The organism is Corallococcus exercitus, assembly GCF_003611585.1.
GTDB classification, from domain to species: Bacteria; Myxococcota; Myxococcia; order Myxococcales; family Myxococcaceae; genus Corallococcus; species Corallococcus exercitus.
Window position 1 is genome coordinate 1 of sequence record NZ_RAVW01000015.1, and the last position, 49,619, is coordinate 49,619.

The following is a 49,619-nucleotide window of genomic DNA, read 5'->3' on the forward strand; positions in this document are numbered from 1 at the left end:
CGCCACCCCCGCGGCCTCGCCCCCGGTGACGCCGGACGTGACGCCGCCCGTGTCCGCCACGCAGGAGCCCGGCTCCGCAGGCTCCACGGGGTCCACGGACTCCACGGCCACCCAGGGCTCCACGTCGGAGCCCAGCCTGGACTTCGACCTGCTCACGCCGGAGGCGGAGGCCTCCAAGGGCCTGCTGGATCCGAACCTGCAGAAGGACCTGGAGACGCGCCGCACCATGCTCAAGCTGCACCAGGGCCTGGGCCTGGCCATGGCGGGCGGCCTCACCGCGGCCACGGTGCTGGGGCAGCTCCAGTTCAACGAGTCCTTCCGGGGCGGCGGGGATAACCGGTCGCTGCTGGCCTGGCACCGGGGCGTCGTCATCGGCACGTCGGTGCTGTTCGCCACCGTGGGCACGCTGGGGCTGCTGGCGCCGGATCCGGTGGAGCGCCCGTTCCAGTGGGACACGGTGACGTTCCATAAAATCTTCATGAGCCTGGCCACCGCCGGGATGATCACCCAGGCCGTGCTGGGCATCCTGGCCACCCACAGCTACGGCGAAATCACGGAGCCGAAGTACGCTACCGCGCACCAGGTGGTGGGCTATGCCACGTTGGGCTGCGTCGCCGCGGGCATCGTCACGCTCACCTTCTGACCCTCATCCCCCTGTCGTGAATGTCTCCGCGCGCCGGCCGTTGTGCGGAGGCAAGCCGTATCCCCTCTGGAGGCCGCCGTGATTGCTCGACGACTCGTTCTGTCCGCTGCCCTGCTGCTCGCGCTGCCCGCCGCCGCGCAGAACGCGAAGATGTACTCGGTGAAGAAGGACGCCAGCTCCCTCACCTACAAGCTCATCCACAAGATGCACACCGTGTCCGGCAAGGCGCCCCCCAGCGAGGGCAAGGCCGTGCTGAAGCCGGACGGCACCCTCCAGGTGGCCGTGCGCGCGCAGGTGAAGGACTTCGACTCGCAGAACTCCAACCGCGACACGCACATGCTGGAGGTGACGGAGGCCTCCAAGTTCCCGCTGGTGGAGGTCAAGGCCGTGGGCACCGGCGTGAAGACGCCCGCCACCTTCCCGGCCTCCGTGCCGGTGACCCTCAAGGGCAAGCTCACCTTCCACGGCGTGACGAAGGACGTGGAGATCCCCATGACGGTGAAGTTCGACTCCGCCACCCAGGTGACGGCGGACGGGTCCTTCAAGATCAGCCTGGAGGGCTTCAACATCGAACGGCCCACGCTGCTGCTCGTGAAGGTGGAAGACGAGCTGGTGCTGGAGCCGCACCTCGTCTTCGCGGAGGGCACGTGAGCTCGTCGCGCCGCGACTTCTTCAAAAAGGTCCTGGGAACGGGCGCCGTGGTGGCGGGGCTGCCGGCGTGCGCGCCGGACATCGACCCCGCGCCGGTGCTGGACGTGCAGATGCCGGGGGCCGACGGCATCGTGTCGCTGGTGGTGCAGCGCTACCCGGACCTGTCCCGCACGGGCGGCGCGGTGACGCTGCGCTTTCCGGGCGGCTCCGGGCAGGAGAACCTGCTGGTGGTGCACCCGTCCGCGGACATCTACTCGGTGCTGTCCGCCACGTGCACCCACGTGGGCTGCCCCATGGGCTTCGACGGCACGGATGCCGTGTGCCCCTGCCACCTGTCGAAGTTCAACGCCACCACGGGCGAGGTGAAGCAGGAGCCCGCCACGGTGGCGCTCAAGACGTACGTGTGCACGTACAACGCGGGCACGCAGGTGCTGAGCATCAACATCTTGGCCGGTGATCCCAACTTCCCCGCAGTGGTGGGCGGCAAGTTGGCGCTGACCTTCGAGGAGTTCCCGGACCTCCAGAACACAGGGGGCATGGTGAGCGGCCGGCCCAGGGGCTATGGCAAGCGCATCTTCGTCTTCAAACTGGAGGACGGGACCTATTCGGCGGTGGACTCCATCTGCCCGCATGCGCAATGCGAGGTGGGTTTCGAGTCCAGCATTGAAGGACTCCTCTGCCCCTGCCACGCGTCCACGTTCACCAAGACGGGCACCGTCACGCAGGGCCCCGCCACCAGCAACCTGAAGAAGTTCACCGCGACGGCGGACGCGTCCGGCGTGGTCGTCACCATCGCCTGAGCTGGGACGACGGGAGGCCCTGCGCGCCTCCCGTCCCCACTGCCTCTTTCAGCGCAGCCGGCTCCAGAACGACCGCCGCGAGGAGATGCGCTCCAGCGCCTCCTGCAGCTCCTCGTCCTGATCCGCGCGGCTGGCGACGTCCCCCAGCGCGATGATGCCCACCAGCCGGTCGTCCGGCTCCACCACGGGGACGCGACGCACCTGCTTGCGGCCCATCAGCTCGATGACGCCGTGCAGGTCCTCCTCCGGCAGCACCGCCTCCACCTCCTCCGTCATCACGTCCGCCGCGCGCAGGCCGTCCACGGCGCGCTGTCCGGAGAAGGCGCGCAGCGCGAGGTCGCGGTCCGTGACCAGGCCCAGCAGCCGCCCTTCCGCGTCCACGATGGGCACCACGCCGCAGTCCTCGTCGCGCATCAACTGCGCCACCTCGCGCAACGTGCTGTCGCGGCGGGCGGTGCGCACCTGGCGGGTCATGATGTCGCGCGCGGTGAGCGGCTCGCGGCGCCAGCGGCCTCGGGAGGAACCGGACGCGGTGGACGCGTCGCGGGACTCCCGCAGGCGCGGATCCAACGGGAAGGACTCCTCGCGCCGGGGGGCCAGCCGGTCGCGCAGGCGCAGGTCCTCACGCGATGCCGATGAGCCGCGGCCCTGCCGGTCGCGCAGCAGGGGCTCCGGGCCGCCGTAGCCGGTGCGGTCCCACTCGCGGTAGCTGGCGCGCTCCGGGGGCATCTCCTGGACGGTGCCCTCGCCCTGGGTGCGCACGGGGCCGGCGCCGTTGGCGTAGCGCGGGTCCCGGTCATCGCGGCCGTAGGGCCCGGAGGTGCCACCGTCGCGCTCGCCTTCACGGTCCGCGCGCCACGTGCCGGTGTCGTCCATGTCGGTGCGCACCCGGGCCAGGCGCCACGCGGCGGCGCGGTGGAAGCGTCCCTGGCGGTCGGAGGGTGGCTCGTCGCGCCCGGGACTCCAGCCGCTCACGTCCGACTCCGAGCGCTCGCGTGAGCCCGGCGGTGCCACGTCCGGTGAGCGGTGCGTGGCCATCGCGTCGGTGGGAGGCGTGGAGATGTCCGCGCGCCCCAGGTCATGCCTGCCGTTTCCGTTGCTGTAGTCCTTGGTGCCCATGTGCGTCGCAAGCCTCCTCGACTTGCGAACATGGGAAGCGGGCCCGAACGCGCAAAGCTCCAGCCGTGCAGGTGCGGCGCCGCTCGCCCGTCCGCTCTAGCCCCCCAAGGCCTCCGAAACCTCCGAGCCCCCCGGGCGTCAGGCGACGGTGAGCGCGTCGCCCAGGTGCACCAGTCCCCGGAAGTCCTCCAGGTCCGCGCCCGCGTCCGGCGCGGCGATGGCCAGCGCGCCCCGGGGCAGCCCTTCGGCCAGCCGGGCCAGCAGCGAGCGGTGGGCCTTCGCGCGTGCGTCCTCCAGGCCCGCCAGGTGCTCCAGCCCGATGACGGCGTCCGTGTCCGCGGCATTGCTGGCGTGCGGCTTCAGGTTGGCGGCGGGGGCCAGGCTGTCCTCGCGCGCCCAGCTGCGGTTGAGCACGTAGCCCGCGAAGGGCAGCCCCTTCGCCTGGAGCGTCTCCTGGAAGAAGGTGGCCTCGCGCAGCGCGGCGGCCTCCGGAGACGTGACGAGCAGGAACGCCGCGTCCTTCGACGACAGGTGCTCCCGCAGCCGGTCCGAGTGCAGGCGGATGCCCGCGAACAGCCCTCCGAAGGCGGCGACGAAGGAGCGCATCTCCTGCGCGAAGCCGCCGCCGAAGATGCCGTCCAGCACGCGGCCCACCAGCGCCTGCGCGCCCTGCCACAGCCTGCCGGTGCGGCCCGAGTCGGGGCCGAAGAGGGAGATGACCCGGTCGTCCAGGAAGCGCGACAGCCGGCCCGGGGCCTCCAGGAAGTCCAGCGCGTGGCGGCTGGGCGGGGTGTCCAGGAGGATGAGGTCGTAGTGGCCCTCCGCGAGGAAGCCGTCCAGCGCCTCCGCGGCGGCGTACTCCTGCACGCCCGCGACCAGCTCCGACAGGAAGCGGTACAGCCGGTGCTCCAGGACGGCGCGCGCGGCGCTCTCCGTGGCGGACAGCCGGCGCACCATGCGCTCGAAGACGATGCGCGGCTCCAGCATCCACACGTCCAGCCGGCCCGTGCCGCGCGGGCCGTCCGCGTATAGGCGCTCCGGGGGCACGGAGGTGGGCTCCGCGCCGTTCTCCTTCAGCCCCATGGCCTCCGCCAGCCGCCGCGCCGGGTCGATGGTGAGCACCAGCACGTGGCGCCCCGCGCGGGCCGCGGCCACGCCCAGCGCCGCCGCCGTCGTCGTCTTGCCCACGCCGCCCGCGCCGCACAACACGATGATCCGCTTGTCGCGCAGCAGTCCGTCCAGGTTCATGGCGTGGCCTCCTGGCCGCCGTGAGACGCGGCCCCTTCGAGTGTGGACCCCAGCAGCTCCGCCAGCCGCTCCACCAGCGCCATGCCCGTCAGCGCCAGCTCCGGCATGCCCCAGTGGGGCACGCTCAGGCCTTCCGCCAGCCGCTGCCGTGCCTCCCGCGCGCGCTCCAGTCGCTCCAGCGCGCGCTGCCCCCGGTGCGGCCCGTGCGTCTCCAGCAGCCGCTCCAGCGCCGCGCGCGACTCCGGCGTGAAGGGGTCCTCCGGCATGCGGTTGAGCACCGCCGCGGACAGGGGCAGGCCCACGTCCTTCAGCTCTCCCACCAGCGCCAGCGTCTCGCTCACCGGCAGGGGCTCCGGCAGCGTGGTGACCACCACGCCCGTGCGCGCGGGGTCCTGGAGCAGGTCCAGCCCCTCGCGCACCGCCCTGCCCACGGGCCCGCCCGGCATCAGCGACAGGATGCTCCGGGGCAGCGTGGCCAGCGCCAGCGCGTGGCCGGTGGCGGGCAGGTCCACCACCGTGAGCGGGTGCACCATGCGGCCGTCGGGGTGCGTGCGGCGCAAGAGCGACAGCAGCTGGAACATCAGCCCCATCTCCTTGAGCGCGGGCCCCGCCTCCAGGAAGCGCCGCAGGGCCCGCGAGCGCAGCGCGGCCTCCGCCAGCCACTTCACGGGCAGGGTCTCCTCCAGGAACAGCCGGTGCCCCTCCGGGGCCGACAGGCGCACGAAGGACAGGTTCGCCCCCGCCGTCACCACGCGGGGCCCGGCCTCCTTCACGCCCAGGAGCCCCGCGAGCGTGGACGGGCCGCCCTCGTCCGGGGACAGCTCCGCCAGGAGCACCGGTCGGCCCGCGCGTGCCGCCGCCACCGCCAGCGCCGCGGAGAGCGTCGTCTTGCCCACGCCGCCCTTGCCCGACACGAGCACGGCGCGTCTGCTCCACAAGGACTCCAGCACCACGCTCCCATCCTCCGCGCCAGCGGCGCGACCCTTCACAGTGAGCAAGGAAGCGCGTCCCGACAACCGGCCGGAGATGCGCCCAGGAGCGGCCGTCCGCCTGGCCGCCCGCTGGCGAGCATAGCGGCTTTCCGTTCACTCCCCGGCGGCCCCCCGCGCCGCGCTGACCCGGGCGTGACAGAAGGCCGCGCCCCCGGGGGCCGCACCGCCCGCGCCGGCCGTCATGACGCGACGTGCGAGGAATGACCCGGCCCGGGAGGACACGTGGGTCGCTCCCGAGCGGGGAACCCGGAGGGTTGTACGGGGGGATACCCTCTGGAAAGAGGGGTCACGGACTGGTGACGCCCCCCGGGTTTTGGGTACCCTCTGGCCCTCTGCGTGGGAGAGGGCATGGCGGTGCTGCGGGAGTGGGTCTTCGGGACACAGCGTGTCTCGCTGGAGTCCTCCGACATCCTCTGGACGAAGGTCCGAGGCTCGTTTTCCGAAACGGACGTGCGAGAGCTCGTGGAGGTGTTCCACGAGCTGGGGGCGGGCCCGGACAAGCCCCTGTACCTCGTCGTGGACCTGAGCAGCTCCGAGGGGCTGTCGGTCGCGCCGCGCAAGTACCTGGCGGAACACGTGCGCCCCACGTGGTTCCGCGGCGTCGTCTTCTTCGGCGCCAAGCGCACGCACCGCGAGGTGCTGCGCGCGCTCGTGGTGGCGCTCAACTTCACCGGCGACGCGAAGCTGGAGGCGGAGTTCGTGGACTCGGAGGCCCAGGCCCGCGCGTGGCTGGAGGCCCACCGGCGCCGTCAGGACGGGGCCCCGCCGGGCTGACGCTTCAGTGGACGGCCCAGCGCTCGGCGATCTCCTCGCACGCGAGCACCACGTCCCCCAGCCGGCGGATGTGCGCGCGCGGCGCGACGAACAGCGAGCCCGCGAACACGTCCACCACGGTCATCAGCCGGTGGTCCGCCGGGCCCAGCCGGCACAGGTGCTGCTCCGCGAAGCGCTGGAGCAGCGTGCCGATGTACTGGCCGCTCCGCTCGTCCAAGGGGTGCGTCTTGGAGAAGTAGAGCTTCATCAGCCCCACGCGCGGGTTGCCCTGCTTGTCCAGCCGCTGCACCACCACCTCCGGGCGCACGCTGATGGTGACACCGGCCATCTCCAGCACCGGCGGCTCCGCGCCCACCGCGCTGATGATGGCGTCGTCCAAATCCAGCCAGGGCACCAGGTCCGCGAAGCGCTCCAGCGCCTCGGAGCACAGCTGCATGCGCTGCGCCTCGAACTCCGTCTGCGGCACCGCGCAGGCGAACCGGCGCTGGGCCTCCCGCAGCACGTTCAAATCCAGACCCCGGCAGAGGAAGTCCGTGATGGCCTGGGACGCCTCCGGATAGCGCAGGTACTGGGGCTCCGGCGGGTGCTTCTGGTCGTGGATGATGCGCTTGCGGCGGGCGGGCGTGGCGACCAGGTACTCGCCCAGCTTGTTCACCGAAACACGAGGCAGTTCACGGGTTTCCGTCATGAGTTCCCCCTCTGGAAGGCTTGTCGGAATGGGTACACAGTACAGAGGGGGTCTGACATCCAATGGACAGCCGGAACTGGCCCCAAAGGGCAGGTTCTCGCCGGGTCACTTCCCTGGGGTGGCGGGGTCCGGCGTAGGGTTCGTCCCAGCAGCCGGGGGGAGGACCGCATGGAGCATCAGATACGCGAGTGGACGTGTGGCGCGCACCGGATCCGGATGACGGCGCCGGACGTGTTGCACACGAAGTACACGGGCGTCGTGGGGTTGCAGGACGCGAAGTGGGCGCTGCGGGTCTACGAGGAGATGGCGGCGAACGGGCCGTTCTACCTGGTGGCCGAGGTGCCGGGGTCGGAGCTGCCCGCCGAGTCGCGCAAGTACCTGGCCAACAACGTGCGCGCGGAGTGGATGCGCTCGGTGGTGTACGTGGGCTCGGACCTGTCGCAGCGGGTGGTGGGCAAGGCCATGTCCGTGGCCATGCTGCTCACCGGCCACGCGGCCAGCTTCGACACGGTGTTCGTGGACACGATGGCGCAGGCCGACGCGTGGGTGGACGCGCACCGCGCGGATCACGCCCCGCGCCGCGTGGGCTGAACGCCTCCGGAGTCCGGACGTGACGAAGGGCCAGGATGGGGCGGCAAGCCCGGGTCCTGGCCCTCGGTGTTTTCAGGTGCAACCGGTGCGCGGCGGGGACGTTCAGCGCTCGAGGTCCGGCAGGACGCGGTCCGGGTGGCCGTAGCGGTAGACGTCGGACACCGGGTTGGTGCCCGCGTCGCTGCGGGGGCCGTCGCCGTCCGGCATGTCGTCGAGCGACGACCCCGGCGCGCGCTCGCGCGGGTCATACGGGTGCAGGCCGCTGGCGTCGTGGAGGCTGAGGTCGCGGTCGTCGACGTCGTCCTCGTCCTCCTCGGTGCGCAGGTGCACGCCCTTCTCATCGGCCTCGGTCCTCTCGCGGCGGCGCTTGCGCTCGTCTTCCTCTTCGGCGGAGCCGGAGCGCTCGGGCTGCTCGTGGAGGGTTTCGCCGCCTTGCCGCGGATGGATGGGACGCCCGTAGAAGTCCTCGGCGGGCTGGGGGGCTGCGGGACGCTTGTCGTTGTCGGCCATGAAGAGTTCCCTCCGTCGGAGGAGGTTCTTCATCCACCCCCGCGTCCGGCAACCTGCTCCCGGAGCACCCGCACGGGCCTGGAGGGCAGGCTGCCAGGCATCAAGGCCCTCCCGTGCGCGGTGTCAGGGCGACACGAGGAGGATGCCCCCGGCGAGCGCGGGTGCCTCGTCATCGCCAAGGGTGCGCACGTGGCCTTGGCCAAGCTGCCCGGAGGTGTTGAAGCCCCAGCACAGCGCGCGGCCAGAGGAGAGCACGGCGCACGTGTGCTGGCCGCCCGCGGTGATGGACGTGGCGGGGGCGCCGCCCACGTCGATGAAGGCGGTGCTGGGCGCGGACAGGGAGCGCGTGTTGGCGTAGCCCAGCCGTCCCCGGGCGCCGTTGCCCCAGCACTGGAGCTGGCCGGATTCGAGCAGGGCGCAGGTGTGCTGGGCCCCGGCGGCGACCTGGACGGCGCGAAGGCCTGAGCCGAGCACCACGGCGGTGAGGGGCGTGGCGTAGTCCGGGTTGCCGTTGCCCACTTGGCCGTAGGCATTGGCGCCCCAGCAGCGCAGGGCGCCGGTGTCCAGCAGGGCGCAGGTGTGCTGCGCGCCCAGGGCGAGCTGCACGGCGGTGCCGCCCACGTCCACGTCCCCCGCGGACGACGGCAACTCGGTGTCACCGACATCGTCGCCACGGTTGTAACCCAGTTGTCCGTAGGTGTTGTCGCCCCAGCAGCGCGGGCGGCCGGAGAAGAGGAGGGCGCAGGTGTGGTCGCCGCCCGCGACCAGGTCCTGCACGGGGGCGCCGACGGGGACGTCGGTGGAGGGCGGTGGTTCGTCGTCGCCCAGCGTGTCGGTGTGGCCCAGGCCGAGCTGGCCGTGGGCGTTGTCGCCCCAGCAGCGCACGTGGCCGGAGGTGAGCAGGGCGCAGGTGTGGCGGTCGCCCGCGGTGATGCGAAGGGCGCGGGCGCCGCCCAGGTCGACGGTGCCCACGCTGGCGATGGGCTCGTCGTCGCCGATGGCGCGCGTGTGGCCCAGGCCGAGCTGACCGGAGGCATTGGCGCCCCAGCAGCGCACGCGGCCAGTGGAGAGCAGGGCGCAGGTATGGCCCAGGCCGGTGGCGAGCTGCACGGCCTTCTCGCCCGGAGCGAGGGGCACGGGGCCTTTGGACGCGGGGGTCTCGTCATCGCCGACGTTGGCGGTGCCGGTGTAGCCGAGCCGGCCCTGGGCTCCGCTGCCGAAGCAGCGCACGGAGCCGTCGTTGAGCAGGGCGCAGGTGTGACTGTCTCCGGCGCGGAGCTGGGCGACGTCGGTGGGGCCACCGGTCTGGACGGGTGCGTCGGGGAACTGCTGCGCGCCCAGGCGGTAGGTGGCGGTGGTGCGGGCTCCGGCTGCGTCAGTGACCTGGAGGGAGAGCCGGCCCTGGAGCGAGGGGGCGTAGTGCTGGAGGACGGTGGGGTTGGTCTGCGTGGTGAAGTCCGGAGCCGGCGTCACGGGCGCGTCCGGGCTGAAGCTCCATGCGTAGTCGAGCGTGCGTGCGGGCTGATCATCCGACACGGTGGCGGACCACGCGACGTCGGAGGTGCCCGCGAGGCGGGACGCGGACAGCCCCTGGATGACGGGCGCGAAGAGGATGCGCACGGTGGTGCCCAGCGAGTCCGTGGACCGGTCCGCCGGAAGGACGCGCGTTACGAACGTGGTGCTGACCGAGTGCCCCGCCGGGTTCGTGACGGTGAGCGAGTGCGTGTAGTCGGTGGGGCTGGGGATGCCGAAGGGCGGCAGGTAGCGGGCGACGAAGGCGCCGGAGGTGCCGGTGAGCGTGAACGTGCCGCTGGAGGGGACGAAGGAGCCGCCGTTGTTCGCGGCGGTGAGCGTGAACGTGAGGGCCTCGCCGGAGGAGGCCTCGACGAAGAAGGTGACGGTGGCGGGCTGGCCGAAGACGAGCTCTCCGGGAAGCTGGATGCGGGGGATGCGCGGCAGCGTGATGGGCGCGCCCTCGTTGGAGGGAGCGAGCGTGATGGCTACGGCCTCCCGGTCCGCGATGAGTGTCTGCGTGGTGCTGCCCTGGAAGAGGAGGACGTCGCCGCCGCTGTAGGCCCGCGCGATGAACGTGAGTGAACGGTGGCGCGGCAGGGACGGCATCGTGCCGGACCATCCGGAGGGGGAGGGCACGAGGTCGAAGTTCGTGAACATCGCGCTGTGGCTGACCGCGTCCTCCACGTCGACACGGATCCGCGCTACGTCCGCGAAGGAGGAGCCCGCCAGCGCGCGCCGTGCCTGGGATTCAGCGCCGGCGGTGTCCGCGGACACCGTGAACGAAACGGAGGACGTGGGCTCCGGGGCCGGTGTGCTCCCGCTGTCACCTGGCGCGGTGCACGCGGATAGGAGGCATAGGAGCAGGGCGAAGCAAGACACCGCCACGCGACGACGTTCGTGGTGTGCCGGCAGGGACGAGCGGGTGTCTGGCTGGATCATGGACACGTCAGAGCGCGTGATGAAGCCTGGCGGTGATTCGGCGGCGCTAGCGGGACGTCGGTGGGGGGTGTCGTCACGCTGCGGGTGTCGTCATGGCCAGGCTGGCCAGTGCGAAGAAGGAGCGGGCGCCCCGGTGGAGCGGGCGCCCGCGGAGGTCCAGCGATTACGGCGTCGGGGGCAGGAGCTGGATGTCCGCCGTGGGCGTCACGATGTTGCTCGTGTTGCCGTAGCCCAGCTGGCCGCGCGAGTTGTTGCCCCAGCAGCGCGCCTTGCCCGTGGAGAGCAGCGCGCAGGTGTGCGAGCCGACCGAGGCGTTGACCTGGTAGGCCGTCGAACCGTCCAGGTCCACCACGGGGCCGGGGGTGGCGCGCGGCGCGGTCCCCGTGGCGCCGAGCTGGCCCACGTTGCTGGCGCCCCAGCAGCGGATGCTGCCCGTGGAGAGCAGCGCGCAGGCGTGCTCACTGCCCACGGACACCTGGATCGCGGTGACGCCGTCCAGGTTGACCGACGACGCGCTGGCGAGGCGCTTGTAGTAGCAGTACGTGGCGCCGCCGTACTCGTTGCAGAAGTTGATGGCCTCCCCCCCCGTGCCAGAGCCGAGCTGCCCGTTGAAGTTACTGCCCCAGCAGACAACGGAGCCGGTCTTCAGCAGCGCGCAGGTGGAGTACCGGCCGGCGCTGACCTGTGCCACGGGGCCGGTGGGCTCGAACGCGGTCTGGCTGCTCGGGGAGTTGGTCGTGCCCACGTCGTTGGTGTGCGCGTAGCCAAGCTGACCGAACTGGTTGCGGCCCCAGCACAGCAGCTTCCCGGTGGTGAGCAGCGCGCAGGTGTGCGCGGAGCCCGCGGCGATGTCCGTGGCCTTGGCGCCGCCCATGTCCACCTCACCCGCCTGCCAGGGCTGCTCGTTGTCACCGACGTTGTCCGGGCGCTTGAGGCCCAGCTGGCCGTACTGGTTGAGGCCCCAGCAGCGCACGCCGCCCGTGTCCATCACCGCGCAGGTGTGGTTGTCGCCCGCGGCGATGCGGATGGCGGGACCGCCCAGGTTCACGTAGCCGTAGCTGGCCACGGGCTCGCCGTCGCCCACCGGGTTGGTGCTGTTGTAGCCCAGCTGGCCGTAGTTGTTCTGACCCCAGCAGCGCACCAGGCCCGAGTCCAGCAGGGCGCAGGAGTGGTTGGCGCCCGTGGCCAGCTTGGTGGCCTTGCCCAGCAGCTTCACCGCGCCCGCCGTGTACGGCAGCCGGGTCGGGGCGTCGCCCACCGGGTTGGTGCTCTCGTAGCCCAGCTGTCCGAACTGGCCATAACCCCAGCAGCGCACGGTGCCGTCATTGAGCATCGCGCAGGTGTGCTCGTTGCCGCCGCGGAGGGTGTTGATGCCGTCGATGGGCCCCTGGGCGACGGGCTCGTCCGGGAACTGGTTCGGGGTGAGCTGGTAGGTGAGGGTGGTGGTGCCGTTGTTGGTGTCGGTGACGGAGAGCTTCAGCACGCCCTGCAGGCTGGTGGCGTAGTTCTGAAGGGTGGTGGGGTTGGTCTGGGTGGTGAACGCCGGAGCGGGCGTGGGCGTGGTGCCGGCGGACGGGGTGAAGGTCCAGGCGTAGGTGAGGGCTTCCTCGGGCGTGTCGTCCGCGACGGCGGCGGTGAACTTCACGTCGGTGCCGGTGCGCTGGCCGTTGAGGCCGTTGATGACGGGGTTGAAGAGGACGGCGACGGAGGTGTCGATGACGCCGCTGGTGGTCTCCGGAGGCATCACCTTGGTGGTGAAGGTGGTGCTGATGGAGTGTCCGGCGCTGTTGGTCACCGTGACGGTGTGGCTGAAGACGGTCTCGGCGGAGACGGTGGGCGGGGTGTACTGGGAGACGAAGGCGCCCGCGGTGTTCAGCAGGGTGATGCTGCCACTGGTCGGCGCGAAGGCGCCGCTGCCGGTGGCCGAGGAGGTAATGGAGTAGGTGAGCGCTTCGCCGTTGTTGGCCTCGACGAAGAAGGTGACGTTGCCCGACTGTGAGGAGGCGAACGCGCTGGGAATGCTGATCCTCTTGATTCGGGGCAGGGTGATTTGAGCGCCGTTGGTGGACGGAGCCAGGGGGATGGTGACGGTCTGGTTGTCTGTGACGAGGGTGGCGTTGAGGGAGCCGGAGAAGAGCAGGGTCCCGGCGGCGTTGTAGGCGCGGGCCTCGAAGACGAGGGCCTTGGACTTGGGGAGGAAGGGCAGCTTGCCGGTCCAGGCGCCGCCGGAGGTGTAGAGGTCGAAGTTCTTGAAGAGGGGGATGTTGCCGGCGGCCTCGGAGACGTCGATGCGGATGCCGGCGACGTCCTGGTACTTGAAGGCGAGGGCGGAGACGCGGCCCTTCACGGCCTCGGCGAAGACATCCTGCGCGCCGATGGAGACGGTGACCTGGGACTGGGTCTGCTCCTCCACGGCGGGCGGGGGGGCCTCCGTGCCAGCGCTACAGGCGACCACCCACGGAGACGACAGCGACAGCAACAGCGCGCCCAACATGCCGCGCGACCGGAACCAACGGGGGGACGTTCTCATTCGACACTCCTTGGGGAGACAGACAGGAAAAGGCCAATGACTCACAGCGGGCACACGCCGGCCTCACGTGCCCGGGCCGGAGCCCGGAGACACGTTTCCCGTGCCGCGCTCGGAGCGAGCACGGTCGGGGGACGTCACGGATGACAGAGGGAAAGGACAGGCTTACGCCGACCCGGGGGGACCTCCCGGCCCTCGGCGTATGTCTGGGCTACAGCTGGAAACGCAAATGACAGTGCCAGCGGGTTGAAATGCTGTCACGCCTTTTATTGGCTTCTGTGAAAGCGTGTCAATGTCTGGGTTTGCGCTGACTGGCGGGTGGAATGCGTGTCAGTCGCGGCGGACCCGCGCGGTGACAGGAATTGTCATCCCTCTCGGCGCTCGACCCGGCGGAAGTGGACCGCGGGGTGACGCACCGGGTTGATGAGTGAGAGGAAACAAGCAAGTCACGGAAGCTTTGTTAAACACCCCAATGCTCCCTGGCCCGCACGGCCTCCGGGAGTGACAGCCATTGACCGGTCGTGGCACCCCGTTGGTCCCGGAAGACTCGGGTGGCGGGGATCCCAGGGTGCCGGTGCCGGCGCGGTTTCACACGGGCTGGTGGCCGTCGTCGTCGTCCTCGAAGTCGTCTCCCGGTGCCTCTTCATCCGGCCCGGACAGCTCGTCCAGGTTCTCGACCAGGTCCAGGTCCTGGAGGGGCAGGGGCTCGTCGTTCAGGTCCGGCGTCACGTCGTCGCCCCCGAGGAACGGCGGCGGGCGCTCCGAGGAGCCCTCGGACGCCATCGCGGCCTCCTCGGCGGTCAGCTCCGCCGGGTGCAGCCCACCCTCCAGCAGCTCCGCCTGGTTGCGCCGGCCGGTGGCCTCCCTCGCCGCCGCCTCCACCTCCTCCGCCGCGGCCTGCCGTCCGTACGCGGGCGCGTGGTCGCGCAGCCACTCCCGCAGCGCCGCCGCCAGCTCCGCCGCCGTGCCGAAGCGGTCCGCCGGGGACTGCCGCAGCGCCCGGACCAGCACCGCGCGCAGCCCCTCCGGCACATCGCGCGCCAGGTGCTCCACCTCCCGGGGCCCCACCAGCGCCATGCGCGCCGCCACCTCCGTCAGGGGCATCCACGTGGGCCCCTGCGCCTGCACCAGCGGCAGGTCCGGAGGCGGCGGGAGCGCCACGTCCCCCTCCTGCGCCAGCGGGTGCGTCCCCGTCAGCACCTCCAGCAGCACCAGCCCCAGCGAGAACAGGTCGCTCCTCGCGTCCACGGGCTCGCGCCGCAAGGCCTCCGGCGAGGCGTACGCCACGTCCCCCTTCACCAGCGGGCGGCTGGTGATCTCCCGGCCCGGCAGCGTGGAGAAGGCGGCGGTGAAGTTGGTGAGCTTCACCTCGCCATGCACGCCCAGGCGCAGGTTCCGGGGGCTCACGTCCCGGTGCACGATGCCCAGCGGCCGGTTCCACTCGTCCCGCAGCGTGTGCGCGTGGTGCAGCGCCTCCGCCACCTCGGAGACGACCCACGCGCCGAAGGCCGGTGACATGGGCTTGCGCCGCATGGCCACCAGGTTGAGCACCGTGTCCAGCGACCGGCCCTCCACGTACTCCATCACCACGTGCGGGACGCCCCGGTACGCCTTCAGGTGGTAGACCTTCGCGATGCCCGGGTGGTTGAGCCGGAACGTCAGCTCCACCTCCTCCACCAGCCTGCGGCGCTCCACGAAGCCGGACGGGTTGCGCAGCCGCTTGATGACCACCGGGCCGCCCATCCCGCCCCGGTAGCGCCGCCGCGCCAGCATCAGCAGCTCCCCGGTGGCGCGCACCTCCAGCTTGCGCACGAACTCGAAGGCCGTGCCTCCCACCGTGAACAGCACACGCGGCCGGCGGGGCACGCCGGGAATCTCCTCCGTCGTCGTATCGGGCGTCTTCATGTCCTGCCTTTCAACCTGTCAGGTCGAGCGGGAATCGCTCGACCCCGCAGGTAGCACAAACCCTGTCGCGGGGAAAACCTCCAGGGTTGTGCGAAGAACGCAGGACTCGGGGGGTTCATTCACCCCGGCGCAATCCCAGACGCCGCAGCCACTGCTCCCACCGCCGCCGCCACGCCCGCCGCCGGGCCAGCCACCAGGGCATCGGTGGGGGCAGGGGCGCGGCCAGCCCCGCCGACGGTCCGGGCGGCGCCGGCACGGGAGGCGTGGGCGCGCTGGAGTGCGGCGGGGCGCCCGGGACGCGCCGCTCGTAGGAGCGGGCCCAGCGGCGCAGCTCGCGGGCCTCCTCGTTGCCGTCGAAGTACTTGTCGGATTCCTCCGTGACGGCCTCGTGGGGCGGCGGCGCGTTGAACAGCGGCCGGTCCCAGCTGTCCGGGGCGCGCTCCAGCGCGGCGCTCAGGTCGGTGTAGAGGTCCGCGCCCATCTGGTAGCGCTGGCTGGCGTCCTGGCGCAGCAGCCGCTCGCAGATGTCATTGAGGGCGCGGGGCACGCGCGGGTTGAGCGACCGCGCGGACCTCCCCTTGATGGTCTGGATTCCGCCCAGCAGCGCCGCGGCCGGCAGGTCCGGGGGATAGGGGAAGTCCCCGGTGAGCACCTGGAAGAGCGTGAGCCCCAGCGAATAGAGGTCGTCCGTGGGCTGGTAGATGTAGCGGGCCATGCCCTTGGGGTTGTTCAGCCAGTAGCGCAACAGCTCCGGGCTGCGGTAGCTGGGCGTGCCCGGAGGGGGCCGGCCGTCCGTGATGGCCGGAGCGCAGGCGTGGTCGCTGGAGCCGAAGTCCACCAGCACCGGCCGCTCGTCCGACGCGCGCACGATGATGTTGCTGCCCTTGATGTCGCGGTGGCGCACGCCCGCGCGGTGGATGAAGTCCAGGGTCAGCGCCAGCTCCGCGAACAGCCGCGCCACCTGCCGCGCGGACGGCTTCGCGCCCACCGCCCAGTCCGACAGCGTGGGACCCTCCACGTAGTCCATGACCAGGAACAGGTAGCCCGTGCGCGGGTGCGGCCAGCGGTGGTAGCCGCGCAGCGCCACCACGTTGGGATGCGTCATGCGGTGCAGCACGCTCACCTCCTTGAGTGTGCGCGCGTCCACCTGTGAGCCCTCCTCGGAGTCCTGTGGCCCCTGGAGCGCGAACTTCAGCGCCACATGGAAGCCTCCGGTCTCCGCCAGGAACACGGTGCCGTAGCCGCCGGTGGCCAGGCGCTTCAAGAGTCTGAAGCTGCCCACCACCTCCTGCGGCTGAAGGAGCAGCGGATGTCCTCCCTCCAGGTTCATTGCGGGAAGCCTCCTTCGCCCGAGGGAAGCCGGGCTTCTTCAGGATGTGGGGGGTTCAATCGGAGAGGGAGAACGTGGCTGGAAGGATGCATGTGGGAAAGGCCTGATTGGACCTCTGAGGTCCATAGCATGACGGATGCCCCCTGGGGTAGTGTTGGTGCCGTGTCAGGTAGGATGCTGGACACCTGACTTCATGGGAGACACGGTCCGGCCAGGAGTGGGGAAGCGGCAATGAACGAGGAGCTGGCCATCACGGTGGGCACCGCGGCGCGCGAGGCCCGCGAGCGGCAGGGCCTGACCCAGGGCGACGTCGCCAGCCAGGTGGGCATCGCCATGGAGGTCTACAGCCGGATGGAGCGCGGGCGGGTGCTGCCCAGCTCCACCACCCTGCGCAGGCTGTGCATGGTGCTGCGCATCCGCGCGGACACGCTCCTGGGCCTGGACGGGCCCACGCCTCCGGAAGAGGCGCGCACGCTGGCGCTCGCGGACCGCGAGGAGGATCCCCCCACCCTGCGCCGGCTGGTGCGCGCGCTCAGGCCCCTGGATGAGGAGGCCCTGAAGGCCATGGGGCTCATCATCCAGGGCGCGCTCGCGCTGCGGGAGCGCTGACCCCGGGCGCCCTCGCGCCGTGGGAGCGCCAGTCGTTCAAGCGCTTCGCGCAGGCCTCCGAGGCCCACGCGTCGTGACCGGCGTCACCCGGGGGATGGGCCGTCGTGGGACGACCCTGGAGGTCCTCTTGAGTTCGAGGAGGCCGGGCGCGAACTCAAGCTCCTACCCACCACGTCGCCCCGGGCCCGCTCAGGGCCAGCGGTCCACCACGGTCCCGGAACCCCGATTGAATCCCTTCACCCTGCCGTCCTTGAACGCCACTGCTTCGTTCTCCACCACGACGCAAATGGGATACTCCTCCTGCCCCGGGAGCTTCACGCGGTCGTACCGGACGACGAGTGCCGGCCCATCCGCACGCCCCATCTTGTCGGAGAGGTAGTAGGCCTTCCCGTAGAAGCGTGTCCCCACGGGGGCAACCGCAAGCTGCCGGTCATCGGTGATGCCTTTGGGGACCACCCCCACCACCTCCGAGCCAGCGGTGAACCACACATTGTCAAAGTTCGCTTGGCGGTCGTCGAGGATGAGGGAGAAATGGTCTCTGTCCCTCCAGTGAAGTTGATCCCGCATGGCTTCTTCCGCCCCAGCCGGGCAGGTGAACGCCTCTGGCCGGATCTGTGCCCCCGGACAGCCCGCCGCCAGCGCCGCGACGAGCGACAGCGACGCGCACTTGACGGCGGCAACGGACTTCTTCGGCGAGCGAGGCGCACGTCCTGGGGGCGGGGCTTCGAGTGCTGGGGTCTTCAAGGCGGATCCTTCCTTCGGGGCAGCGGCGATGGCTGGCCCCGGGACTGTCACGGGCGAAGGGCCAGCGGGTGTCATAGCAGGAGGGGTTGTCCTGGGCGGCGCGGAATGGGCGGTGGCAGGAGGAGGGCGTGGGGCCGCTGCGTCGCGCGGCCCGGCAGGCCCGCCGGGGACGCCCCCTGATGAGCGCCAGAGGGCCGCGACCATGACGAGCGCGACGATACAAACGACGCCTGCGAGCCACCTTCCCACGCGAAGCGGTCGCTCCAGCATGGCCACATGCCGCTTGAGGGATTGCGGCGCGGAGGGCATCGCCAGTGCCGCGGGTGTTGGCCCTCCGTGACGTTGTTCAGCGGGCGGATGGACCGGCACGTCATACTCGGCGGAGCGCTCGGCGCGGAGATCCGCCAGCTCGCGGCGCAGCGCCTCGGTATCGACCGGGCGCCTTCGGGGGTCTCGAGCCAGGATGTTCTCGACGAGGTCGCTCAGCTCCGCTGGCACCCGCGCATTCGCCAGGCGGGGTGACGGCGGGGGGAGGGCAGGACTGTTCAAGTCGAAGCGCGGACGAAACTCCGTCGGGCGCGGGTCGGTCAGCAGTTCATGGAGCATGACGCCGACCGCGAAGATTTCGTCGGCCACCTGGAAGGCGTAGCGGGCCCGGTGCTTGTCCTTGTGCTCGCGCAGGAACTTGAACTGCTCGGGCGCGCGATAGCGGTCTGTCCCTGGAGGCAACCCCCCATCCGTCAGGTCTTCGGCGAGGGTGTAGGTCGCGCAACTGAAGTCGATGATGACGGGCTCGCCGTCGCTCTTGCGGATGAGCACGTTGGACAGCTTCAGGTCCCGATGCAGGATGCCCCGGCGATGCATGTAGGCCAGCGCACCGGCAATCTTCTCGAAGACCCCGAGGATTTCGCGAACGGTCGGGTGCTTGCGCTCCGCCCACTCCGCGAGCGTCCAGCCGTCCACGTAGTCGAGCGCGAGGTACAGGTTCCCACTCTCCGCCAGGCCGTATCCCTGCGGCCGGACGATGTGGGGATGGTCCAGCATGAGCAGCGCCGTCAACTCCCGCAGCGTCCGGGCATGGGTCTGCTTGGGGTCGCCGCTGGACTCCCGATGCTGGGCCACCTTGATGGCCCGGTGGCTGCCGTTCTTTTCGCCCAGGAAGACGAACGCGAAGCCTCCGTCACCGAGTGGTTTGGAAACCTTCCACCCGTCAATCAACGAACCGGGCGGAACGCGGGGCAGCGTCCCGCTCATTGGGAGTCCTCCGTGGCGGGCTTCAGGAAGCGCACGTCTGGAATCGTGAGCCGACGCCCCTCATCCCCACGTACCTCCAGGGTGAAGACGAGGTCGGCTTTCGTCTCGGGCACTTCCACGACCGCGAGCAAACGCCCATATCCCCCCGGAAGGATTGCCCCTGGCTTCTTGGCTACGAGCCGCGCCCGCAGGGGCATGCCGACTCGCCCCACGAACATCGCTTCCCGGGGTGTCCAGGCGGGGTGGTCAGGGCGGTTCACGATCGTCACGTCCGCCAGAATCCAGCCCGCGCCTCGAAAGGCGACGAGCCTGTCCAAACCAAACCCCTGCACGGCATCGAGCGTGCCTTTGCTGCTGGACGTCGTGACCCCCTTCTCGTCCACGTAGCCGAGCAGCACGAAGTCTTCCGGCTTCGGCGCCGGGGCTTGGGCCGTGGGCTGGCAGGCCGCGTCCGGCGGCTCAGGGCGTTGCACGTCGATCCGAGCGTCCACTTCGGCCGGGTCGGTCACGAGCACGAACACGGCCCGTGTCGGCGCTCGGTTGTCAGAGAAGAAGACCCCGAGTTCCTGCCGCTCGCCCGCACCGAGATTGGCCAGGGGCTGAACGATGACGGAACGCTCGCCCGCGTCCAGGACGCGGATCCGCGACTCATCGAAGGTCAGCGTCTTCTTCTGGATCGGCGAGGGAAAGAACAGCAGCGTCAGGGTGTCCTGCGAAACGCGGACGACGGGCAGCGGTTCGGCGGCCGTGCTGGCGATGGCGACGGAACGTTCCCGCCTGACGCGTGCACCCGGTGCCGGCTCAGCCCCCGCGGCAGCTCCCGAGACAAGCACGAGCGCGAGGGCCAATCTGAAAGGTTGGAGCAAGGGTGCATGACCTCCCGGATGGGAAGGCTACCATCGCGGATGCCCGCGCAGTGGGGCTCTTTCCCTCGGCCGGAGCCGCGTCCCGGGCCCCTTGATTGAGGTCAAGGCGCTGCGCGTCCGCCGATCTCCGGGAAGCGCTCATAGGCCCGCAGGAGCGCGTCCAGGTGGGCGGGGTTGTCCAGGTCGAGCGGCGCGTCGGTGAGCTGCACGACCCAGCCGCCCGATGCCGTGCGCCGCGCCCTCGATAGCAACTCGGAGTCGCGGGCCGGGTCTGGAAACCCGATGGCCTGCGCGGCGGCGGCGGACCAGTAGTTCAGCCACCCGAGGTAATAGGGAATCTCGGGCGAGCGGATGTGCTCGAAGAGCTTGAGGGCTGGCAGGCCCCGGGGAGGGGACGGCGGCCCTTCCAGCGTGGGAGCTATCTGCTCCGCGATGTCCCCCGAAGCGCCGTCCGGCGTCGCCTGCCCCCAGAACGCGTGTGCGCCCTCTGCCACCGCTTCAAGCACGTCCGCCACTGCCGCGATAACCGCCGCATCTAGAGGCAACTTCGCATGGACTTGGAGTTGTGGCAGGCCGCCCGCACCTTCATACGCGGAGCGTTGCATCCCGGAAATCATTACGGGGTAACGTTCATCGTTGTTACACACCATCGGAAACTCGCCGCGCGTGGCCTCCTCAGCCAACCAGGCATCGCGCTGTGGCAACGCGGCAAGCCGGCGCCTCTCGGTCACTCTCCACTCCAGACGCAAACCGGGCAGCGCTCGTTCCAAGCGATGGACGGCAGCGAGTGTGCGGTTGTCGTTACCCACGAGTGCAGGCGCATAGACGTTGATGATGAGGGGGCTTCGAGAGGTCATCTTTTGCACCTCGTTACGACGATCTTGAAGGTGGGCTCCTGCTTGAGTAGCGCGAGTCTGTGCGCGTCGGTGCTCACGCCAACAACGAAGTCATATCCACAGGCCCGCGCCGCAGCACGCTCCTTGCGCAACTGCTTGAGTTCCTTTTCAATCTCCTGACCCTGAATATAGGCATTGTACGTGTCGAATTGATGGGTCTTGATCTCCCACAGCTTGCGCACGCCGACCTGCAACGCATCGAAGCGCACACCGCCCACGAGCACGTCCATCCCGGGAAAGCGGTTGGGTGGGAACTGGTCGGCGCACTCGTTATGCGGGACATCCTCGCCCGCGTGGGGCACGGGAACAGGTTCGCAGCTGGCGCGTCCCGTCCGGTCCACGGGCACAGGTGGCACCGGGGGCTGCCAGTCCTGCCCGGCTGGCTCGGGCTTCGGCTCGGGCTTGCGTTGCGCTTCTGCGTTCCGGGAGGACACCTTCGCTCCTCGTGAGCTCCCAGCTTCCTCGGGGTAGCCATGCCGCAGCTCATACGCGTCCAACGCCTCCTCAATGGCGACGCCGACCACCACCACGCCAAGCACGAGCACGGCTCCCACGGCAATCTCAGGAGCCGCCAGCACGCAGAACCCGAGTCCCACGGCCGCGGCATCCGCCGAGGCCACAGTGCATCTTCCCGTGGTGTCGTGGAACTCGAGCCGGTCATGGTCGAGGGTCCGATAGCACTTCTCCACCAGCACGGGCCAAGGCTGGGACGCCTCACGGACGACGCACCGTCCCCCGTCCGTCCACGGCAGCGTTGCTGCTCGAGCGAGCCAGCGAGTCGCGGGTCGACGCTGGCCGCATGGGGAGCATGCCAATATTCTTGAATAGTTAGAATAATTAGAACAATCCGATGCTCCCGGCTCCCCGAAAACTTGCGTGCCAGGGGAGAGGTGCAAGGTTTTGGGGGTGCCCGCCCCGGTGAATGAAGACCTGAACATGGTGTTTGGAGCCGCCGCTCGCGACGCGCGCCTGCGGTTGGGACTCACGCAGGCGGACGTGGCGGAGCGCGTGGGCATCGCCATGGAGGTCTACAGCCGCATGGAGCGCGGCCGCATGCTGCCCCGGGCGCAGAACCTGCGCCGGCTGTGCGACGTGCTGTCCGTGTCCGCGGACACGCTGCTGGGCGTGGGGCCCGGCCCCTCCCCGGTGTCGCCCCGGGCCACGCCGCGCCAGGAGGACTCGCTGGAGCTGCGGCGCCTGGTGCGCACGCTGCGCGAGCTGGAGCCCCGGCAGCTCAAGGCCGTGGCGCGCGTGGTGCGCACCGTGGTGTCCGTCATGCCCCCCAAGGCGGCCTCCGGGTCCCCGCCGCCGTCGCGCAAGAAGCGGCTGGCCCCGGCCCGGAAGCGCCGCGCCGGCTAGCACGCGCCAAGGACAGACAAATCCCGCCGGACTGCAATCCGCTGGCTGCCCGCCCGCCCTCCTGACCCGGGGGCCGGGCCTTCGTGAGCGCCCCTCTTACCAATGGCAGACAGGTGGGGTAGCACCGGGCGTACGCCATGCTTCCTCCCCCGACGCCCGCGGACGAGCCGCGGCGCCTCCAGGCACTGCGTTCGCTGTGTCTGCTGGACACGCCCGCGCACGAACGCTTCGACCGCATCGTGCGCGCCGCGTCGCACCTGTTCCGCGTGCCCATCGCGCTCGTCTCGCTCATCGACGAGGACCGCCAGTGGTTCAAGGCGCGCCAGGGGCTGGACGCCCCCCAGACGCCGCGCGACGTGTCCTTCTGCGGCCACGCCATCCTCTCCTCCGCCACCTTCGTGGTGCCGGACGCGCTGAAGGACCCGCGCTTTCACGACAACCCGCTGGTGCTGGGCGCCCCCTTCGTCCGCTTCTACGCGGGCCACCCCCTGCGCGCCGCGGACGGCAGCCGCGTGGGCACGCTGTGCCTCATCGACCACGAGCCCCGGGACTTCTCCGCCGCGGACCTGGGCGCGCTCGCGGACCTGGCCGGCTGGGCGGAGGTGGAGCTCAACGCCCTGCACGAACGCGAGGCGCGCATCGCGCTGGCGCAGCAGGAGCGCTTCTTCGAAGTCTCCATGGACATGCTCTGCATCGCCGCCATGGACGGCACGTTCCTGCGCCTGTCCCGGGCCTGGAGCCGCACGCTCGGCTTCTCCGACGCGGAGCTCTACAGCACGTCCCTGGTGGACCTGGCCCTGGAGGAGGACCGCGCCGCCACCTCGCGGCACCTGGCCCGCGCGCGCGAGGGCGCCCCCGTCCTCCAGTTCGAGCACCGCGCCCGCTGCCATGACGGCTCCTGGCGCTGGCTCCAGTGGAACGCCGTGGCGGACCCGGAGGAGGGGCTGCTCTACGCCGTCGCCCGCGACGTCACCCAGGCCCGCCTCCTGGACGAGGAGCGCCAGCGCGTGGAGCGGATGAAGAACGAGTTCATCTCCACCGTGAGCCATGAGCTGCGCACGCCGCTCACCTCCATCCGCGGCTCGCTGGGCCTCCTGTGCGGCGGCGTGGCCGGCCCGCTGGACTCCCAGGTGGCGCAGATGGTGGGCATCGCCCACAAGAACAGCGAACGGCTGCTGCGCCTCATCAACGACATCCTGGACCTGGAGAAGATGGAGTCCGGCCGGCTGGACCTGCACCTGGCCCCCACGGAGGTGGCGCCGCTGCTGGCCCAGGCCCTCCAGGCCCACCAGGGCTACGCGGACGAATACGGCGTGCGCCTGGAGGCCGTGGTGGACACGCCCCACGCCCGCGCCCGCGTGGACGAGGACCGCTTCATCCAGGTGCTGGCCAACCTCCTGTCCAACGCCATCAAGTTCTCCCCCCAGGGCGAGCGCGTCACCCTGTCGCTCACCCGCGAGGCCGGCGCCCTTCGCGTGGACGTGCAGGATTACGGCCCCGGCATCCCGGAGGCCTTCCAGGCCCGCGTCTTCCAGAAGTTCGCCCAGGCGGACTCCTCCGACACCCGCAGGCGCCCCGGCACCGGTCTGGGGCTGAGCATCGCCCAGGGGCTGGTCGCCCGCATGGGCGGCACCCTGCGCTTCACCACCACCCCCGGGGCGGGCACCCGCTTCTCCTTCGACCTGCCGGAGTGCGAACCCGGGCCGGAAGCGGCCTGAGGGATCCACTCCCGCTCCGCGCCCGTAACCCCCGATCCAATCCCTCTTTCCCGGAGCACTCCCTCCCATGGCGAAAATCGAGAAGGTCCTGCTCGTGGACGACGAGGACGACATCCGCACCATCGGGCAGCTGAGCCTGAGCCGTGTGGGCGGATGGAAGACGGTGCTCGCGTCCTCCGGCGCGGAGGCGCTGGAGAAGGCGGGCCAGGAGGGCCCGGACCTCATCCTCCTGGACGTGATGATGCCCGGCATGGACGGGCCCACCACGTTCGGCCGGCTGCGCGCCCAGCCCGCCACCGCGAACACGCCCATCATCTTCATGACCGCCAAGGTCCAGAAGCAGGAGGTGGCGCGCTACCTGGAGCTGGGCGCGGTGGGCGTCATCGGCAAGCCGTTCGACCCCATGACGCTGCCGCAGGAAATCCGCCGCCTGGTGCCTTGATGGAACCCCGCCTGTCCAAACGCTCCGCCGCGCTGGCCGCGGGCGCCATGGTGCTCCTGTGCGCCCTGTTCATCCTGGGCCGCACGGGCTCCACCGCCGACCACGACAACTACCGCAAGCAGATGCGGCAGCTGCGCGTGGCCACGGCGGAGCTGGAGCAGAGCGTGCTGCGTGAGCACGTGGGCATGGCGGCGCCGCGCGGCGCGTCCGACCGGGACTTCGAAGCGCTGGCCGCCCGCGCCCGCCTGCTGCGCACGACGCCCGGCTTCCTCCCGGATGAGGGCATGCGGGCGCTCAACGCGTCCCTGGACACGTACCTGCGCGTGCTGGAGGGCTCGCGCGGCCTGGTGGCGGCGGCCCGCGAGAAGGACGTCCAGCTCGCGGCACTTCGCCAGGCCTTCCCCCGGCAGGTCGCCGCCACCGCCGCCCTGCTGCCCCCGGGCGCGACGCGCGAACAGGTGGAGGCGCTGGGCGTGGACGTGCTCCTCGCCTCTCGCGCGCCGGGGGAGGCCCCTGGCGCTCACGTGGAGGCCTCGCTCGCGCTCCTGACCCGGGCGCTCGAGGGGCAGCCGCTGCCCGCTCCCGCCCGCGCCATGCTGGAGGGGCTGGAGGCCCGCGCGCGCGAATTGCTGGCGCTCCAGCGCTCCGCGGACGCGTCCTTCCAGGCGCTCCTGGACCACGGCGCCACCGCGGAGGCCGAGCGCCTCATCACCACGTACCTCCAGCTCCAGGAGCAGTCCCAGTCCCGCGCGGAGCGCACGCGCATCGTCCTCTTCGGCGTGTCGCTGCTGCTCGTGGGCTACGTCATCGTCGTGCTGGTGCGGCTGGCCCAGGCGTCCGCGGCGCTGGCGGAGCTCAACCAGGGGCTGGAGGCGCGCGTGGCGGAGCGCACCCAGGCCCTGTCCGCCGCGAGCGCGGAGGCGCGGGCCAGCGACGCGCGCAAGGCCGCCATCCTGGAGGCGTCGCCGGACGGCATCGTGGTGCTGGACGAGTCCGCCCGCGTCGCGGAGTTCAACCCCGCCGCGGCCGCCCACTTCCACCTGCCGTCCGCGCGGGCGGTGGGCGCGGACTTCCTGTCGCTGGCGCTGCCCGCGACGCTGCCGGCGGCGCAGCGCGAGGCCGTGCACGCCGCGCTCCTCCAGGGCAGCGGCGCGGCGCGCGTGGAGACGCCGTGCCTGCGCGCGGACGGTGACGTGTTCCCCGCGGAGCTCACCTTCGCGCGCGTGCACGCGGACGGCCCCCCGCGCACCACCGTCTTCGTGCGCGACCTCACGGAGCGCAAGGCCGTGGAGCGGATGAAGAACGAGTTCGTCTCCACCGTGAGCCACGAACTGCGCACGCCGCTCACCTCCATCCGCGGCTCGCTGGGGCTGCTGGAGAACGGCATCGTGGGGGAGCTGCCTCCGCAGGCGCTGGACATGGTGCGCATCGCGCGCACCAACACCGAACGGCTCATCCGGCTCATCAACGACATCCTCGACCTGGAGAAGATGGAGTCGGGGATGCTGGAGCTGAAGCTCCAGCCGCAGACGGCGCAGGACCTGGTGGAGGCCACGCTCGCGGGCGTGCAGGGCGTGGCGGAGGCCGCGCACGTCACGCTGCGCTCGGACGTGGAGGGCGCGCCGCAGGTGAAGGGCGACCGCGACCGGCTCATCCAGGTGCTCACCAACCTGGTCTCCAACGCCATCAAGTTCTCCCCGCAGGGCGCCTCCGTGGTGGTGGCCGCCGGCCTCACGGTGGACGGCCGCGTGCGCTTCAGCGTCACGGACCAGGGCTCCGGCATCCCGGAGGAGAAGCTCCCCCGCCTCTTCGGCCGCTTCCAGCAGCTGGACGCCTCCGACACCCGCAGCAAGGGCGGCACCGGCCTGGGGCTGGCCATCTCGCAGGCCATCGTGGAGCAGCACGGCGGCCGCATCGACGTGAGCAGCCCTCCCGGCCAGGGCGCCACCTTCCACTTCACCCTGGAGGCCCTGCGCGTCCCCGCGCCGGCCGCTGGCACGGCGCTGCCCGCGGACGAGTCCCGCCACAACGTGCTCATCGTCACCGCGGACGCGGAGCTGTCCGCGCTGCTGCGGGGCCTGCTGTCGCATGAAGGCTACCGGGTGGTGCGCGCCGCCACGCTCACGGAGGCCGCGCGGGCGGTGGAGCACGCGCTGCCGGACGCGCTGGTGGTGGACACGCAGATGCCGGACGAGCCCGTGCTGGACTGGGTGCGCCGCCTGCGGGAACAGCCGCGCACGCACGACCTGCCCGTGGTGGCCCTGTCCGGGCGTTCCCAGGCGGGGACGAAGGACGCGGGCACGGCGCTGCTGGTGGACTGGCTGCCCACGCCGGTGGAGGAAACGCGGTTGCTGAAGACACTGCGTTACGCCATGCGCCAGCCGGGCCAGGCGCGCGTGCTGGTGGTGGACGACGACGCCACCACGCGCCGGGTGCTGTGCGCGCAGTTCGAACGGCTGGGCGCGCTGTGCATCGAGGCGGCGGATGGGGAGAGCGCGGTGGCGCTCGCGCGGGACACGCCCCCGGACCTCATCGTCCTGGACGTGGGGCTGCCCCGGCTGGACGGCTTCGAGGTGGTGGACATCCTGCGCCAGGGCAAGGGCCGCGCCACGCCGCTCATCGTCTTCACCGGCCGCGAGCTGTCGCGCACCGACCAGCGCCAGCTCACGCTGGGCATCACCCGGCACCTGACGAAGGCCCGCGCTTCCGAGGAGGAGCTGCTGGCCTCCGTGCGGGAGCTGCTCAACGGACTGCTGGCCCTCCGCGACCCCGCGGCCGAGCCCCGAAAGGCGATGCCATGAGCACCGCGCGCAATGACAAGACGCTGCTCTTCCTGGAAGACGACCGCGACCTGCAGGCGCTGGTCTGCGCCTTCCTGCGGGAGCGGGGCTACCAGGTGACCCCCGCGCGCACCGCCGCGGAGGCGCGCGAGGTGCTCCAGTCCAGGCCGGTGGACGCCGCCATCGTGGACGGCCTGCTGCCGGGCATGACGGGCGCGGACTTCATCCGCGAGCTGCGCCAGACGAAGCCCGACCTGCCGGTGCTCTTCGCGTCCGCCTTCTGGAAGGACCTGAAGAGCCACGAACTGCTCACGCGCCAATTGGGCGTGGCGCGCGTGGTGCACAAGCCCTACCGGCCGGAGGAGCTGGTGGTGTGGCTGGAGCAGCTCTTCGCGGTGGCCCAGCCTCCGCCCCCGCCTCCGGAGTCCGTGGAGGAAGAGGAGGACGAGGAACCCGTGGACGACTTCGCGGCGAGCCTCGCCCTCCTGAGCGCGGAGTACGGCGCGAAGCTGCCGGAGCGGCTGGCCACGCTCCAGGCGCTGCTCGGCAAGGGGCGCCACGGCGACGCGGCGGCCATGGAGGAGGCCTACAGCGTCGTGCACAAGCTGCACGGCACCGCGGGCAGCTACGGCTTCCGCGACGTGAGCCTCACGGCGGGCGCGCTGGAGGACGTGCTCCGTCCGGTGAAGACCGGAGGGACGCTGGACTGGGCGGCGGTGGACGCGGGCTTCCGCGCGCTGGAGGACCGGGTGTCGCTGCCGGTGCTCGCCCCGGAGCCGGAGCCGGAGGAGGCGGTCGTCGCCGCCATGGGCACGCTGCTGGTGGTGGACGAGGACGCGGCCCTCCTCGCGGACGCGAAGCAGATGGGCGACCGGGAGGGCGTGCGGGTGGTGACGGCCCGCTCGGCCCAGGAGGCCTGCGCCGCGGTGGAGAAGCAGTGGGTGGACGGGGCGCTCCTGCACATGGGCGCGGAGGGGCTCGCCACCGCGAGCGCGCTCCGGGCGATGGAAGGGCACCAGTCCCTGCCGCTGGCCTTCTCCAGCACGGGCGCGGGCCTCCAGGAGCGCGTGCACGCGGCGCACGCGGGCGCGTCGCTGTTCCTGCCCCGGCCCTTCACCCAGCAGGACTTCGCCACCGCGGCGGAGCGGCTGGTGACGGCGCGAAGGCAGGAGCGCGCGAAGGTGATGGTGGTGGATGACGACCCGGAGGCGGTGCGTGCCCTCTCCCAGGCGCTGGTGAGCGACGCGGTGGAGGTGGTGGGGCTGGAGAACGCCTATGGCCTCCTGGACGCGCTCGCGCAGCACCGCCCGGACCTGCTGCTGCTGGACGTGCAGATGCCCGGGCCCAGCGGGTTCGACCTGTGCCGCATCCTGCGCCTGACGCCGGAGTGGCAGGACCTGCCCATCCTGCTCATCACCACGCAGGTGGGGCTGGAGTTCCGGCTGGCCGCGTTCCAGGCCGGCGCGGATGACTACCTGGCCAAGCCCGTGCTGAGGGAGGAGCTGCGCGCCCGCGTGCACGCGCGGCTGGAGCGGGCGCGGCTGTCGCGCGAGCGCACGGAGCGCGACGCGCTCACCGGCCTCATGCTGCGCCGTCCCTTCGTGGAGGCGGTGGCCACGCGGCTGTCGGAGGCGCGCCGGAGCGACAAGCCGCTGGCGCTGTGCTTCCTGGACGTGGACCACTTCAAGAAGGTGAACGACCAGCACGGCCACCTCGCGGGGGACCGCGTGCTGATGCGGCTGGGACGGCTGCTGGGCGCGCGCTTCCGCCGCGAGGACCTGCGCGCCCGCTGGGGCGGCGAGGAGTTCGTCGTCGCGCTCCTGGGGGAGTCACTGGAGAGCGCGAAGGAGATCCTCTCCCGCACGGCGGAGGAGCTGGCGGGGATGTCCTTCGAGAGCGACGCGGGCAAGACCTTCCACGTCACCTTCAGCGCGGGGCTCGCGGTGGCGCCGAGGGACGGCACCACCCTGGACGAGCTGCTGCGCGTCGCCGACGCCCGGCTCTACCGGGCGAAGGAGAACGGCCGCAACCGCATCGAGACGGAGTGACGCCCGCGCGTCACGGCTCCGCGAGCACCAACAGGCCGCGCGACAGGTCCACGACGTACACGTACCCGTCGCCCGGCACGCGGATGCCGATGGCTCCCTGGTAGAGGCTGTCGGTGCTGAGCGGGTGCGCTTCCTGGAAGGAGTCGAAGGAGGCGATCTCCTTCGGGCGCTCGGGGGTGGCCACGTCGAAGACGCGCACGCCCTCGTGGTACCAGGCCACGTAGAGCCGCGTGCCCTTCAGCACCATGTTGTGGATGGACGTCTGCGGGCGCTTCTTCACCTCGCCAATGAGCTTGATGTTCGCGGGGTCGGTGACGTCCAGCACGCGCAGGTGCGCGCCAAAGCGCTCGCCGCCCTCGAAGGCGATGGTGCGCCCGCCAATGGTGCCCACCGCGTTCGCGTGGCTGTACTGGCCATTGAAGGAATACGTGCCCAGCACGGGCGTCACGTCCGGGCGCTTCACGTCCACGACGACGTAGCCGGTGCGCGTGTGGTTGACGTAGAGCCGGTCCTGGTAGGCGAACGCGTCGTGCGGATAGCTTCTGACTCCCTCCTCACGCGGCACGGTGATGCGGCTGAGCAGCTGGGGCTCCAGCGGCGAGGCCACGTTGAACAGGAGCGTCTCCCCGTTGGGGGATGGGGACATGGCGTAGAGCCGGTCGCCGTCCACGAACACGGTGTGCACGTCGATGGCGCCGCCGGGCAGCGCGCGCACGTACTGGGGCTTCGCCGGGTCGGTGATGTCGTAGACGATGACGCCGGAGTTGGCGCTGGCGACGTAGAGCGCGTCGCCCTTGGCCCAGACGCCGTTCCAGTAGTTGTCGTTGGGCAGGCTCACGCTGGTGACGAACGCAGGGTGGGCCGGGTCGCTCACGTTGAAGACGCTGAGGCCGCCGGGCTGCTGGGTGCCTCGGGGCACGGACACCACGTAGGCGTGGCCCTTGGTGATGTAGACGTCCACGGACTCGCCTACCGGGACGGCGGTCTCGGAGACGAGGCGCATGGGCTTGGCGCCGGTGGGCTGCTCCCGGGACAGGTTCATCCGCTGGGCATGGAAGGTGCCGGAGTAGTCCGGCACGCCGTCGGTGCAGCGCACGAAGCAGCCGGTGAGGTGGCCGGGCTCCGGCACGCGGCAGCCCGCGAGCGCGTACCGCTGCGTGCTGAACTGGGAGCTGACGATCTCCCCGGTGATGAAGAACCCCTGGGGGCCCACCTCGTTGCGCACGAGGGGATTGCCCAGGAAGGAGGGCTTGGTGTCCAGGCGGAAGCCCGTGCCGAAACTGCTCGTGGCGTTGTAGCGGAAGATGGCCTGGTAGACGCCGGAGGGCTCCAGGGCGCCCACCGCCGCCAGGTCACAGCCCGTGAGGCGGAAGCTCGCCGGGTCGTCGCAGTTCGCGCGCGGCTCCGCGTAGCTCGCGTCCATGCAGGGCTCGGTGGGCACCACGTCCACGTAGTCGGTGAGCTCGACGGGCGGCGTTAGATCCGGCGTGCCAGCATCCGGCACGGCAGGGTCGTTGTCGCTACAACCGGACAGGGACAGGGCGCAGGCGAACAGGCCGGTGCCCAGAAGGCGAAGGGAAGACGTCATGGGTGACTGACTCCAGTTCGGGGCTTCGCGGTCCACGGCCGACGCGCGAAGGCCCTGGGAGTCTAGCCCACGGCCCGAAGCGGATGCGCGAGCCCCCCGTGTGACGCTAGAAGCCCGGCATGCACCCACGCCGCCCGGACATCGACGCCGCGCTCACCGACCTGCGCACCCGCGTGCCCGGGGGGAAGCTTGTCGACCACTGGGGCGCGGAGCCCCACTGGCCCACGCCCGAGCAGCAGCGCCTGCGGGACGCATGGCTCGACAGCCTGGCGGAGGCGTTGGAGGCGGCGCTGACGCGAAAGGACTTCGAGCCCATCACCATCCCCGAAGCGCGGAGCCCACCGGACTGGGAGTTCATCCTCGCCCACGCGCTGGCGCGTCACGGCGGGCCGGTGGCGTCCTACCCTCACTTCTCGGAGACCCGGCAACGCGACGGGGAGACGTTCATCACGCTCGGCGCGGACTATGACGAACTGGTCATCTACCAGGGGCCCCTGGAGCTCCACGGCCACGTCCACCTGTCGGGGACCGTGGTCGTGCTGGGAGACCTCATCGTCCATGGCGCCCTGGTGGATGGGGACCCGGCGGACTCGGGGCTCGTGGTCATTGGCAACGAACGGGTGCGCGCGCTGTCCGCGGGCGCGGATCACCTCGTGACCGGGGACCTGGAAGCGGATCTGCTGAGGCCGTCCGGCTCGGATGGCTCGCTGGCCGTCGGCGGAGAGGTCCGTGCGCGCCTGCGCCTGAAGGACTCCTCGGCCGATGAGGAGGAGCGGCGCTGGCTGGAGCCCGTGCCGTCCAACAAGGTCTTCAACGACGGCTGGGCCCTGTGCCGGGAAGTGGGCAGTGGCCGTTCGAAGGTGCGGCCCCCTCCGTAGGAGCATCGGAGCCGGATAGGCTCGCGCGCACGTCATGCCCATCACCCGTCTGGACATCGCAGGCTACCGCTCCGTGCGTCAGCTCCACCTGGAGCTGGGGCCGGTGACCGTGGTGGTGGGGCCCAATGGCAGCGGCAAGACGAACCTGTATCGAGCGCTCTATCTGCTCGCGGCGGCGGCGGAAGGGCGGCTCGCGCGCACGCTGGCGGAGGAGGGCGGCGCCCCGAGCGTGATGTGGGCCGGCCCGCGCGACCCGAAGAAACCGGCGCGCGTGCGCGTGACGGTGGACCTGGACGACCTCACCTACGAGCTGCAATGCGGCGTGGTGCCCAGCGCACCCGGGGAGCCGCGACCGACGATGTTCACGTTGGATCCGGAGGTGAAGGAGGAGCACCTCTGGGCGCACGCCGGAGGCCGGCGGGTGGTGTTGATGGAGCGCAAGGACCGCACGGCCTTCATCCGGGACGCGGACGGCAAGCGCATCACGTTCCCCACGGAGCTGTGGGGCGCGGAGTCGGTGATGGATCAGCTCTCCGAACCGCACCGCTTCCCCCGGCTGTCGGAGGTCCAGCGCACGTTGAGCGCGTGGCGCTTCTACCACCACTTCCGCACGGACCCGGACGCGCTGCCCCGGCACCCGCAGGTCGGAGTGCGCACGCCGGTGCTCGCGTCCGACGGGCGCGACCTCGCGGCGGCGCTCCAGACAATCTGGGAGATCGGCGACGAGCGCGCCCTGGAGCAGGGCATCGACGACGCCTTCCCCGGAGCGCGGCTGGAGGTGCGAGCCGAGGACGGCCGCTTCAGCCTCTTCCTGCACATGCCCGGCCTGTCCCGGCCCATGGCGGCGGCGGAGCTGTCGGACGGGACGCTGCGCTACCTGTGCCTGCTGGCGGCGCTGCTCAGTCCCAGGCCGCCGCCGTTCCTCGCGCTGAACGAACCGGAGACCAGCCTGCACCCGGACCTGCTGGAGCCCCTGGGCCGGCTCATCGTGCGAGCATCGGAGTACAGCCAGGTCTGGGTGACGACGCACGCGGAGGTGCTCGCGAGCGTCATCGCGGACCGCACCGGCACCTCGCCCGTGCACCTGGAGAAGCAGCAGGGTGCGACGACGGTGAAGCGGGACGGGAGCGACGAATGACGCCCGGCCTCTACCTCACGCACAAGCCCGTGGGCGCCACCAGCTTCGCCACGGTCCGGGCCTTCCAGGAGGAGGCCCAGGCGACGCGGCCCGGCCGCCGCACGGCGCTGGTCCACGGCGGCACGTTGGATCCATTCGCGGAAGGGCTGCTGTTGATGCTGGTGGGTCCGGCCACGCACCTCTTCGAACACCTGCACGCCGCGCCCAAGGTCTACGAGGCCCGCGTGGAGTGGGGCACGGAGATGGACACCGGCGACCTGCATGGCCGCCCCGTGCACCAGGGGGACGCCTCCGCGCTCACGTCCGAGCGCCTTGATGAAGTACTCCGTCCGTTCCTCGGCTGGACGGAGCAGGTCCCGCCCGCCACCAGCGCGAAGAAGCTCGGAGGCGAGCCCGCCTACCGCAAGGCCCACCGGGGCGAGGCCGTGGACCTGCCCCCGTCGCGCGTGTACCTGCACGCCGCGCGCTGGCTGTCACACGACCTGCCCCGCGCCAGCATGTTGGAGCTCACCTGCCGGGGCGGCTACTACGTCCGTTCCCTGGCAAGGGACCTGGGAAGGGCACTCGGCTGCGGCGCGCACCTCTCCGCGCTGAAGCGCACGGCCATCGGTCCATGGAAGGACCCCGGCCCCGGCCATCGCATCGAGCTGCACGGCCGCGACCTGCTCCCCTGGACACACTCACGCGTCCTCACGGATCAGGACGTGGGAGCCCTGCGCAGTGGCCAGCCCATTCCCCTCGCGCCGCTCCAGCCCCCGGACTGGCGCCTCCCGCCGGGCTACCCGGAGCCACCGGGTCCGGTGCGAGGCTTCCACCAGGGGAAGTTGACCTTCCTGCTCACGCTCGAGGACGGCGTGCTCACCCCCGAGACAGAGCTGCGCGGCGGCGTCTAGAACGGGCGCCCCATGGCCCCTCCCGACCTGAAGACCGTCGAGCTCACTCCGGAGCTCTGGCCCGACCTCGAGAAGCTCTTCGGCCCCAACGGCGCCTGCGGCGGCTGCTGGTGCATGTACTGGCGCATCCCGGAAGGCGAGCGCTACGACGACGTGCGAGGCCCCGAGGCGAAGCGCCGCTTCAAGGCCCTGGTCTCGAGCGGAGCGGCGAAGGGCGTCCTCGCCTACGCGGACGGCGAACCGGTGGGCTGGGCCACCTTCGGCCCTCGCCGCGACTTCCCGCGCCTGGACCGCGCCCCCAGCTTCAAGTGCGACGACGCGGACGCCGTCTCCTCCGTGCCCTGCTTCTTCATCCATCGGAACTGGCGCAACCAGGGCGTGGCCACCGCGCTGCTCGCCGCCGTGGAAACCGCGGTGCGTCGTGAAGGCCCGCACACCCTCGAAGGCTATCCAGTGAAACCGCCCCGGGGTGAAGCGCGTATCAGCAACGCCATGGCCTACACGGGCACGCTCCCGTTCTTCCTCAAGCGGGGCTACGTCCACGTCGCGGACCGCCCCGCCGGCAAGCAGCGCGTGCGCAAGGCGCTCAGGCCCGCGCGCCGGAAGTGATGCTTCCGGTCACCACCCCGGGGGCGGGGGGATGGTGACTGTCATCACCGCTGGTGACTGTTGTCACCACCCCGGCGCTCGCGCCGTCGCCGCGTAACTCCATGGAATCATTCAGGGTGCGCGGGTGGGCAGGGCTGGCACGACGCGCGCAATAGGTCCCGGCATGACTGCTTCCGCAAAGGAAGCCGCTCCTCCCGGAGATCAAACATGTCCTCGATCAAGTCCACCGTCACCACCTCCCTGAACAGCAGCGCGGCGCTCGGCAAGCAGGAGGTCGCCTTCCTGAAGGGGACTTCCTCCACGGCGAAGCAGACGGCGGAGATGAAGGCCACGCTGAACAACATGAAGGCTCAGGTCGAGGGCCTGAAGTCGCAGCTCGCGGAGCTCAAGTTGAAGCAGGGCGGTGACCAGTTCACCACGGGCGGCCACGGCTGCTGGGGCACCCCCACCGACAACTGGCAGCCCAAGGACCTGGGCGCCATGGTGGAGATGAACAAGCTGAACCAGACCTCCGGCCCCATCAGCGCGGAGAAGTTCGCGGACAGCATCGAGGCCGCCGTCGGGGACCTGGACGGCCAGGCCGCCTCCGGTGAGTACCGCGCCGTCGCGGACTGGGCCGCCAACAACCGCGAGCGCCTTACCCCGGAAGCCCGCCAGGTGATGGACATCTACAGCAAGTACGCGGCGCTCTCCCAGGCGCGCGGCGAGTCCGGCATCCCCCAGGGCGACTTCAAGAAGATGCTCTCGGAGATGCGCGACGTGGGTGACGCCAGCGCGAAGAAGGCGCTCGCGAACCTGGACAGCAAGACCCACGGCGGCACGGTGTCCGGCCAGGACATGGCCCGCGCCATCCAGACGGGCACCGCGGACCACGACGGCCAGGCCGCCGGCGCGGAGCTGAAGGAGTTCGAGAAGTGGGCCTCCAAGAACGAGAGCCGCCTGTCCCCGGAGGCCAAGGAGGTCCTGGACGTCTACCGCAAGGCCGCCAAGACCGCGCAGGCCGAAGGCCGCTCCGGCCTCACCGACAAGGAGACCGCCGCCCTCAACAAGGAAATGCGCAAGGTCGGCGCCGGTGACGTGAGCGCCCGCAAGGCCACGGAGGCGCTCGACAAGCAGAGCGGCCCCATCTCCGGCGAGGACCTCACCAAGGCCATCAAGGACGGCATCTCCGACACGGACGGCCACTCCTCCACCTCCGAGCTGAAGGAGTTCGAGAAGTGGGCCGCCAAGAACGAGAGCCGCCTCACGCCCGAGGCCAAGGAGGTCCTGAAGACCTACCAACAGGCCGCGAAGAAGGCCGGCCCGGAGGGCATGACGCAGAAGGAGGCCGACGCCATGTTCAAGAAGATGGACGGCTTCAAGACCTTCCACGACAGCTCCATGCACGACGCGCTGGAGGGCCTGGACGCCAAGAAGGGCAAGATCTCCGGCAGCGACCTCACGGCCGCCATCGAGAAGGGCGCGGGGGACCTGGACGGCCAGGCGGCGGGCACCGAGTTCACCGACACGATGAAGTGGGCGCGCCAGAACTACGACCGCCTCACGCCGGAGGCGAAGAAGGTCGTGGACACCTACGAGAAGTACGCCACCCGCTCGCAGGCCCAGGGCTCCACGGGCATCGACCAGAAGGACTTCAAGAAGATGATCAACGAGATGAAGTTCATCAGCAACCCGCGCCCCACGCGCCCCGTGTTCTTCGCGGCCTGATGTGCAGTGGGGGGGATTTGAAGTTGGGGGGGATTTGAAGCGAGGGGGAAAAAGCCACACGCATCCCAGGTTGTTCCCGCCGGTCGCCCGGCGGTGAACCCAGAGGTGCCCCGGACCTTCGGGGGAGGGTCCGGGGCCCTTTCATTTGCGGGCCAGCGTGAAGGCGGAAATCAGTGCTTCTTCGCCTTGGCGATGGTGGCGTGCGCTTCCTTCACCACGTTCTCCACGGTGAAGCCGAACTTCTGCTGCAGCGCCTTGATGGGCGCGGAAGCACCGAAGCTGCGCATGCCGATGACGCTGCCCGTGTGCCCCACCCAGCGCTCCCAGCCGAACGCCGCGCCCTTCTCCACGGAGACGCGAGCCTTCACGTCCGGGGGCAGCACGCTGTCCTGGTACTCCTGGGGCTGCTGCTCGAACAGCTCCCACGACGGCATGCTCACCACGCGCGCCTTGACGCCCTCGGCCTTGAGCTTCTCCGCGGCCTCCACCACCAGCGCCACCTCCGTGCCCGTGCCGATGAGGATGACGTCCGGCTTTCCGCCCTCCGCCTCCAGCAGCGTGTACGCGCCCTTGGCCACGCCGGACGCGGGCGCGAACTTCGCGCGGTCCAGCGTGGGCACCGGCTGACGCGACAGCACCAGCACCACCGGGTGGTGCTTCTGCTGCGCGATGTAGCGCCACGCCTCCGTCACCTCGTTGGCGTCACCGGGGCGCAGCACGATGTTGCCCGGCACCGCGCGCAGGGACATCAGCTGCTCCACCGGCTGGTGCGTGGGGCCGTCCTCGCCCAGGCCAATGGAGTCGTGCGTGAAGATGTGGATGGACGGAATCTCCATCAGCGACGACAGGCGCATGGCGGGGCGCTCGTAGTCACTGAAGATGAGGAACGTGGCGCCGTAGCCGCGCACGTGGCTCAGGTTGAGGCCGTTGACGATGGAGCCCATCACGTGCTCGCGCACGCCGAAGTGGATGTTGCGGCCCGAGTACTCGCCCGGCTTCATGGACGTGGAGGCGGAGATGTACGTCTTCGTGGACGGGTTCAGGTCCGCGGAGCCGCCGACGAGCCACGGGTAGTTCTTCGCCAGCGCGTTGAGCACCTTGCCGCCGGACTCACGGGTGGCCATGCCCTTCGCGTCCGCGGGGAACACGGGCAGCTCCTTGTCCCAGCCCTCCGGCAGCTCGCGCTTGAGCAGCGCGTCCAGCTCGCGGGCCAGCTCCGGGTGCTGCTTGCGGTAGTCCGCGAAGGACTTCTCCCACGCGTCGTGCAGCGCCTTGCCGCGCGCGCCCAGGCGCTCCTGGAAGCGCTCGCGCACGCCGTCGGGCACCAGGAACTGCGCGTCCTCGGGCCAGCCGTAGGCCTTCTTGGTGGCCTTGATTTCGTCGGCGCCCAGGGGCTCGCCGTGGGCGCTGGCGGAGCCCTGCTTCTTGGGCGACCCGTAGCCGATGAACGAGTTGACGATGATGAGCGTGGGCTTGCCGCGCTCGTCCTTGAAGGACTTGTAGGCCTTGGACAGCGCGTCCAGGTCGTTGGCGTCGGTGACCTTGAGCACGCGCCAGCCGTAGCCCTCGAAGCGGCGGCCCACGTCCTCCGTGAAGGCCAGCTCGGTGCTGCCGTCGATGGAGATGTGGTTGCTGTCGTAGATCCAGCAGAGGTTGGGCAGCTTCAGGTGGCCCGCGAGCGACGCGGCCTCGGACGCCACGCCCTCCATCATGTCGCCGTCGCCGCAGAGCGCGTAGACGTCATGGGTGAACAGGTCGAAGCCCGGCTTGTTGAAGTGGCCGGCCAGCCACTTGCTGGCGATGGCCATGCCCACGCTGTTGGAGACGCCCGCGCCCAGGGGGCCGGTGGTGGTCTCCACGCCGGTGGTCCAGTGGTACTCCGGGTGGCCCGGGGTGGCGGAGTCCAGCTGGCGGAAGTTGCGGATGTCGTCCAGCGACACGGCCGGCACGTCCGTGACCTTCGCGTCCTTCACGCGCTTCACGCCGGCCAGGTGCAGCAGGCTGTAGAGCAGCATGGACGCATGTCCGTTGGACAGGATGAAGCGGTCGCGGTCCGGCCAGTTCGGCGTGGCCGGGTCGTAGCGCAACTCCTGCTGCCACAGCTGGTAGGCCACGGGAGCCAGCGCCATGGGCGCGCCCGGGTGGCCCGAGTGGGCCTTCTCCACCGCGTCCATGGACAGCGTGCGGATGGTGTTGATTGCCTGGGTATCGATCTTCTCGGTCGTCATGCGGCCTCCCGCGCTGAGCCTGCGTCGCGGGCGCACCATGCCGTAACCGGGGCCGCCGCGCCGCACCAAACGCGCCCGTCCGTCGGCAGGCACACCGACGGTCGGGCAGGGGACCGGGGGGCGTTTTTCCGGGAATGCGCTACGGAACGCGGCCGCTCTGGACGAACGCCGCGACCACGGCGTCGGTGAAGGCCCGGGCGCAATGGCCTTCCGGGTCCAGGTCGGGGTCCAGGATGGTGAGCTCCAGGCCCACGGCCTGGGGGCTCGCGAGCAGCGACGTCAGCAGCGCGGTCAACTCCTCCAGGCGCAGCCCGTCCGGGTTGGGCGAATCCACGGCGGGCATGACGCTCAGGTCCAGCACGTCCGCGTCCACGTGGATCCAGAACCCCGAAAGCCCCCGAGCCTCCAGCCGGGCCCGGGCCTCGTCGCCCACGGCCTTCGCGCCGCGCGCCCGGATGTCGGTGAGCGGCAGGGAAGGGATGCGGGAGGTGTCGAACTCCTGCACCGCGGACTCGGCGGTGTCCTCGGCGGTGCGGGACAGGCCCAGGTGCACTACGTCCTCTTCGCGCAGGTAGGGCTTGAGGCCGTCCAGGTCGCAAAGGGCATCCGGCCCATGTCCGGTGGCCAGCGCCAGGTCCAGCCCCGCCGCGGTGAACCAGCCCGCCACGCGGTCGCGGTCCTTCACGTAGGAGAAATCGTCATGCGCGTCGATGAACGCCAGCCCATGCGCCCCGGCCCGCCGCAGCGCGAGCGCCGAGCCCACGAGCACGCTGCAATCCCCGCCCAATAGCAGCACGAACCGTCCAAGGGCCCGCAGCGCGCCCAGGCGGTCCGCGAGCGCCACGCTGTAGCGCCCCAGCGCCGCGCCATTGCGAAAGCCGATGTCCGGCTCCGCCTCCGGTGAGTACGGAGGCGGCGTCACGACCCCCGCGTCCTCCGCGCCCAACCGCGCCACGATGCCCTGCGCGCGCAGGACCCGGGGCAGTTGATACACGCCTGGAATGGCACCGGGTGACGCGGGCCGCAGGCCCAGGTTGGAAGGTGCATCCAGGACGCTGATGGGCGGGAACATGGGAGGAAGGTACTACCGCCGGGCCGCCGCGCCCCGGGGTGTCTTGCCTCGCGTCAGGTGGTTCACCGCCTCACCCAATCCCTCCACGGTGAGGGCGAACATGGGGAACACGTTGGCGATGATCGCGATGCTGCCCGTGCGCCACGACCCGCGAGGCTCCGGGTTGAGCCACACGTTGCGGTCGAAGTGCTGCGCCAGCTGCATCAGCCACGTGAGCCCCTCCAGCCCCTCCTGACGGTACTGGCCATTCGCATCCGTGCGGATGCCCAGCTCATACGGAGCCATGGACGCGTCCCCCACCATCACCAGCTTGTGATGCCTTCCCACCTGCGCGGTGAGCTCCGGCACGGTGATGCCGCCCGTCAGCTGCGGCGTGGCGTACAGCTTCCCGTAGACGCAGTTGTGGAAGTAGTAGGTTCGCAGCTCCTTGAAGTGCGAGGCCTGGCTGGCGACGCTGAACAGCCGGCTCACCAGGTGCGCGTACGGGTCCATGGAACCGCCCACGTCCATGCACAGCACCACGCGCGTGTTGGGCCGTCGCGGCGGACGCGTCACCACCTCCAGCTCGCCCGCGTTCTTCGCGGTGGCGGCGATGCTCTCCTCCACGTCCAGCTCCTCCGCCGCGCCCTCGCGCGCGAAGGCCCGCAGCTTGCGCAGCGCCACCGCCATCTGCCGCGTGTCCAGCACCACGTCGTCGCGGTAGCCCGCGTACTTGCGCGCGCCGGCCTGCCACAGTGCCTGGCCCTGCCGCCCACCCGTGCCGCCAATGCGCACCCCCTGCCGGGCCATGCCGTTGTTGCCAAAGGCAGACGCGCCGCCCGTGCCCACCCAGCGCGTGCCACCGTCGTGGCGCTCGGTCTGCTCCTTCAGCCGCTGCTCCAGCTGCCGGCGCAGCTCCTCCGGGTCCCACTGCTCCAGGAGCGCCAGCTCCTCCGGGCTCAGGTCCGTGCGCTCCCTGGCCTCCTCCAGCCAGGACAGGAGCTCCTCGGTGAGCTTCAGCGCTTCGGACGCGACGCCCTGGAAGTGGAACAGGAACGCCTGATCAAAGGCATCCAGCTGCGTCTCCGAGTGCACCAGGAGCGCGCGTGCCACGTGGTAGAACCCATCCAGGCTGCTGTCATGCAGCCCGGCCTTCAGCGCCCCGGCCAGGGCGAGCGCCTCCTGCGCGCCCACCTTCACCCCGCGCTTTCGCAGCTCGTAGAAGAACGGCAGGAACATGGCGTGGCCCCTTGCCGCTTAAGCGCGCGTCCGCCGGCCGCGCCCGAACGCCTCGGCCACCGCCACCAGGTCCTGCTCCTTCTTGAGCAGCGCGCCCAGGAACGGCAGCTGCTCCTCCAGCTTCAGCTCCATCACGCCGTTGGCCTTGAGCACGGAGATCCAGTCGACCAGCTCGCTGGTGGAGGGCCGCTTGCGCAGCCGCGTCATCGCGCGCAGCTCGTAGAAGACCTTGAGCGCCTGGTCCGCCAGCGCCGGGTCCAGCCCCGGGTGGTGCACGTCCACGATGCGCTGCATGAGCTCGCGCTCCGGGAAGTCGATGAAGTGGAACACGCACCGGCGCAGGAACGCGTCGGGCAATTCCTTCTCGTTGTTGCTGGTGATGAGCACGACGGGGCGGTTCTTCGCCACGACCTCGTCGTTCGTCTCGGAGATGCGGAAGCGCATCCGGTCCAGCTCGTGGAGCAGGTCGTTGGGGAACTCCAGGTCCGCCTTGTCCACCTCGTCAATGAGCAACACCACCCGCTCCGGGGACGCGAAGGCCTCGCCCAGCGGCCCCAGGCGGATGTATCGCCGGATGTCTCGCACGTCCCCGTCGCCGAAGCGCGAGTCATACAGCCGCTGCACGGTGTCGTAGACATACAAGCCGTCCTGCGCGCGCGTGGTGCTCTTCACGTGCCAGGTGAGCAACTTCAATCCCAGTCCCTGGGCAATCGCTTCCGCCAGGAGCGTTTTGCCGGTGCCGGGCTCGCCCTTGACCAGCAGGGGACGCTGGAGCGTGAGGGCGCAATTGACGGCGGCCTGCAGGCCCTCGCTCGTGAGGTAGGAGTCGGTGCCGCGGAAGCGAACAGGAGTGGGAACCGGAGTCATGGTTGGTTCCTTTAACATCCTGGGGAATGTTTCCATCCCCTCACCGGCGGATGGGTGTATATCCTGCCCCACATGGCCCCACTTTCACTTGAGACCGAACTCCGCGACATGGTCCGTCGCGAGTTGCAACTGCAACTGGCTCCCGTTCAGAAGGCCGTGGCCCGTATGGCCAAGGGGCTGGATGCGCTGGACGCACTGCGCGCGGTGACCGACCGCCTGGCGCCGCTGTCCAGTCGCCTGGGGGCCGTGGCCGGCGTGCGCACGCCCACGCTGGCGCCGGAGCCGGCGGTCCGCCGCGGTCCAGGCCGTCCGCCGAAGTCCGCCGCCGCGAAGTCCGCTCCGGCCGCGAAGTCCGCGCCCGCCGCGAAGACGCCGGCCGCGAAGGCCGCGCCCGTGAAGGCCGCACCCGTGAAGACGGCCGCCGCGCCCGCCGCGAAGTCCCCGGGCCGCCCGCCGAAGGCCGCCGCCGCGGAAGACAACCAGGCCTGCGCCGTCATCGGTTGCAAGCGCCAGAGCCGCTCCAAGGGCTACTGCTCGGCGCACTACCAGAAGCTGCGCCTGCTCATCCGCACCGACCGCCGTCCGGACGCGTGGGTGGATGGCGCCCGGCCGCAGTCGGTCCCGGACGTCACGCTGCCTCGCGGTCGCGCGGGCAGCCAGGCGCTGAAGGAAGCCGCGAAGCCGGTCGCGCCCGCCGTTCCGCCCAAGCCCAAGGCCTGGGTGCGCAAGAAGGGCTCCAGCGGCGGCATGGTGTCGCTGACCTGACGGAGGACGTCGTCCGCGCGCCTCCCCGCGTGGCGGGTCGCCCCGAGCGGCCCGCCGTGCGTGCCTCGGGTCCGACACGCGCTGCTTCCTTCCATTGACATGCGGGCCGTGGAGGTGTGAATCCCGGCTCCATGAGCGAGCAATATCCAGTCACCGTCGCGGTCCGCCGTCCCGACGGTCAGGTGGAGCAGGTCCGGGTGGGCACGGCGTACAAGAACGGCGACGGCTTCACGCTGCAGTTGGGTGAGCTGTCCATGAGCGCCACGCCCGTCGCGGCGTCGGCCCCGGCGGCCTACCGCCGCCCCGCGGCCTCGGGCGCCCCGTCCGGTGGTGGGGGAGGGGGCGGCGACGGCATGCTCCTGCCCAACTACGGCCGCAGCAAGGGCGCCCCCGTGTACGGCGCCAGTCTCCAGGACCTGGAGTTCTACGCCAACGGCGCGCGCCGCTCCCTGGCGGACCCCAGCAAGTCGCGCTGGCACGACAAGGAGAAGCAGCTCCTGACCGCCATCGAGGCAGAGATCGCCCGGCAGCGCGGTGAGGGCGGCGGCGAACCGCCCGCGCGTGGCGGCGGTGGAGGCCGGGGCGGTGGCTACGGCGGCTACGGCGGCAACCCGCCGGATGACGGCGACATCCCGCCCCCCGGCGACGACGACAACATCCCGTTCTGAGGGGAACCCCGGGCCCCGCGGCAATCGACGGCCGCGGGGATCCAATCGGTCCCGGTTTACGCAATACAGGTGGCGCGCGGTGCGGCCCCACCGGCGTTGACATTCTGGAACAGATGACAGACACCGTGAGCGTTTCCGGTGTTTGCTGAAAGTGAATTGACACGCCGCGTGTGGTTCATTCCGCTTCGGCTGCTTCACTTTTGAATCGTTCCGCATCCCACGGATTTCCCTCGTTTCGGCGGCCCTTCTGTCATCGCGTGTACTTCACGGATGACGCACCCAAAGGAAGGAACTCCGTCTTTCCAAGGGTTTAGGGAGTGGCCTGGAACGTGCTCTATGCACACGTGCCAGGGAATCCATCCCGTCCGGCGAGGCTGTGAAATCGCGAGGCCATGGAAATGACCGAACGGGTGTGTGTCGTGGGCGCCGGTTCCTTCGTCCCTACGCGGACCATCTCCAACGAGCGGATCGCCAAGGCCATCCCGGGTTGGTCGGCCGCCCGCATCGAAGAGAAGATTGGCATCAAGGAGCGCCGCTTCCTCTGGGACTTCGACGACGAGACGGGCCGCGCCATCCCCCCGCCGGACGACGTGATGGGGCGCTTCTACCCGGCGACGAACACGGACATGTGCGAGGTGTCCCTGCGCCAGGCCCTGTCGCGCGGCGGCGTGGATCCGAAGGAGCTGGACGCGCTGTTCGTGGTGACGTGCACCCCGGACGCGCCGCACTTCAACCATGACGCCATGGCGTTGCACGAGCGGCTGGGCCTGCGCGAGGACGCCTTCGCGCTGGTGGTGGACGACGGCTGCGGCGGCACGCCCTACGTGCTGGACCTGGTGCGCAAGATGATGGAGGGCGGCCGCTTCCGCACGGTGGCGGTGGTGGCCTCGGCGTTCACCTCGCCGCTGGTCAACCGGGAGGTCTACACGGACGAGCTGCCGCCCACGCCGGGCCGCCCCAAGGCGCTCAATGCCTACCTGTCCATGTATGTCTTCGGGGACGGGGCGGGCGCGGTGGTGCTGCGCACGCAGCAGGGTGAAGAGGACGGCCCGGGCATCCTCTCCTCGTTCTCCGGCAACGCGTACGCGGAGCTGGTGGCGCGCCGGGGCGGCGGCATGCTGAAGCTGCCCTACCAGCCGGGCCGCACGCGTCCGTCGGAGATGGCCTTCGTGGTGGACGGCTTCAAGGTCGCGCGCAGCTATCCCGAGTACATGCAGAAGTGCCTGGACGCGGTGCTCACCCCCGCCGTGCGCGAGCAGGTGAAGCGCTACTACTTCCACCAGCCCAACAAGCGGGTGATGGACGCGTTCGTGAGCCGCGCGGGCCTGCCGAAGGAGGCCGTGGCCTGCAACGTGGACCGGATTGGCAACACGTCCGCGGCCGGAATGCTGATTCTCCTGGCGGAGGACCTGGAGCAGGGTCGTGTGGCACTCGGCAGTGGGGACCTGGTGGTGGTGGCGGCCGTCGGCGCCAACGTCCATTATGGGGCCCAGCTCGTGCGGCTGTAGCGCGCACGGGTGTTCATCTCCTCCCCCCCGGAGATTCCCCCCTCTATGAGTGAGCAGCGCAAGGAAGTCACCGGACTGGATCCGGCCATCGCCCAGGACCTGGAGAAACGCCTGGCCTTGTCGACCCCCGACGACACGGCCCGAGGCATGTTCTTCAACGGCGCGTTGAACGCGGTGCGCATCCTCGGCGGCGACGCCGCGGTGGAGAAGTGTCTGGCGGTGGTGCCGGAGAAGAAGTTCGTGGACTTCTTCAACTACCCGGTGTCGGGCTTCCTGAAGCTGTCCTTCACGGGAGCGCAGCTGATGGGGCCGCAGCTGGGCGGCTTCGACGCGATGTTGCGCAAGATGGGCACGCAGGCCACCACGGACTTCCTGTCGTCGGCGGCGGGCAAGACGCTGCTGCTCCTGGCGGGAGACAGCCCCAAGCGGCTGGTCACGAACCTGCCCACGGGCTACCGCGCGGCGGTGAGCTACGGCGACCGCAGCGTGGAGTGGTCCGGCGACCGCGCGGGCAAGCTCATCATGAAGCGGGACTTCATGCCGCCCGCGTACCATGAAGGCGTGCTCCAGGCCGTCATCGAGGCGCTGGGCGCCCGGGGCGTGCAGGTGAAGGGCCGGCAGACGGGCCCGGTGGATACGGAGTACGCGCTGTCCTGGCAGTGACCGGAGCACCCACCCCGCGGTCCTGAAGGATGGGTTTGAACATGTCTCAAGGACAGGCGGGAGCAACGGTGCGGCTGCAGTCCGGCACCGAGTGGGTGTATGCCTTTCGCTCGCAGGAGGACGCCGCCACGCCGCCGGATGAAGCGGTGTGCGCGGCGGCGCCCTTCACGCCCACCGTGAAGCTGGGCGCGGGCCTCTACGTGCCCGCGGGCGATGGCACCTACGAACGGGTCGGCTCCGCGACGGCCTGCTTCCGGCTGACGGACCGGGCCTTCACCCCGGGCACGCAGGTGCCGTTCTACGCGCGCTTCCTCCTGCCGGTGGGGGCCTTCGCCGCGGCGGGGGAGTGCACGCTCGTGAGCAACGACCAGCCCCAGGCGGGGGTGGTGCTCGCGGGAGGCGCGCTGAAGCTGGTGGAGGTTCCGGCGGGCTTCGCGGGAGGCATGCTGTCCAACCTCAGCGTGTTCAACCCGCTCAAGCTGCCCGGCTTCGCCACCGGCTCGTACTACACGCTCTACGCCTTCCGGAAGGAAGGCCCGGGCGCCTCCAGCCCCTGAGCGGAAGACCCTGCGCGCGGCCCCTCTCCCGGCACGCCCAGGTGAACAGGAATGTCGGGGATGCCTGGGAGAATACGTCCCTGGGCATCCGATGCCATCACGAGGGGGACGCATGGAAAGCAGGTGGAATCCGCTCTACGAATCGCTCGGCTACCGGCCGCCCGCGACAGGCAGGGCCGCGCCGGAGTCCCCGCCGCCGGAGGACACGGACCTGCCCCTCCTGGGCCCGGAGGAGCTGGAGGCGCTCAAGTCCGCCTTCCTGCGCGAACCGGAGGACGTGCTGCGCTGGACGGAGAGCGGCCTGGGCGCGAGGGTCACGGTGGGCGCGTTCGTGGAGGTGCTGCGCGAGCTCGAGCTGCTCTTCACGGACCCCGGCCAGTTCCAGGAGCGCCTGGACGCGACGGAGCGCCACGCCCGGCAGGGGACGGGAGGGCTGCCCGCGGACTTCACCTTCCCGCTGAGGACGGAGGAGATCCCCATCGACCCCACGCGCACGCGCTTCGAGCCCCAGTCGGACCTGCGCGGCTGGCTGCTGTTCAGCGGCCCGGTCTGGCTGGAGCAGGGCGCAGCGGCGCGGCAGGCCCCGTTCCGCTGGCACTTCGGAGCGAAGAGCCGCTTCGTCTACCCCATGCGCGAGCCGGAGCCGGGGCACCCGGTGGAGGTCGCGCTCTTCGCGGACTTCGGCACGGGCGAATACGCCTCGCGGTACATCGCCCGGCAGTTGGTGATGCGCGGCGAGCGCCTGGACTGCGCGGTACACCTGGGCGGCGTCTTCTACGCGGGCCGCCAGGGCGAGTTCGACGCGCACGTGGCGGAGCCGCTGGAGCCGCTGCTCGGGACCACGGCGCTGCTGACGCTGAACGCGCCGCCGGAGATGCGCTCGGGCGCGGGCGCCTACTTCCGCTATCTCGACGAGCGGCGAGGCGCGGGCCCTCGTCACCCACAGGAGGGCAGCTACTTCTGCCTCGCCGCGGAGCGCTTCCAGCTCATCGGCCTGGACACCGCCTGGTTCGAAGCGGGCCGCCATCGCGAGCCCGCGCTGCTGCAGTGGCTGGAGCAGCGCCTGTCGGAAGGACGCCGGCGCGGAGCCATGAACATCCTGCTGAGCCACTCCGCGCCCTACGGGCCGGACGCGAAACAGCTCGCCCCCCTGGTGACGGAGGACCTGCGGGCCCTGGTCGTGGAGCGCGAATGGGTGGACCTCTGGTGCTGGGGAGGCGCCCAGGCCGGAGCGCTGTATGACCGGGCACCCGGCCTGCCCTTCCTCGGCGCGAGCCTGGGCCACGGAGGCTTCCCCTCCGAACGAAGGGATGCGCCTGAATACCCGGCGGCACCGGTCCGCTTCTTCGAATCCCGGCCGCGCTTTCCGGAGTGGACGGGCGTGCGCCAGGACCGGGGCAACCACGGCCACGCGACGCTCTGGCTGAACGCGGACGGCACGGCATCGCTGCGCTTCACGGACTGGATGGGGCAGGTGCGCTGCGAGGCGACCCTGTCACGCCAGGGCCCCAGGGGGCCCGTGACGCTGAAGACGCTCGACGTGAGGGAGTGAGCCAGGGGCCCTCAAGCTCCTTCGATGCCACGCTCCTTCATGTACTTGCGCAGGCCCGCGGCGCCCTGGGCGCGCACCTTGTTGTGCAAGAGCGGCGTCCACCCGAGCGCCCAACCCACGGGCCCCAGCGCCTGTCGCGACCACGTCCAGAAGGGGAACCGGTCCGTGTGGCGGACGATCTTCCCATCCTTGAACTCGAAGGTCGCGTCGATGCGATTGAGCACCTTCCGGCCCGTCTGGCTGAAGGTGTAGCGCGCATCCCAGTGGGCGCTGCCGGTGCGGTCATCGGCCTGGACCTGGCTGAAGACGACCTCCAGGTCCTTGCCGCGCTCCAGGAGCATGCGCCACATGGAGGTGACGCCCGCGTAGCGCAGGCCCTGGAACACGGCGTCGTTGAACTCCACGTCCGGGTGGTAGCAGGCGGCCATGCCGTCCGCGTCGCGCCGCTGGAAGGCCGAATAGAAGTCGGTGATGAGCTGGGAGTGCGGGTGCATGTCGCCGGTCTATCAGACCCGTCCGGCCTCGTGCTCGGGGCCCCCGGGACGGTGTGCCGGCGGGCGGAAAGTGCCGAGCAATGGAGGAAACCGCGTGGCAGAGTCGCGCGCATGGCTCGCGACATCGTCATCTGGCCCCACAAGGTTCTCACCACGTCCACCCAGCCCGTGACCGACTTCGGACCGGCGCTCGAAACGCTCCTCCAGGAGATGTCGGAGGCCATGGCGGAAGCCAAGGGCATCGGCATCGCGGCCAACCAGGTGGGAGTCCCCCTGCGCGTGGCCATCGTCGGCCGGGAGGACGGCACCCAGTTCGAGATCGTGAACCCCCAGCTGCTGTCGAAGGAGGGGAGCGTGAAGCTGGAGGAGGGCTGCCTCTCCGTGCCGGACGTGTGGGAGAAGTGCCCCCGCGTCGAGCGCGTGAAGGTCCGCTACCAGGACAAGACGGCCCAGTGGCACGAGCTGGAGGCGGAAGGGCGGCTCGCGCACGTGCTCCAGCACGAAATCGACCACCTGGACGGCCACGTCTTCGTGGACCACCTCTCCAGCCTGAAGCGGACCCTCATTCTGGACCGCATGAAGAAGCTGCAGAAGTCGCTCGCGCGCCGGAAGGAAGAGCCCTCGGAAGGCAAGGGGCCGAAGCGCTCCTAGCTGACGGTGGGGATGGGGGGCGCGCTACGCTCGAGCGCATGGAACCGCGCCCCATTCCCCGTCAGGTCCAGGTCTTCCGTGAGGAGTACCGGGCCCGGAGCATCGGGCCGGGCTACCGGGGCCAGGCCCACTTCGCCTTCACCAGCCTCGTCTGCCTGGGGGGAATCGCCCTGGCGCTAAGCCGGGTGCATGCGCCCCGCCTCTGGGAGCTGCTCGGGGTCCCCGTGGTCATCGCCCTCGCGAACACGGTCGAGTTCCTCGGCCACCGGGGCCCGATGCACCACCGCACCAGGGGACTGGGGCTCATCTTCGAACGGCACACCGCCCAGCACCACCGCTTCTTCACCCACGAGGCGATGACCTACGAGTCCCCCCGGGACTTCAAGATGGTGCTCTTCCCGCCGGTCCTGCTCCTCTTCTTCCTGGGAGCCATCGCCGCGCCGCTGGGAGCGCTCTGCTTCCTGCTGATTTCCCCCAATGCGGGCTGGCTCTTCATCGCCACGGCGCTCGGCTACTACCTCGCGTACGAGTGGGTTCACTTCGCCACGCACCTGCCGGACAACCATTGGAGCGCCCGCCTGCCCGGCATCTCGTTCCTGCGCCGGCACCACGAGGTGCACCACGAGCCGAGCAAGATGGGACGCCACAACTTCAACATCACCTTTCCCCTCGGTGACGGGCTCTTCGGGACACGCTGGCGCGCCCCGCTGGATGAGGAGCAGGGGAGGTGACGGGGAAAGAAGAAAGCCGGAGCCGGGGGTTCACACCTTGGAGCGGCGTACCCATATCCCCGGCGGTTGGGGACGAATGATCAGGCCCGGATCAACAAGGGTTTGACGTCGCCGAACCGAAGCGTTAGACACTGGACCTCCGCGCAGCGAGCCGACGGCCCCAGGGCCCTCGGGACGCCAGCATGGGGACGAAAAGGATCGACGAAGGTTGTTGATCCCGAACGCGGCGAAGAGGTAGAAGCCGCGCCCCGCTCGAACGGATCCGAACGAAGCAGCTCGGAACGCAGGGCGGACAGCAGCAAACGGTCGCCACGAAAACGGTTGATCGCGGATGCGGCGGTGGTAGAAGCCGCGCCCCTCACCTCGAAGCCCACGCACTGGCGTGGAAGGCACTTCGGGGAGAGCGCAGCACCGACAAGGAAATAGGGCAGTCAACGAGCGGGTTGACAGCGAACGCGGCGAAGAGATAGAAGCCGCGCCCCACCGAAGAGTAAGCAGTCCGGCAGGCAACACACGGACGGCAAGCGGTGAAGGAAGCTGACAGCAAGCAGGTTGACAGGGAACGCGGCGCTGAAGTAGAAGCCGCTCCCCTTCGAAAAGAAGCGGCGAAAGTCACTGGACGGCGCCGACGAACTTCGAAGCAGCCCGCAGGACGCAAAAGCGAAGTTGACGCTGACTGCGAACTGAAATAGAAGCTGCAACCCCGCTGGTTGAAGCGAAACCAGCAAGAAGTACGGTAGCAAAAGTCGCGAAGCAGGACAAGCGGCTCGGTCTTTGAAAACCAAATAGCAAGCCCAAGCAGTAATGGATTGCGGAAACCCGCAGTCAATTTTTTGAGGGCATCTTCACCTTGAGAGCAGCGCTGAAAAGCGCAGCGAGAGGGA

At 70.5% G+C, this 49,619-nt stretch carries 43 protein-coding genes; 24 read left to right on the forward strand and 19 right to left on the reverse strand.

Annotated elements, in window-relative coordinates; translation table 11 throughout:
* The 3 genes from D7W79_RS03355 to D7W79_RS03365 form a co-directional block, all read left to right on the forward strand.
* Positions 1–643, forward strand: a 643-nt coding sequence (locus D7W79_RS03355) for a hypothetical protein (protein WP_120523874.1), incomplete at its 5' end; no start/stop codon positions are given.
* Between the two features lie 78 nt (positions 644–721).
* Complete coding sequence (locus D7W79_RS03360) at positions 722–1,294, forward strand: YceI family protein (protein WP_120523875.1); 573 nt, start codon at positions 722–724, stop codon at positions 1,292–1,294.
* Positions 1,291–2,094 (forward strand): Rieske 2Fe-2S domain-containing protein, encoded by an 804-nt coding sequence (locus D7W79_RS03365; RefSeq protein ID WP_120523876.1) that lies wholly within the window; start codon positions 1,291–1,293, stop codon positions 2,092–2,094. Before D7W79_RS03360 ends, D7W79_RS03365 begins: the two co-directional genes overlap by 4 nt.
* A gap of 48 nt (positions 2,095–2,142) precedes the next feature.
* Here the strand turns inward: D7W79_RS03365 and D7W79_RS03370 are convergent, their stop codons facing one another.
* The 3 genes from D7W79_RS03370 to D7W79_RS03380 all read right to left on the reverse strand — a co-directional run bounded on the left by D7W79_RS03370 (position 2,143) and on the right by D7W79_RS03380 (position 5,411).
* Positions 2,143–3,213, reverse strand: coding sequence for a CBS domain-containing protein (locus D7W79_RS03370; protein ID WP_208729627.1), 1,071 nt, complete (start codon positions 3,211–3,213; stop codon positions 2,143–2,145).
* 138 nt (positions 3,214–3,351) lie between these two features.
* The gene (locus D7W79_RS03375; RefSeq protein WP_120523877.1) at positions 3,352–4,461 is read right to left on the reverse strand and encodes an ArsA family ATPase; all 1,110 of its coding nucleotides are present in this window, start codon (positions 4,459–4,461) and stop codon (positions 3,352–3,354) included.
* A complete protein-coding gene (locus D7W79_RS03380; RefSeq protein WP_120523910.1) occupies positions 4,458–5,411 on the reverse strand; it encodes an ArsA family ATPase in 954 nt (317 codons plus the stop codon). Before D7W79_RS03380 ends, D7W79_RS03375 begins: the two co-directional genes overlap by 4 nt.
* Before the next feature lie 390 nt (positions 5,412–5,801).
* On the opposite strand from D7W79_RS03380, the gene D7W79_RS03385 reads away from it, so the two are divergent.
* Positions 5,802–6,227, forward strand: a complete 426-nt coding sequence (locus D7W79_RS03385) for a SpoIIAA family protein (RefSeq protein WP_120523878.1) — start codon at positions 5,802–5,804, stop codon at positions 6,225–6,227.
* Between the two features lie 4 nt (positions 6,228–6,231).
* Here D7W79_RS03385 and D7W79_RS03390 read toward each other — a convergent pair whose 3' ends face one another.
* Positions 6,232–6,915, reverse strand: coding sequence for a hypothetical protein (locus D7W79_RS03390; RefSeq protein WP_120523879.1), 684 nt, complete (start codon positions 6,913–6,915; stop codon positions 6,232–6,234).
* Between the two features lie 168 nt (positions 6,916–7,083).
* On the opposite strand from D7W79_RS03390, the gene D7W79_RS03395 reads away from it, so the two are divergent.
* On the forward strand, positions 7,084–7,506 hold the full coding sequence (locus D7W79_RS03395) for an STAS/SEC14 domain-containing protein (protein WP_147441783.1): 423 nt from the start codon (positions 7,084–7,086) through the stop codon (positions 7,504–7,506).
* Positions 7,507–7,608: 102 nt separating this feature from the next.
* On the opposite strand, the gene D7W79_RS03400 is transcribed toward D7W79_RS03395, so the two are convergent.
* From D7W79_RS03400 to D7W79_RS03420, 5 genes are all read right to left on the reverse strand, one after another.
* The gene (locus D7W79_RS03400; protein WP_120523881.1) at positions 7,609–8,016 is read right to left on the reverse strand and encodes a hypothetical protein; all 408 of its coding nucleotides are present in this window, start codon (positions 8,014–8,016) and stop codon (positions 7,609–7,611) included.
* 123 nt (positions 8,017–8,139) lie between these two features.
* Positions 8,140–10,305: an RCC1 domain-containing protein gene (locus D7W79_RS03405; protein WP_208729628.1), complete on the reverse strand. Its 2,166-nt coding sequence runs from the start codon at positions 10,303–10,305 to the stop codon at positions 8,140–8,142.
* Positions 10,306–10,633: 328 nt separating this feature from the next.
* Positions 10,634–13,000, reverse strand: coding sequence for an RCC1 domain-containing protein (locus tag D7W79_RS03410; RefSeq protein ID WP_244221570.1), 2,367 nt, complete (start codon positions 12,998–13,000; stop codon positions 10,634–10,636).
* 585 nt (positions 13,001–13,585) lie between these two features.
* The gene (locus D7W79_RS03415; protein ID WP_120523884.1) at positions 13,586–14,902 is read right to left on the reverse strand and encodes a serine/threonine-protein kinase; all 1,317 of its coding nucleotides are present in this window, start codon (positions 14,900–14,902) and stop codon (positions 13,586–13,588) included.
* Positions 14,903–15,017: 115 nt separating this feature from the next.
* Positions 15,018–16,232 (reverse strand): serine/threonine-protein kinase, encoded by a 1,215-nt coding sequence (locus tag D7W79_RS03420; RefSeq protein ID WP_120523885.1) that lies wholly within the window; start codon positions 16,230–16,232, stop codon positions 15,018–15,020.
* A gap of 231 nt (positions 16,233–16,463) precedes the next feature.
* On the opposite strand from D7W79_RS03420, the gene D7W79_RS03425 reads away from it, so the two are divergent.
* On the forward strand, positions 16,464–16,841 hold the full coding sequence (locus D7W79_RS03425; protein ID WP_120523886.1) for a helix-turn-helix domain-containing protein: 378 nt from the start codon (positions 16,464–16,466) through the stop codon (positions 16,839–16,841).
* Between the two features lie 189 nt (positions 16,842–17,030).
* On the opposite strand, the gene D7W79_RS03430 is transcribed toward D7W79_RS03425, so the two are convergent.
* From D7W79_RS03430 to D7W79_RS03445, 4 genes are all read right to left on the reverse strand, one after another.
* A complete protein-coding gene (locus D7W79_RS03430; protein WP_120523887.1) occupies positions 17,031–18,839 on the reverse strand; it encodes a serine/threonine protein kinase in 1,809 nt (602 codons plus the stop codon).
* The gene (locus D7W79_RS03435) at positions 18,836–19,705 is read right to left on the reverse strand and encodes a DUF2381 family protein (protein ID WP_120523888.1); all 870 of its coding nucleotides are present in this window, start codon (positions 19,703–19,705) and stop codon (positions 18,836–18,838) included. The genes D7W79_RS03430 and D7W79_RS03435 overlap by 4 nt, the downstream gene beginning before the upstream one ends.
* 101 nt (positions 19,706–19,806) lie before the next feature.
* The gene (locus D7W79_RS03440) at positions 19,807–20,562 is read right to left on the reverse strand and encodes a DUF5953 family protein (protein WP_120523889.1); all 756 of its coding nucleotides are present in this window, start codon (positions 20,560–20,562) and stop codon (positions 19,807–19,809) included.
* A complete protein-coding gene (locus D7W79_RS03445) occupies positions 20,559–21,296 on the reverse strand; it encodes a DUF6310 domain-containing protein (protein ID WP_244221571.1) in 738 nt (245 codons plus the stop codon). The genes D7W79_RS03440 and D7W79_RS03445 overlap by 4 nt, the downstream gene beginning before the upstream one ends.
* Positions 21,297–21,519: 223 nt before the next feature.
* Here D7W79_RS03445 and D7W79_RS03450 point away from each other — a divergent pair, with 223 nt between their 5' ends.
* From D7W79_RS03450 to D7W79_RS03470, 5 genes are all read left to right on the forward strand, one after another.
* Entirely contained in the window at positions 21,520–21,960 is a 441-nt protein-coding gene (locus D7W79_RS03450) for a helix-turn-helix domain-containing protein (protein ID WP_439099172.1), read from the forward strand.
* Positions 21,961–22,097: 137 nt separating this feature from the next.
* Positions 22,098–23,678 (forward strand): GAF domain-containing sensor histidine kinase, encoded by a 1,581-nt coding sequence (locus D7W79_RS03455; protein WP_120523890.1) that lies wholly within the window; start codon positions 22,098–22,100, stop codon positions 23,676–23,678.
* Between the two features lie 67 nt (positions 23,679–23,745).
* Complete coding sequence (locus D7W79_RS03460) at positions 23,746–24,120, forward strand: response regulator (protein ID WP_014400722.1); 375 nt, start codon at positions 23,746–23,748, stop codon at positions 24,118–24,120.
* A complete protein-coding gene (locus D7W79_RS03465) occupies positions 24,120–26,921 on the forward strand; it encodes an ATP-binding protein (protein WP_120523891.1) in 2,802 nt (933 codons plus the stop codon). Before D7W79_RS03460 ends, D7W79_RS03465 begins: the two co-directional genes overlap by 1 nt.
* Complete coding sequence (locus D7W79_RS03470; protein ID WP_120523892.1) at positions 26,918–28,948, forward strand: response regulator; 2,031 nt, start codon at positions 26,918–26,920, stop codon at positions 28,946–28,948. Before D7W79_RS03465 ends, D7W79_RS03470 begins: the two co-directional genes overlap by 4 nt.
* Positions 28,949–28,958: 10 nt before the next feature.
* Here the strand turns inward: D7W79_RS03470 and D7W79_RS03475 are convergent, their stop codons facing one another.
* Positions 28,959–30,536 (reverse strand): LVIVD repeat-containing protein, encoded by a 1,578-nt coding sequence (locus D7W79_RS03475; RefSeq protein WP_120523893.1) that lies wholly within the window; start codon positions 30,534–30,536, stop codon positions 28,959–28,961.
* 119 nt (positions 30,537–30,655) lie between these two features.
* On the opposite strand from D7W79_RS03475, the gene D7W79_RS03480 reads away from it, so the two are divergent.
* The 5 genes from D7W79_RS03480 (at position 30,656) to D7W79_RS03500 (ending at position 35,761) form a co-directional block, all read left to right on the forward strand.
* The gene (locus tag D7W79_RS03480) at positions 30,656–31,414 is read left to right on the forward strand and encodes a hypothetical protein (RefSeq protein WP_120523894.1); all 759 of its coding nucleotides are present in this window, start codon (positions 30,656–30,658) and stop codon (positions 31,412–31,414) included.
* Positions 31,415–31,448: 34 nt separating this feature from the next.
* Positions 31,449–32,552: an AAA family ATPase gene (locus D7W79_RS03485; protein WP_120523895.1), complete on the forward strand. Its 1,104-nt coding sequence runs from the start codon at positions 31,449–31,451 to the stop codon at positions 32,550–32,552.
* Positions 32,549–33,445, forward strand: a complete 897-nt coding sequence (gene truB, locus D7W79_RS03490) for a tRNA pseudouridine(55) synthase TruB (RefSeq protein WP_120523896.1) — start codon at positions 32,549–32,551, stop codon at positions 33,443–33,445. Before D7W79_RS03485 ends, truB begins: the two co-directional genes overlap by 4 nt.
* A gap of 12 nt (positions 33,446–33,457) precedes the next feature.
* Positions 33,458–34,054 carry a GNAT family N-acetyltransferase gene (locus D7W79_RS03495; protein WP_120523897.1) on the forward strand — a complete coding sequence of 199 codons (597 nt, stop codon included), beginning with the start codon at positions 33,458–33,460 and terminating at the stop codon, positions 34,052–34,054.
* A 207-nt stretch (positions 34,055–34,261) separates the two neighbouring features.
* Entirely contained in the window at positions 34,262–35,761 is a 1,500-nt protein-coding gene (locus D7W79_RS03500; RefSeq protein WP_120523898.1) for a hypothetical protein, read from the forward strand.
* 170 nt (positions 35,762–35,931) lie between these two features.
* Here the strand turns inward: D7W79_RS03500 and tkt are convergent, their stop codons facing one another.
* The 4 genes from tkt to D7W79_RS03520 form a co-directional block, all read right to left on the reverse strand.
* Positions 35,932–37,989, reverse strand: a complete 2,058-nt coding sequence (tkt, locus tag D7W79_RS03505) for a transketolase (protein ID WP_120523899.1) — start codon at positions 37,987–37,989, stop codon at positions 35,932–35,934.
* A gap of 139 nt (positions 37,990–38,128) precedes the next feature.
* Entirely contained in the window at positions 38,129–39,061 is a 933-nt protein-coding gene (locus tag D7W79_RS03510; RefSeq protein WP_120523900.1) for an arginase family protein, read from the reverse strand.
* Between the two features lie 12 nt (positions 39,062–39,073).
* A complete protein-coding gene (locus D7W79_RS03515; RefSeq protein WP_120523901.1) occupies positions 39,074–40,279 on the reverse strand; it encodes a vWA domain-containing protein in 1,206 nt (401 codons plus the stop codon).
* Positions 40,280–40,297: 18 nt separating this feature from the next.
* Positions 40,298–41,146, reverse strand: a complete 849-nt coding sequence (locus tag D7W79_RS03520) for an AAA family ATPase (protein ID WP_120523902.1) — start codon at positions 41,144–41,146, stop codon at positions 40,298–40,300.
* A gap of 72 nt (positions 41,147–41,218) precedes the next feature.
* Between D7W79_RS03520 and D7W79_RS03525 the strand changes: the two genes are divergently transcribed.
* The 6 genes from D7W79_RS03525 (at position 41,219) to D7W79_RS03550 (ending at position 46,859) form a co-directional block, all read left to right on the forward strand.
* Positions 41,219–41,911 (forward strand): vegetative protein, encoded by a 693-nt coding sequence (locus D7W79_RS03525; RefSeq protein WP_120523903.1) that lies wholly within the window; start codon positions 41,219–41,221, stop codon positions 41,909–41,911.
* A gap of 131 nt (positions 41,912–42,042) precedes the next feature.
* The gene (locus tag D7W79_RS03530) at positions 42,043–42,579 is read left to right on the forward strand and encodes a hypothetical protein (protein ID WP_120523913.1); all 537 of its coding nucleotides are present in this window, start codon (positions 42,043–42,045) and stop codon (positions 42,577–42,579) included.
* A gap of 398 nt (positions 42,580–42,977) precedes the next feature.
* Positions 42,978–44,087: a 3-oxoacyl-ACP synthase III family protein gene (locus tag D7W79_RS03535; protein WP_120523914.1), complete on the forward strand. Its 1,110-nt coding sequence runs from the start codon at positions 42,978–42,980 to the stop codon at positions 44,085–44,087.
* Positions 44,088–44,132: 45 nt separating this feature from the next.
* Positions 44,133–44,750, forward strand: coding sequence for a DUF2378 family protein (locus D7W79_RS03540; protein WP_120523904.1), 618 nt, complete (start codon positions 44,133–44,135; stop codon positions 44,748–44,750).
* 41 nt (positions 44,751–44,791) lie between these two features.
* Positions 44,792–45,307 carry a hypothetical protein gene (locus D7W79_RS03545; RefSeq protein ID WP_120523915.1) on the forward strand — a complete coding sequence of 172 codons (516 nt, stop codon included), beginning with the start codon at positions 44,792–44,794 and terminating at the stop codon, positions 45,305–45,307.
* A 112-nt stretch (positions 45,308–45,419) separates the two neighbouring features.
* Positions 45,420–46,859: a hypothetical protein gene (locus tag D7W79_RS03550; protein WP_120523905.1), complete on the forward strand. Its 1,440-nt coding sequence runs from the start codon at positions 45,420–45,422 to the stop codon at positions 46,857–46,859.
* Between the two features lie 11 nt (positions 46,860–46,870).
* Here D7W79_RS03550 and D7W79_RS03555 read toward each other — a convergent pair whose 3' ends face one another.
* On the reverse strand, positions 46,871–47,353 hold the full coding sequence (locus D7W79_RS03555) for a nuclear transport factor 2 family protein (protein WP_120523906.1): 483 nt from the start codon (positions 47,351–47,353) through the stop codon (positions 46,871–46,873).
* Positions 47,354–47,464: 111 nt separating this feature from the next.
* Here D7W79_RS03555 and def point away from each other — a divergent pair, with 111 nt between their 5' ends.
* Both def and D7W79_RS03565 read left to right on the forward strand, forming a co-directional pair.
* A complete protein-coding gene (def, locus tag D7W79_RS03560) occupies positions 47,465–48,004 on the forward strand; it encodes a peptide deformylase (protein WP_120523907.1) in 540 nt (179 codons plus the stop codon).
* A 38-nt stretch (positions 48,005–48,042) separates the two neighbouring features.
* The gene (locus tag D7W79_RS03565) at positions 48,043–48,735 is read left to right on the forward strand and encodes a sterol desaturase family protein (RefSeq protein WP_120523908.1); all 693 of its coding nucleotides are present in this window, start codon (positions 48,043–48,045) and stop codon (positions 48,733–48,735) included.
* The last annotated feature ends 884 nt before the right edge of the window (positions 48,736–49,619 follow it).

Excerpts from the sequence above, each read along its gene's own strand:
- D7W79_RS03370 (WP_208729627.1), bottom strand. The coding sequence starts at position 3,213 with ATGGGCACCAAGGACTACAGCAACGGAAACGGCAGGCATGACCTGGGG.
- D7W79_RS03375 (WP_120523877.1), bottom strand. The coding sequence starts at position 4,461 with ATGAACCTGGACGGACTGCTGCGCGACAAGCGGATCATCGTGTTGTGC.
- D7W79_RS03385 (WP_120523878.1), top strand. The coding sequence starts at position 5,802 with ATGGCGGTGCTGCGGGAGTGGGTCTTCGGGACACAGCGTGTCTCGCTG.
- D7W79_RS03390 (WP_120523879.1), bottom strand. The coding sequence starts at position 6,915 with ATGACGGAAACCCGTGAACTGCCTCGTGTTTCGGTGAACAAGCTGGGC.
- D7W79_RS03395 (WP_147441783.1), top strand. The coding sequence starts at position 7,084 with ATGGAGCATCAGATACGCGAGTGGACGTGTGGCGCGCACCGGATCCGG.
- D7W79_RS03400 (WP_120523881.1), bottom strand. The coding sequence starts at position 8,016 with ATGGCCGACAACGACAAGCGTCCCGCAGCCCCCCAGCCCGCCGAGGAC.
- D7W79_RS03410 (WP_244221570.1), bottom strand. The coding sequence starts at position 13,000 with ATGAGAACGTCCCCCCGTTGGTTCCGGTCGCGCGGCATGTTGGGCGCG.
- D7W79_RS03415 (WP_120523884.1), bottom strand. The coding sequence starts at position 14,902 with ATGAAGACGCCCGATACGACGACGGAGGAGATTCCCGGCGTGCCCCGC.
- D7W79_RS03420 (WP_120523885.1), bottom strand. The coding sequence starts at position 16,232 with ATGAACCTGGAGGGAGGACATCCGCTGCTCCTTCAGCCGCAGGAGGTG.
- D7W79_RS03425 (WP_120523886.1), top strand. The coding sequence starts at position 16,464 with ATGAACGAGGAGCTGGCCATCACGGTGGGCACCGCGGCGCGCGAGGCC.
- D7W79_RS03430 (WP_120523887.1), bottom strand. The coding sequence starts at position 18,839 with ATGAGCGGGACGCTGCCCCGCGTTCCGCCCGGTTCGTTGATTGACGGG.
- D7W79_RS03440 (WP_120523889.1), bottom strand. The coding sequence starts at position 20,562 with ATGACCTCTCGAAGCCCCCTCATCATCAACGTCTATGCGCCTGCACTC.
- D7W79_RS03455 (WP_120523890.1), top strand. The coding sequence starts at position 22,098 with ATGCTTCCTCCCCCGACGCCCGCGGACGAGCCGCGGCGCCTCCAGGCA.
- D7W79_RS03460 (WP_014400722.1), top strand. The coding sequence starts at position 23,746 with ATGGCGAAAATCGAGAAGGTCCTGCTCGTGGACGACGAGGACGACATC.
- D7W79_RS03465 (WP_120523891.1), top strand. The coding sequence starts at position 24,120 with ATGGAACCCCGCCTGTCCAAACGCTCCGCCGCGCTGGCCGCGGGCGCC.
- D7W79_RS03470 (WP_120523892.1), top strand. The coding sequence starts at position 26,918 with ATGAGCACCGCGCGCAATGACAAGACGCTGCTCTTCCTGGAAGACGAC.
- D7W79_RS03475 (WP_120523893.1), bottom strand. The coding sequence starts at position 30,536 with ATGACGTCTTCCCTTCGCCTTCTGGGCACCGGCCTGTTCGCCTGCGCC.
- D7W79_RS03480 (WP_120523894.1), top strand. The coding sequence starts at position 30,656 with ATGCACCCACGCCGCCCGGACATCGACGCCGCGCTCACCGACCTGCGC.
- D7W79_RS03485 (WP_120523895.1), top strand. The coding sequence starts at position 31,449 with ATGCCCATCACCCGTCTGGACATCGCAGGCTACCGCTCCGTGCGTCAG.
- truB (WP_120523896.1), top strand. The coding sequence starts at position 32,549 with ATGACGCCCGGCCTCTACCTCACGCACAAGCCCGTGGGCGCCACCAGC.
- D7W79_RS03495 (WP_120523897.1), top strand. The coding sequence starts at position 33,458 with ATGGCCCCTCCCGACCTGAAGACCGTCGAGCTCACTCCGGAGCTCTGG.
- D7W79_RS03500 (WP_120523898.1), top strand. The coding sequence starts at position 34,262 with ATGTCCTCGATCAAGTCCACCGTCACCACCTCCCTGAACAGCAGCGCG.
- tkt (WP_120523899.1), bottom strand. The coding sequence starts at position 37,989 with ATGACGACCGAGAAGATCGATACCCAGGCAATCAACACCATCCGCACG.
- D7W79_RS03510 (WP_120523900.1), bottom strand. The coding sequence starts at position 39,061 with ATGTTCCCGCCCATCAGCGTCCTGGATGCACCTTCCAACCTGGGCCTG.
- D7W79_RS03515 (WP_120523901.1), bottom strand. The coding sequence starts at position 40,279 with ATGTTCCTGCCGTTCTTCTACGAGCTGCGAAAGCGCGGGGTGAAGGTG.
- D7W79_RS03520 (WP_120523902.1), bottom strand. The coding sequence starts at position 41,146 with ATGACTCCGGTTCCCACTCCTGTTCGCTTCCGCGGCACCGACTCCTAC.
- D7W79_RS03525 (WP_120523903.1), top strand. The coding sequence starts at position 41,219 with ATGGCCCCACTTTCACTTGAGACCGAACTCCGCGACATGGTCCGTCGC.
- D7W79_RS03530 (WP_120523913.1), top strand. The coding sequence starts at position 42,043 with ATGAGCGAGCAATATCCAGTCACCGTCGCGGTCCGCCGTCCCGACGGT.
- D7W79_RS03535 (WP_120523914.1), top strand. The coding sequence starts at position 42,978 with ATGACCGAACGGGTGTGTGTCGTGGGCGCCGGTTCCTTCGTCCCTACG.
- D7W79_RS03540 (WP_120523904.1), top strand. The coding sequence starts at position 44,133 with ATGAGTGAGCAGCGCAAGGAAGTCACCGGACTGGATCCGGCCATCGCC.
- D7W79_RS03545 (WP_120523915.1), top strand. The coding sequence starts at position 44,792 with ATGTCTCAAGGACAGGCGGGAGCAACGGTGCGGCTGCAGTCCGGCACC.
- D7W79_RS03550 (WP_120523905.1), top strand. The coding sequence starts at position 45,420 with ATGGAAAGCAGGTGGAATCCGCTCTACGAATCGCTCGGCTACCGGCCG.
- D7W79_RS03555 (WP_120523906.1), bottom strand. The coding sequence starts at position 47,353 with ATGCACCCGCACTCCCAGCTCATCACCGACTTCTATTCGGCCTTCCAG.
- def (WP_120523907.1), top strand. The coding sequence starts at position 47,465 with ATGGCTCGCGACATCGTCATCTGGCCCCACAAGGTTCTCACCACGTCC.
- D7W79_RS03565 (WP_120523908.1), top strand. The coding sequence starts at position 48,043 with ATGGAACCGCGCCCCATTCCCCGTCAGGTCCAGGTCTTCCGTGAGGAG.